This window comes from Variovorax trehalosi, assembly GCF_051216415.1.
GTDB lineage: Bacteria > Pseudomonadota > Gammaproteobacteria > Burkholderiales > Burkholderiaceae_C > Variovorax.
Genome location: NZ_JBPJZG010000005.1, coordinates 388,498 through 446,168 on the forward strand (window position 1 = coordinate 388,498; position 57,671 = coordinate 446,168).

Here is a 57,671-nt window from a genome sequence, read left to right on the forward strand (position 1 = left end):
AGTAACTGATATTGCGTGTCTTTTTTGAATTCGATACACTGCGGTCCTCGTTTGTCGCCGCTGGAGATTTATTAATGCCTGAAGCCCGTCTCCGCCGAGTTTCCAGCCAGCGGTTTCTACCCGCACTCAAATTCATCGCCGTGGCGCTCTGCGCCACGGCGTTTTTGCTGCCTGGCGCTCAGGCCGCGAAGAAAGAAAAGCCCGCCGCCGCAAAAACCGCCGTCGCCAAGAAGGCGAAGGCGCCAGCCGAGGTCAAGCGCAGCGCGTCTTCCAGCAAGAAGGCCGTTGTCGCCAAGAGCGGCGGCCGGGACCAAAAGAGCGAAAAAACCGTTCGCGGTGGTCGCAACGTGGTGGCCACCATCCGCAAGAAGAACGGCAAGACCGTGGTGGCCGTCCAGCGCCGCTCGGTGGTGCGCGTCGAAGCGCCGGCGCGCCAGTCCTTCGGCCAGATGGCCGGCCTGCACGGCACCGACGACGCGCTCGACCTGAAGTCGAGCGTTGCCCTCGTGATCGACCAGGACACGCACGAAGTCCTGTTCAGCAAGAACGACCATGCCGTGCTGCCGATCGCCTCGCTCACCAAGCTCATGACGGGCCTGCTCATCAGCGAAGCCCATCTGCCGAACGACGAGCTGATCACCATCACCCAGGACGACGTCGACACCGAAAAAGGCAGCCGTTCGCGCCTGACCGTCGGCACGATGTTGTCGCGCGGCGAGCTGTTGCACCTGGCCCTGATGTCGAGCGAAAACCGCGCGGCGCACGCGTTGGGCCGCACCTACCCGGGCGGCCTCACGACCTTCGTGAGCATCATGAATGCCAAGGCCAAGATGCTCGGGATGAAGGACACGCGCTACGTGGAGCCCACGGGCCTGTCGAGCCGTAACCAGTCGAGCGCGCAAGATCTGGCGCTGCTGGTCAACGCAGCCTATTCCGACGCCACGGTGCGCTCGCTTTCCACGTCGCCTGAATACCAGGTCGAGGTCGGCAATCGCGTGCTGCAGTTCAACACCACCAATCGCCTCGTGAAGAGCCCCGACTGGGAAATCGGCGTGCAGAAGACGGGCTTCATCAACGAAGCCGGCCAGTGCCTGGTGATGCAGGCCAAGGTGGCCGGCCGCAAGCTGATCATGGTGTTCCTGGATTCGGCCGGCAAGTTCAGTCGCATCGCCGATGCCGAGCGCGTTCGCCGCTGGGTCGAGGCGACGCACGCCGTGCCGGGTTCGCCGGCTGCTTCGCGCAGCGTGAGCTACCAAGTCGCAGGCTGAGTAACAGCACCGCGACAGCGGTTGACAAAAAGAAAGCGGGCTCAAGGCCCGCTTTGTCTTTTGGAGCCCCGCCAAGGGGGTCAGGCGCTCGCTGAAGGCGTGTTGCTTGCCGGGGTAGGTGTCGCCGTCGCCGCAGCCACGCCATCCTTGAACCCCAGTGCGCCCGAGATTTCATTGGCCGTTGCCTGCAGCTTGGGCAGCCAGCCTTCGTCCAGCCGGTCGGCCGGTGCCGAAATCGACAACCCTGCCACCAGCTTGCCCTGGTCGTCATAGATGCCAGCGGCCATGCAGCGCACGCCCAGCTCCAGTTCCTCGTTGTCGCGGGCGATGCCGTACTGGCGCGCCTTCGACAGTTCGCGCTCCAGCGCGGGCAACTGGGTAATGCTGTTGCGGGTGTGGCCTGCCAGACCCGTGCGGGTGGCGTAGCTGCGTACCCGCGCCGGATCATCTGCGGCCAGGAACAGCTTGCCGGTCGAGGTGAGATGCAATGCCGCGCGGCCGCCGATGGCGCGCACCACCTGCATGCCCGAGCGTTCGCTGTACGAGCGCTCGATGTAGACGATCTCGTCGCCCTGGCGCATGCTGAGGTTCACCGGCTGCTGCGTGAGCTTGTGCAACTCGCGCATCGGGCCCAGCGCAGCATCGCGCACGTTGAGCCGCCCCTTCACCAGGTTGCCCAGTTCCAGCAGGCGCATGCCCAGCCGGTAGCTGCCCGCTTCGGGCCGGTCGACGAAACGCCCGACCGCCAGGTCGTTGAGGATGCGGTGCGTGGTCGAAGGATGGAGCCCGGTCTTCTCGCTGATTTCCTTCAGGGAGATGGCCTCCTCGCGGGACGCCAGGACGTCGATCAGCGCGAACATGCGCTCGATCACCTGGATCACGGGAACTGCAGGAACGTCGGATTGGTTTTTTCTCATGGCGCTGTGCGGTGATGACCGAGCGCCATTTTACCTTGTGAAATCGCCGGACGGCTGCCAGTGTCCATCCACCAACACTTCGTGCGGAGAAAAGCGCGCCTTGTAGTGCATCTTGGGGCTGCGTTCGATCCAGTAGCCGAGGTAGACATGCGGCAGGCCCAGCTTGCGCGCCTGCTCGATCTGCCAGAGCACGCTGTAGGTTCCATAACCCGCGCTCGTGTCGGGCTCGTAGAACGTATAGACGGCCGAGATGCCGTCGTTCAACACGTCGAGGATCGACACCATCTTGAGCGCGCCCGCGCTGCCATCGGCCAGCGTCTCGCGGAATTCGACCAGCCGTGAATTGACCCGGCTCTGCAGCAGGAACTGGGTGTACTGGTCGATGCTGTCGTGGTCCATGCCGCCGCCCGCGTGGCGGCCGTTCTGGTAGCGCAGGTAGAGCTGGTAATGCTCGGGCACGAAGCACAGCTTGAGCACGCGGGCCTGCAGATCGGCATGCTGCCTGGCGGCCCGCCGCTGGCTGCGCGTGGGCTGGAAACTGTTGGCCAGCACCCGCAGCGGGATGCAGGCGCGGCAGCCGTCGCAGTAGGGCCGGTAGGTGAACATGCCGCTGCGCCGGAACCCGCTGAGCACGAGGTCGGAATAGGCGTCGTTGTGGATCAGGTGGCTGGGCGTGGCCACCTGCGACCGGGCCTGGCGATCCGGCAGGTAGCTGCAGGGATAGGGCGCCGTCGCGTAGAACTGCAGCGTGTGAAGCGGGAGATCCTTGAGGTGCGTCACGTCGGTGAAAGAGGTCGCGCGGAAAGGAGTTCGGTCCAGTATACGGGCTCGAATTGCCATCGTGGCCCCTCCTGTTCCCGGGCCTTGGCCACGTGGGCGACGAAGCGCCTGCGCGGCATCTCGTGGGCGCCGAGGCTGGCGAGGTGGGCGGTGTTCTGCTGGCAATCGATCATCTGCACGCCGGCGTGCCGGCACAGGCTCACCAGCGCAGCCAGCGCGATCTTCGAGGCGTCCGGCCGGCGGGTGAACATCGACTCGCCGAACACTGCGCGGCCCAGCGCCACGCAGTAGAGGCCGCCTGCGAGCTCGCCGTCGATCCAGGTCTCCACGCTGTGCGCATGGCCCGCAGCGTGCAATTGCGTATAGGCCTCCACCATGTCAGGCACGATCCATGTACCCGACTGGCCCACGCGCGGGGAGAGCGAACAGGCCTTGATGACCGCCGCGAAATCATGGTCGATGCGCACCTTGCAGCCGGGCGTTTCCGCAAATCGGACCAAGGTCTTGCGAAGCGACCGGTGCAGCTTGAACTCGGCCACCTGCAGCACCATGCGCGGGTCGGGGCTCCACCACAGGATCGGCTGGTCGTCGCTGAACCATGGGAAGACGCAATGGCTGTAGGCCTGCACGAGCGTATCGACATCGAGCGCGCCGCCCGCCGCAAGAAGGCCCGGCACGGGGTCGGCCGTGCCCCAGGCCGATGCCGGATCGGGCAGGGTGTCTCCGGGTTCGAGCCAGGGCAGTTGTCGCATGGCCGTAGGTATACACGGCTTCGCCCGCATCCCCTGTGGGATGAGGGAAAATGAAGGCCCGGTCGCCGGGGTGTCGCAAACGATTGCGGTCCGTGCGCCACAGGCCTGCCGTCGCAGCGGACAAGAACCCCCGCAGCCCATATAGTGCTGCTTCCCATTTGCCCCCATAAAGCGGATCCAGCGGGCCAGCGTTGCCCACCGGGAATCAGCACAAGAGGACCACGTTGACCACTGAACTCAACCCCACCCGCTTTGGCAGCGGTCAGGCGGTGCGCCGCCTAGAGGACGAAAGCCTGCTGGCAGGCGCCGGACGCTACACAGACGACGTCACGCTCCCCGACCAGGCGCATCTCGTTTTCCTTCGCTCTCCCTATCCGCACGCACGCATCGTTTCCATCGACACGAGCACGGCTGCTGCCATGCCCGGCGTGCTGCGCGTCATCACCGGCGCCGAGCTGGCGGCCGCGGGGGTCAAGCCGATGCCGGGTGCCGCCGGGTTCAAGCGCGCCGACGGCAGCGACAGCGCCAGCCCGCCGCGCTACGCCATGGCGAACGAGCGCACGCGCTTCGTGGGCGAGGCGGTGGCCGCCGTGATTGCCGATACTGTCCAGCAGGCGCGCGATGCTGCCGAGGCTGTGATGGTCGACTACGAAGACCTGCCGATGGTGGTGGACCTTGCCGGCGCCACCGCCGAAGGCGCGCCGCAGTTGTGCGAGGAGGCCACCGGCAACATCGCCGCCGAAATGCGCCATGGCAACAGCGAGGCCGCGACTGCCGCCTTCGCCAAGGCCAGCCACGTGGTCGCGCTCGACGTCATCAACCAGCGCGTGGTCGCCCTCACCATCGAGCCGCGCTCGGTGCTCGCCGTGCACGACGCCAAGACCGATCGCCTCACGATCCGCATGAGCACGCAGATGCCCTCGGGCGTGCGCGATTCCGTGTGCGCCGCCATCGGCCTTGCCAAGGAAAAGGTGCGCGTGGTGGTGGGCGATGTGGGCGGCGGTTTCGGCATGAAGACCGGCGCCTATCCCGAAGACATCGCGGTCGCCTTTGCCGCGCTGCACCTGAAGCGCCCGGTGAAATGGGTCGCCGACCGCAGCGAAGAATTCCTCTCGAGCGCGCACGGCCGTGACATCGAGGCGCGAGCCGAACTCGCGCTCGATGCCGAAGGAAAGATCCTCGCGCTGCGCATCAAGACGCTGGCCAACGTGGGCGCCTATGCCACCGGCACCGGCGTCGCGATCCAGCTGCTCATCGGCCCCTGGGTGCAGACCAGCGTCTACGACATCCAGACCATCGACTTCCATTTCAAGGCGGTGCTCACCAACACCGCGCCCACCGGCGCCTACCGCGGCGCGGGTCGGCCCGAAGCCATCTTCACCATCGAGCGCCTGATGGACGAGGCCGCGCGCCAGACCGGCATCGACCGCATCATCCTGCGCCGGATGAACTTCATCCAGCCCGACCAGATGCCCTACAAGAACCCGATGGCGCAGGTCTACGACACCGGCAACTTCGAGTCGGTGATGGACCAGGCGCTCACGCTGGCCGACTGGCAGGGCTTCGAGGGCCGTGCCGCCGAGTCCGCCAAGAACGGCAAGCACCGGGGCCTGGGCATCGCCACCTTCCTTGAATGGACCGGCGGCAACGTGTTCGAGGAACGCGTCACGGTGTCGGTGCAGGCCGATGGCGTGATCGAGGTGTTCTCCGCCGTCAACGCCATGGGGCAGGGCATTGCCACCTCGCTCGCGCAGCTGGCGGTCGATGCCTTCGGCGTGCCCATCGAGAAGGTGCGCGTCGTGCTCGGCGATACCGACCGCGGCGACGGCTTCGGCAGCGCAGGTTCCCGCTCGCTCTTCACCGGCGGCTCGGCCGTGCGCATCGGCGCGGAGCGCACCATCGACAAGGCGCGCGAGCTCGCGGCGCAGGAGTTCGAGGCCGCCATCGACGACATCATCTACAGCCGCGGCAGCTTCTCGGTGGCCGGCACCGACCTCGAGCTCGACCTGTTCACGCTCGCGGGCAAGCAGCCCGAGCGCGAGATCTTCGTGGACTCCACCAGCACCGTGGCCGGCCCGACCTGGCCCAACGGTTGCCACATCTGCGAGATCGAGCTCGATCCGCCCACCGGCGAAATCAGCGTGGTGGCCTACAGCTCGGTCAACGACGTGGGCCGCGTGATCAACCCGATGATCGTGCGCGGCCAGCTCGAAGGCGGCGCGGTGCAGGGCATTGGCCAGGCGCTGTACGAGCAGGTGGTGTACGACCACGAAACCGGCCAGCCCGTGACCGGCAGCCTGATGGACTACGCCGCGCCGCGCGCCGACATCGTCGACACCATGTTCCACATGGAGATGGACGAATCGACGCCCTGCACCAACAACCCGTTGGGCGTGAAGGGCGTGGGCGAACTGGGCACCATCGGCGCCACACCGGCCATCGTGAACGCGGTGGCGGATGCGTTCGCGCGCAACGGCCTTGCATCGACCGCGCCGCGCCTGCACATGCCGCTGAGCCCGTCGCGGGTATGGGCGGCGATGCACACGGTGGACTGAACATCCGTCAACAGGTGTTCGAAGGGCACACGCGCCATGCTCATCACCACCGAACTGCAGACAGATCCGATCCGCGTCTCCAGCTACCGCTGCGACGCGGGGCCCGGCGCCCCGTCGTTCACCGAGATGCACGAGGACTACTCGGTCTCGTACGTACGCAAGGGCAGCTTCGGCTATCGCACGCGCGGCAATGCGTATGAGTTGGTGGCCGGCTCGGTGCTGGTGGGCTGCCCGGGCGACGAGTACGTCTGCACCCATGACCACCACATCTGCGGCGACGAGTGCCTGGCCTTCCACCTCTCGCCCGGCTTCGTCGACCTGATCGGTGGCGACAGGCAGACCTGGCGCACCGCAGGGCTCCCACCATTGCCCGAACTCATGGTGCTCGGCGAACTTGCGCAGGTCGCGGCCGAAGGCGAGAGCGACATCGGCCTCGACGAACTGGGCATGTGGTTCGCGAGCCGTTTCGTCGAAGTGGTGGGCGGCCGCGGCAAGCCGTCGTCGCCGCAGTCCGCCGCGCCGCGCGACAGGCGCCGCGCCGTCGATGCCGCGATGTGGATCGACGCCAACTCGCACGACGACATCGGCCTGGAAGGTGCGGCCTCCGAAGCCGGCCTGAGCTCCTTCCATTTCCTGCGCCTGTTCTCGCAGGTGCTCGGTGTCACGCCGCACCAGTACCTGGTGCGCTCGCGCCTGCGCCACGCGGCGCGCCTGCTGGCGGACGACGACCGGCCCGTGACCGACGTGGCCTTCGACGTGGGCTTTGCCGACCTGAGCAACTTCACTCGCACCTTCCATCGCGCGGCCGGCGTCTCGCCGCGCGGCTTTCGCCAGGCCGCCAAGGGCGATCGCAAGATTCTCCAAGACCGCATGGCGGCCCTGCTCAATGATGACCGCCTGGTTCATTCATCAAGCAGGAAGTCATCGCCATGTACGACCACATCGGACTGAAAGTCAAAGACCTCGCCGCGAGCCGGCGCTTCTACGAAGCCGCACTCGCACCGCTCGGCCATGTGCTGGGCAGCCACGACAACAGCTATGCCGGCATCGGCCCGGCGGACGCGCCCGCCCTGTGGCTCTACGCGGCCGAGGGTGCGAAGGGCCCTGGCACGCACCTCGCGTTCCGCGCTCCCGATCACCAGGCCGTCGCGGCCTTCCACAAGGCGGGCCTGAAGGCCGGCGGCACCGACAACGGCGGCGCCGGTCCGCGTGCCGACTACAGCCCGACCTACTACGCGGCCTTCCTCATCGACCCCGACGGCAACAACGTCGAGGCGGTCTGCCCCTGAGGCGCGGAAAGGAAAAAAGCACCATGGCCACCATCTACAAGGAATTCATCGTCGAGGCCGATGCGGCGCAGGTCTGGGATGCGCTGCGTGACTTCGGCGCCGTCCACACGCGCCTCGCGCCGGGCTTCCTCACGGACTGCAAGCTGGACGGGCAGGGCGCGCGCATCGTCAGCTTTGCCAACGGACTTGTCGCGCGCGAACTGCTGGTGGGCATCGACGAGGCGAATCACCGGCTGGCCTACACCATCACCGACGGCAAGGCGAGCCACCACCATGCATCCGCGCAGGTGTTCGCCGATGGTGAAGGGCGTTCGCGCTTCGTGTGGATCACCGACGTGCTGCCCGACGAGTTCGCCGCCTACGTCGGGCCGATGATGGAGAAGGGCGGTGAAGCGATGAAGAAGACGCTGGAGGCACAACGCAGATGAGCAGTTCAGCCGCTTCGAGCGAGATCCACGCCGTCGTCCAGCGCTACGCGGACGCCTGGGCCGCGAACGACCTGAAGGCCATCTTCGACTGCTACCACGACGAGGTCGTCTTCCACTACTTCGGGCGGAGCCCGCTCGCCGGCACGCACCGCGGCAAGGCGGCCTGCCTTGCCGTGCTCAAGCAGGTGAAGGAAAAGACGAACCGCCGGCTGGTCGCGATCCGCGACGTGCTGGCCGGCGAGCACTTCGGTCTGATCGTCGCCATCGAGCGGTTCGAGCACGAAGGCCGCGCCTTCGAGCTGGAGCGCCTGCTGCGTTACGCGGTGAAGGACGGCAAGCTCTCCGAGTGCTGGATCTACGACGAAGACCAGCGACGGGTCGACGAAGTGCTGGGCCTCGCCGCTCAGAAATCCTCGAGCGGCAACCCCACGTAGTTTTCCGCCAGCGCGGTGGATGCCGCGTGCGAATGCACGAGGTAGTCGAGCTCGGCTTCCTGGATCTTCTGGCCGAAGGCCCCCGTCTCGGGAAAGCGGTGCATCAGCGAGGTGAACCACCACGAGAAGCGCTCGGCCTTCCAGACGCGACGCAGGCACAGGTCCGAATAGCGGTCGAGCGCCGAGGCCGATTTCTCGCCATAGAAGATCTCGAACGCACGCGAGAGATAACCCACATCGGCCGTCGCGAGGTTCAGCCCCTTGGCGCCGGTCGGCGGCACGATGTGCGCCGCGTCGCCCGCGAGGAACAACGCGCCGAAGCGCATCGGCTCGGCGACGAAGCTGCGCAACGGCGCGATGCTTTTCTCCAGCGACGGGCCGGTCACCAGCCGCTCGCGGGCTTCGGGGTCGAGCCGCGCGCGCAACTCGTTCCAGAAGGCCTCGTCGCTCCAGTTCTCGACACGCTCTTCGGTCGGCACCTGCACGTAGTAGCGCGACCGCGTGGCGCTGCGCATGCTGCACAGCGCGAAGCCGCGCTCGGTGTTCGCGTAGATCAGTTCGTGCGACACCGGCGGCACATCCGCCAGCACGCCGAGCCAGCCGAAGGGGTAGACCTTCTCGTAGGTCTGGATCGCGTCGGCCGGCACGCTCGCGCGGCTCACGCCGTGGTAGCCGTCGCAGCCGGCGATGAAGTCGCATTCGATCTCGTGCGTCTGGCCGTCTTTCTCGTAGCGCACGCGCGGCTTGCTCGAATCGAAGTCGTGCAGGCTGACGTTCGCGGCGCTGTAGATGGTTGCAAGGCCTTCCACAGCGCGCGCTTCCATCAGGTCGCGCGTCACCTCGGTCTGCCCGTAGACGGTGACCTGCTTGCCGCCGGTGAGGCCATGCATGTCGATGCGATGCCGCGCGCCCTTGAACAGCAGTTCGATGCCTTCGTGCGGCAACCCTTCGGTGCGAGCGCGCGCATCGACACCGGCGCGTGCCAGCAGGTCCATCGTCACCTGTTCGAGCACGCCGGCGCGGATGCGACCGAGCACGTAGTCGCCGCTCTGGCGTTCGACGATGACGTTGTCGATGCCCGCCTTGAAAAGCAGTTGACCGAGCAGAAGGCCGGCGGGGCCCGCGCCGATGATCGCGACCTGGGTGCGCATGTTCGTGTCTCCGAGAGGTGTTTCGCCGAGCGTAGGGCGCGGCCGGCCGCTTGGTTCACGGCATTCCGAGGCACTGTGCGATCATGCGAACGCGTGCGCGATGATCGCGCAACACTTCGAATTGAGACCCGAATGACCATCGCCAAGGCCGATTTCATCGAGGGCATCGCCAAGGGAATGGCGGTGCTCGAAAGCTTCGACACCGAGCGCCAGCGCCTCAATGCCACGCTGGCCGCCGAACGCGCCGGCCTCACGCGCGCCGCCGCCCGTCGCCATCTGCTCACTCTCGCCCACCTGGGCTACCTGGAGACCGACGGAAGCTATTTCTGGATGGCGCCCAAGGTGCTGCGCTTCTCGGGGAGCTACCTTGCCTCGTCGCGCCTGCCGCGTGCGCTGCAGCCCACGCTCAACCGGCTCGCGGCGCAGACCGGCGAGTCGTTCTCCGCTGTGGTGCTCGATGGCGAAGAGGTGGTCATCGTGGCGCGCAGCGGCAGCTACGGCACGCCGACGCGCGTGCTGGCCTACGGCCTGCATCTGGGCGCGCGGCTGCCGGCGCATGCAACGTCCACCGGCCGCGTGCTGCTGGCGGCCATGGCCTCCACCCAGCTCACGCAATGGCTCAAGGGCCGGCATCTCGCGCGACTGACACCGCAGACCATCACGCAGGCACGGGGCCTGCGCCAGCTGATTGCCCGCACGCGCAAGGACGACTATTGTTTTGCCAGCGAGGAACACGAGCTCGGCGTGCAGGCGCTCGCGGTGCCGCTGCGCGACATGCAGGGCCACACGGTGGCCGCGCTCAACGTGGTGCTGTCGGGCACGCGCTACCAGGAAGAAGCCTTGCAGCGCGAGATGTTGCCACTGCTGTTCGAGGCAGCGCGCGAAGTCCGTTCGCTGCTCTGAACTGAACTTCACCACGACCGACGCCTCGAATCCCACAGACCGGACAACGGGACACAACCATGCGACTCCTCCTTCTCGAAGACGACGTGATGATCGGCGAGGCCGTGCTCGACCTGCTGCGCGCGGAGCAATATGCGGTGGACTGGGTGAAAGACGGCGAGGCCGCCGAGTCGGCCCTGCGCACCCAGCAATACGACCTGGTGCTGCTCGACCTGGGCGTGCCGCGCCGCGACGGCCTCGAAGTGCTGCGCAGCCTGCGCGCCCGCAAGCAGCGCATGCCGGTGTTGATCGCCACCGCGCGCGACTCGGTGCAGCAGCGCATCGAAGGGCTCGATGCAGGTGCCGACGACTACGTGCTCAAGCCCTACGACCTCGACGAGCTGCTGGCCCGCATCCGTGCCTTGCTGCGCCGCGCGGCGGGGCGCGCCGAGCCGGTGTACGAGCACATGGGCGTGAGCATCAATCCCGCCACGCGCGAGGTCACGGTGGCTGGCCAGCCGGTGGTGCTGTCGGCGCGCGAATGGGCGGTGCTCGAGCCGCTGCTGGCGCGCCCGGGCATGGTGCTCTCGCGCGTCCAGCTCGAAGAAAAGCTCTACAGCTGGAAGGACGAGATCAGCAGCAACGCGGTCGAGGTCTACGTGCACGGCCTGCGCAAGAAGCTGGGCGCCGAGTTCATCCGCAACGTAAGAGGCGTCGGCTATATGGTGCCGAAGGTATGACGCGGAGCCTGACCGGATCCCTGCGCGCGCGCCTGCTGTGGTTCCTGCTTGCCGCCATCGTGCTGGCTGCGGGCGCACAAGCCCTCGTCGCCTACCGCACGGTGCTGCACGAGGCCGATGACATCTTCGACTACCACATGCAGCAGATGGCGATGTCGCTGCGCTCGGGCCTGCCGCCCAGCGCGGCGGTCGGCGGCATCGGTGGGGGCGAGCAGAACTTCGAGTTCGTGGTGCAGGTGTGGACCACCGACGGCGTGCGCGTCTTCGAATCCGCTGATCAGGCGGCGCTGCCGCAGCTCGCGGTGCTGGGCTTTGCCGACGTGCGCGCGCGCGGCACCACCTACCGCGTCTTCTCGATGCAGACGCGCGGCCTGGTGATCCAGGTGGCGCAGGACATGGCGGCGCGGCGCAGCATGGCCGGCACGCTGGCGCTGCGCACCATCGCACCGGTGGCACTGATGGCGCCGCTGCTCATGCTGGTCGTGTGGTGGGTCGTGAGCCGGTCGCTCGCGCCGGTGGCCCGCGTGAGAAAGCAGGTGGCGTCGCGGCAGGCCGACGATCTTTCGCCGGTGAGCGAGGAGGGCCTGCCCGAAGAGGTGCGCCCGCTGGTGCAGGAACTCAACCTGCTGTTCGGCCGTGTGCGCCACGCCTTCGATGCGCAGAAGCACTTTGTCGCCGATGCCGCGCACGAATTGCGTTCGCCGCTCGCGGCATTGAAGCTGCAGGTGCAGGGCCTGCAGCGCGCGCCCGACGATGCGGCGCGCGACCTCGCCGTGAGCCGGCTGGTGGCGGGCATCGACCGCGCGACGCGGCTGGTCGAGCAGATGCTCGCGTTGGCCCGGCACGAGGCCAGCATGGCGGCCGGTGCGAAACCGGAGCCGGTCGATCTCGCCGAGGTCGCGCGCCTCGCGATCTCGGACGCCGTGGCCGCCGCGCAGGCGCGACGCATCGACATCGGCGTCGCGCATGCCGATGCCGCGGTGGTCGAGGGCCAGCCCGAGGCGCTGCGCATGATGCTGCGCAACCTGCTCGACAACGCGGTCAAGTACACGCCCGAGGAAGGCCGCGTCGACATCGGCATCGCGAAGCTCGGCGATGCCATCGAACTCAGCGTGGACGACAGCGGCCCCGGCCTGCCCGAGGCGGAGCGCGCGCGCGTGCTCGACCGCTTCTACCGTTCGGGCGAGCCGCAGGCGCCGGGCAGCGGCCTGGGGCTGGCGATCGTCAAGTCGATTGCGGAACTGCACGGTGCGACGGTGACGTTGGAAAAGTCCCGCAGCCTCGGCGGGCTGTGCGTGCGGGTCGTCTTCGCTCCCTCTCCCTCCGGGAGAGGGCTGGGGTGAGGGCGCGCTGCCGCCGGTGAGGCGCGGCGTTCGGGTGGAGGCCGATGCCCTCACCCCAACCCTCTCCCAGGGGGAGAGGGAGTCAATCCCTCGAACCGTTTAAGCCGCGCTTAAGTCAGCGCAGCGACATTCCTTTCATCGTGTTTTGCGTCCCACGCAATGAAAGGAACCGACAGATGAACACCCGCCTGACTTCCCCCCGCGCCCTGGTGATCGCCCTGGCAAGCGCCGGCGTGATCGGCGCCATCGGTGCCGGCGCCTACACCAGCGCCGTGAGCGCCCCGACCAACGCCACCCCCATCGCCGCAGCCCCCGCGATGGTGACGCTGCCCGACTTCTCGACCATCACCTCGCGCGACGGCCCTGCCGTGGTCAACATCAGCGTGACCGGCACCATGAAGGCGTCGGACGACGAAGCCGCGGCCGAGATCCAGGGCATCGATCCCGACGATCCGATGTTCCAGTTCTTCCGCCGCTTCCAGGGCCAGATGGGCCCGCGCGGCCAGCAACAACAACAACGCGACGTGCCGGTGCGCGCGCAGGGCTCGGGCTTCATCGTCGATCCGAGCGGCATCATCATCACCAACGCCCACGTCGTGAAGGACGCCAAGGAAGTCACCGTCAAGCTGACCGACCGCCGCGAATACCGCGCCAAGGTGCTCGGCGCCGATGCCAAGACCGACATCGCCGTGCTGAAGATCGATGCGAAGAACCTGCCCGTGCTGGCCCTTGGCAACACCAAGGACCTGAAGGTCGGCGAATGGGTGCTGGCCATCGGCTCGCCGTTCGGCTTCGAGAACACGGTGACGGCCGGCGTCGTGAGCGCCAAGGGCCGTTCGCTCCCCGACGACAGCTACGTGCCCTTCATCCAGACCGACGTGGCGGTGAACCCCGGCAACTCCGGCGGCCCGCTGCTCAACACGCGCGGCGAGGTGGTCGGCATCAACTCGCAGATCTACAGCCGCAGCGGCGGCTACCAGGGCGTGTCATTCGCGATCCCGATCGATGTGGCCGTGCAGGTGAAGGACCAGATCGTCGCGACCGGCAAGGCCTCGCATGCCCGCCTGGGCGTCGCGGTGCAGGAGGTGAACCAGGCCTTCGCCGATTCGTTCAAGCTCGACAAGCCCGAAGGCGCGCTGGTCTCGAACATCGAGAAGGGCGGCCCCGGCGACAAGGCCGGCCTGAAGGCGGGCGACGTGATCCGCAAGGTCGACGGCCAGGCCATCGTCTCTTCGGGCGACCTGCCCGCGGTGATCGGCCAGCAGGCGCCGGGCAAGAAGGTCACGCTCGAGGTGTGGCGCCAGGGCGAACGCCAGGAGCTGCAGGCCAAGCTCGGCGATGCCAGCGACAAGCCGGCCCAGGTCGCGAAGGCCGACACCGGCGCGGGCCAGGGCAAGCTGGGGCTGGCGCTGCGTCCGCTGCAGCCGCAGGAGAGGCGCGAGGCCGGCGTCGACACCGGCCTCCTGATCGAAGACGCGGCCGGCCCCTCGGCGCAGGCTGGCGTGCAGGCCGGCGACGTGCTGCTGGCCATCAACGGCACGCCGGCACAGAGCCTGGAGCAGGTGCGCGAGGTGGTGGCGAAGGCGACCAACAAGTCGGTGGCTCTGTTGATCCAGCGCGGCGAAGACAAGATCTTCGTGCCGGTGCGAATCGGCTGATCGACGGACGTGAGCCGGATGAAGCCGCCGGGCGAACTGCCTCTTGTCGTGGTTCAGGAGCGCGCGGCGGCCAATGGCCTCTCCGCGCACATCCTGCCCACGTCGGCCACGATGATCGGCGTGTGCATGACCGTCATGTCGATCGGCCACCTTGGGCCGCGCGATGACATGCGGCTTTTGATCGACAGGCTTCTCGCCATCGACGCGCTGGTCTTCCTGGCCAGCGCATTGCTGTCGTTCATCTCGATGCGCTCGCGCCGCTCGGGCGTGCGGCTGGAGGCCTGGGGCGAGATGGTGTTCATCGCCGGCCTCGGGTTGCTGGCGCTCGGGGCGGTCACGCTGGCGTTCGCGCTGCGGTGAGACGGGCTCGGCCGGGCTGCTTCAGGGCACGACGCAGGGCCATTCGAGCCGCACGCGCGTGCCGCCGCCGGTCTCGGCGTCCGCCGGCTCGATCTCCAGGCGCGCGCCGATCGCCTGCGCGCGCGAGCGCATGTTCGAGATGCCGTGGCCAGCCGGCCTCGCGGCCGCGGCCGCGCCCGCGTCCACGTTCTCACCGCTCCCGTCGTTCGTGCGGGACAGGCCCCGCCCGTTGTCGGTGAGCACGATGCGCACCAGCGGCGGTGCTTCGTCCCCATGCCAGCTCACCTGCATCACGATGCGCGTGGCCGCCGCATGCTTGAGCACGTTGGTGAAGGCCTCCAGCAGGATGCGCTGCAGCTGCAGCGCGGCCTGCGCCGCGAAAGGCTCAATGGTGGGGATGAGGGCTACGTTCCAGACCAGTTCGATCCCGGCTGCGTCCAGCCGCGGCTGCAGCCGGTAGCGCAGCGTCGCCAGCACGGTGGAGAGGTCGTCCTGCGTGGGCTGCAGCGAATCGACCGCCATGCGCATCTCGTCGAGCGCGAGCTTCACGTGCTCCTCGACCACGGCCCGGTCGGGCGCGGGCTGCGTCACCACGTTGAGCAGGCCCACCAGCTGGGAGCCGACGCCGTCGTGGATCTCCCGCATGATGCGCTGCCGCTCCACCAGCACCGCCTGCTCCTGCTGCTGTTGGCGCACGGTTTCGAAGGCGCCGCGTAGTTGCTCCTCGCGCTCGGCGACGCGTGCCGCGAGGTTGGCGTTGAGCGCGCCGTAGTCGGCCACGGTGCGGCTGTAGCGCTCGACCACGAGGCCGGCCAGGATCATCACGAAGAAGAACATCGCATGCGGCGTGAGCGTGTAGTAGGCGCCGCCGAAGAGGCCCATGCGCACCAGCAGCAGGTCATGCGCGCCGGCCAGGATGGCCAGCATGCCCGCCGCCATCAGCACCCCCGCGATGCGCCGCCGCGCCACCAGCGCGCCGTGAATCACATAGGGCAGGCAGACGATGCCGGTCACCTGGAGAACCACCAGGCCGGTGGTCCACAGCAAGGGCCTGGCGAGCGCGAAGGAAGCGCAGGCCAGCGTGACCGACAGCGCCAGCGCGCCGTAGATCGAGCGCACCAGCCAGGGCGGGTTGCGGTCCAGCACCAGCAGCACGAAGCGCGCGATGAGTCCGATGTGGCAGGCATAGCAGACCGCCACCAGCGCGCCCCAGAGCGGCCATGGCACCGGCACTTCGGGCCAGACGCGGTCGAGGTTGCGCGTGACGCCCGAGAGCGCGGCCAGCGCGAAGCAGCCGTAAAGCGCATCGCGCTGGCGCAGCCACAGGCCGCCGGCCAGCCCGCCCATCAGGAGCAGGCTCACCGAATACACGATGGCCGAGTTGTTGCGCCAGTTCTGCTGCGTGCGGTAGAGCGCGGCGAGCGGCGCCTCGGCGCCATAGCGGATGCTCGCGAGCCCGCCGCCGCGCTGGCGCTGCAGCGTGGTCCGGATCACCAGTTGCTGCGGTTGGTCGCTGCGGTGCAGGGCCGCCGCGACCGGCACCAGCTGCGAGCCCTTGGCCGCGTCGTAGCCGGGGTTGCCGAGGCTGCCGAAGCTCGCAAGCAGCGCACCGTCCAGCGAGATCGCCACCTGGTTGCCCACGCCCGAGAGCAGCAGCGCCGCGGGCCCGCCCTCGGGTACCGCCACGGCCGGCAGTTCGATGCGGTAGGTCGCCTTGCCGCCGCGGCCGGGAAAGGCGTGGTCCCATCGAAAGGGCAACTGCACCCGGCGCACCTGCGGCGGCAGGCCGTCGGGCTCGAACGTGGCCTCGGCGGTACGCACGTCGATGCCATCGGGCAGGCTGCCGGCGGCATCGACCGAGCGCGCATGGCCGGTGGAGGCTGCCAAGAGCAGCACGGGGGCCAGGATCAGGAGCAACAGCGTTGCGGCGGCGAGCACGGGCCAGTGCAGGCCAGCCCGCCGGATCGCCTCAGGGAAGCCAGCCCAGGTTGCGGGCTTCGAACACAGCTTCCGATTTGTTGTGCACATCCAGCTTGCCGTAGATATTGCGGATATGGGATTGGACCGTCGACGCAGAGACTCCCATCTGCGCGCCGACTTCGACATAGGTGAAACCACGAGAGACCAGCCCGAGCACCTCAGACTCGCGCGGCGACAGGCGCTCGGGCGCCACGGCGCAGGAGCGGGCGGCACTGGCGCCGGGGCTCCCCGGACCGCGCTGCGACGCGTCGGCGCGGGTTTGCCAGCGCCGCAGCAGCTGCCGTGCGATCACCGGCGACATCGGCGAGCCGCCCGCGCGCAGGTTGCGGATGTGGGTGGCGAGGTCGGCCTCGGTGCCGTCCTTGAGCAGGTAGCCGCTCGCGCCGGCCTCGAAGGCCAGCACCATGTTGGCCTCGTCGCCGAAGATCGACAGCACCATCACCGCGCAGGCCGGCTGCATGTTGCGGCATCGGCGAATCACCTGCAGGCCGGGCAGGTCGGGCAGGCCCAGGTCCACCAGCAACACTTCCACCGGGTTCTCGCCCAGCCAGCGCAGCATGTCCACGGCGTTCGAGGCGCTGTAGGCCAGCGCGAGCGAAGGGTCGGCGCCGATGACGCGCGCGATGCGCTCGCGCACGCCGGTGTCGTCCTCGACCAGCGCGACCTGCGTGGTCGTCATGGCATGGGGCCGCGGGCGAGGCACATGGGCGGGGTCCTGGGAGGGTTGCGACAGTCGCCAGCCTACGGGTCGGCGCGGCGCTTGACCATCCTATAGATGAGGGAGGCGGGCGGCCGGCTTTTGCGGTTTGTGCGGCGTGCGCGCCGCAGCCTTGCCGAGCCTGCCCGCGACGAGCGCCAGGTGCTCGGCCAGCGCCGGCGGCGACTCCACCTCGAAGTCATGCCCCAGGCAACCGAGCCACACGGCCAGCGCATCGAGCGAGTTGGCCGCGGTCGCGATCCGTGTCGTGCCGTCGTCGATCGCCTCCGGCACTCCACCGACCCAGCCCAGGTGCGCTTCGAGCGCCTTGGCCGGCGCATGCACCACGACGCTTGCGTGGTGCAGGTAGGGCGAGATCCGCAGCGCCTGCGCCATGTACGCCGCCACGTCGCCGTGCGGCAGCCGGCGCGGCGTGAAGCGCGCGCCGGTCGGCACGGGCGCCACGATGCGGTCGAGGCGAAAGGTGCGCCAGTCTTCGCGTGCCGTGTCCCACGCCAGCAGATACCAGCGCTGGCCCGACTGCACCACCCGGTGCGGCTCCACCGTGCGCGCGGTCGCCTTGGCGTGATGGTCCCGGTAGTCGAAGCGAAGCTCGGCCCGGTCGGTGCAGGCTTCGGCGAACAGCGTGACTGCCTTCAGCCGCACGTCCGATTTGCCGCGCGCGAGCGGCACCACCGCCGCGCGCACGCTGTCGAGCCGCTTGCGCAATCGCGGCGGCATCAATTGCTCGAGCTTGGCGAGGGCGCGCATCGAGGCGTTCTCGATGTCGCCCTTGCCGTCGCTCGGGTTGCCGAGGCCCAGCGCCACCGCGATGGCCTCTTCGTCTTCGAGCAGCAGCGGGGGCAGTGCGGCGCCCGCGCCGAGCCGGTAGCCGCCGGCCACCCCCGAGGTTGAGTCGACCGTGTAGCCGAGCGTGCGCAGGCGGTCGACATCGCGGCGCAGCGTGCGCTCGGTGATCTCGAGTCGCTCGGCCAGCCCGGCGCCCGTCCAGGAACGTTGGGCCTGGAACAGGGAAAGGAGCCGGATCAGGCGTGCGGAGGCGGACAGCATGGGTCGCATGATGCCTTGGATCGAGGACAGGATCTGTCCGCAATGGGCCGTAACCTTGGATTTCCCTTCAGCCACTCTAGGAACCACTCATGAAGAAGACATACAACGGCAGCTGCCACTGCGGCAAGGTCCGCTTCCAGGCCCTCATCGACCTCGCCGCGGGCACCGGCAAGTGCAATTGCTCGATCTGCATGAAGTCCCGCGGCTGGGGCGCGATCGTCAAGCCCGAAGACTTCACGCTGCTCTCGGGCGAAGAAGACTTGTCGAGCTATCAGTTCGCCTCGCTGAGCGCGGAGCACCTGTTCTGCAAGACCTGCGGCATCAAGTCGTTCGGCCGCGGCAACGTGCCGGAGATCGGCGGCGCGTATGTCAGCGTGAACGTGACCTGCCTGGACGACGCGACGCTGGAAGAACTTTCGACCGCACCGGTTCGCCACATGGATGGGCGCAACAACAACTGGTTCGAGGTGCCTGCCGAGGTGCGCTACCTCTGAAATCGGGTCGGGCGCCCGGCCGACTCCCGAGGATTTTCCATCGGACTGACATGCGCTCCTGCCACGATCCGTGGCTTGACCGCAATCGACGTACCTTGTCCTGGGAGTGAAAGATGGCCGCACGTTCCGCCCGCAGCAACGCAAGCCGGCACCCCGTGCAACCGCGCGGCTTCACCCTCATCGAGCTGATGGTCGTGCTCGTCATCATCGGTGTGCTCGCCGCGCTGATCGTGCCCAGCCTGATGGACCGCCCCGACCAGGCGCGCGCCACCGCGGCGCGGCAGGACGTCGCCGCGATCATGCAGGGGCTGAAGCTCTACCGGCTGGACAACGGCGCCTACCCCAGTTCGACGCAGGGCCTGCGCTCGCTGGTGGAGAAGCCCGCCACCGGCAAGGTGCCCACCAACTGGCGCACCTACCTCGAACGCCTGCCGCAGGACCCCTGGGGCAACGCCTACCAGTACCTGAACCCCGGCACCCACGGCGAGGTCGATGTGTTCTCGCTGGGCGCCGACGGCGAGCCCGGCGGAGAGAAAGCCAACGCGGACGTCGGCTCCTGGTAGCGCACGGACCACGACCGTGCACGTACCGATGGGCATCAGGGGGAGCCGACCCCCTCGCGCCGTTCACACCATTCGTGCCCTTCACGCGCGCGGCATGGCCGTGGTCAGCGCGCTCTTGATCGTCGCCGTCATCGCCGCGCTGGCCGCCGGCCTGCTGGGCCGCCAGTCGGCCTTCATCCGCACGACGCAGGGCGACCAGTCGCGCGTGCAGGCGCGCTGGCTGTTGCGCGGCGAAATCGGCGAGGCGCAGCGCGTGCTGCGCGCCGAGGCGCTGCGCGATCCGACCACGCGGCTCGACGGCCTGTGGAACCGCCCCTTCACGCGACAGGCCGCGGGCCAGGTGGCCGCGGAGGGCGGGCGCCTCGTGAGCGAAATCACCGACGAGCAGGGCAAGTTCAACCTGCGCAACCTGGTGGGGCCGACGGGCGTCGATCCCGCGGAGGCCGAGGTGTTCATGCGGCTGTGCGCGGCGGTGGGTGTCTCGCCGGTGCAGGCGCAGTCGCTCATGCGCCGCGTTGTCCTCAGCCTGGGCGATGCGCTGACGCAGGCGCCGGGCACCGTGCCGGACGATGTCCGCGCGGAAAGCGCCAAGGCCGCTGCCCGGTTGGGCCTGCCGGTGGAGTTGCCGCCGATGCCCCAGGCGCCGAGGCCGCGTGCGCTGGAAGACCTGATGGCCGTTCCCGGCGTGGATGGCGCCGTGCTCGCGCGGCTCGCGCCTTTCGTGACCGTGCTGCCGCAGCGCACCTGGATCAACGCGAACACCGCGGGTGCGGAACTCATCGCCGCCGGCGTGCCGGGCCTGTCGCTCGACCGCGCCCGCGCCTTGCTGGCCGCGCGCGACCGCGGCCAGTGGTTCATCAACCGCGGTGATTTCACCAACCGCCTGCAGATGCCGGCGCTGAATGTGAACGAGGTGCGCATGGGCATCACCAGCAACTGGTTCCGCGTGGCGAGTGTGCTCGACACCGCGCGCACGAAGTTCGTGCAGGTGGCTCTGCTGCACGACGACAAGACCTCCATGCCGCGCGTGACGTGGCTGCGGGAGGGCGTGTGAAGGTCGACCTGCTGCGCCTGCGCCTGCCACCCTGGCCGGGCGATGGCGCGCCACCCGGCCCGGTGCAATGCGGCTGGCGCGCGTCCGACGGGACATGGCGCGATGGCGGCATGCTGGCGCTCGGCGACATCGCCCGGCGCTTCCACCCGAAGCGCATCGAGGCCTGCCTGCATCCCGGCGACGTGCCCACGGCCAGCTTCGCGCTACCGCCGTTGTCCGGCCGGCGCCTGCATGCGGCGGTGATGGGCGCGATCGAGCCTTGCGCGCTTCGCCCGCTCGAAACGCTGGTGACGGGCTTCGGCGTTCGCGCATCGGATGGCACCGTGCCCGCGGCCTGGGTTGGCCGCGATGTGGTGGAAGGCTGGTCGGTGCTGCTGCGCCGACACGGGCTCACGGTGCGCGAATTGCAGCTGCCGGCCGCCTTCCTGCCGCTGCCGGACGCGGGCTGGGCGGCGTGCCAGGTCGACCGATGGCTCGTCGTCCGCACCGGGCGGGAGCAGGGCTTCACGCACTGGCTACCGGAAGGCGCGGCGCGCGAAGCGGGTATCGCAGCGCATGCCGGTGGCGATGCGGCGCTGCCCGCCGTGCGATGGATCGAGCGCGATGGCGACGAAGCGGCAGCGCAATGGACCGGCGAAGGCTGGCGCTGGTCATTGCCGGTTGGTGGGACGGAGGCCGTTGGCGGCGGTGTCGCTGCATTGGCCGTGCCCGCCGTCGCATGGGGCGCCATCGCCGCAGCCGTGTGGCTGGTGGGCTTGAACGTCTACGCCAGCCAACTGGCCGCGCAAGGCCAGACGCTGAAGCGGCAGATGGCCGCGCGGGTCAAGGCCGCGTTTCCCGATGTGCCGGTGGTCGTCAACGCCGTGCAGCAGGCGCGCCAGCAGAAAGACGCGCTCGCGGCCGGCGCGCCGCAGGCGGCCAAAGACGACTACGCGGGTCTATCGCGCGCGGCAACGCGCCTGCTCGCGCAAGCGCCGGCCGGGCAGGTGCAGGGCCTGCGCTATGCCGAGGGCGCGTTGCACATCCGCTGGCGCGACGGCGCGGCGCCGGACGCGGAGGCGCTGCGCACACTGCAAGTCCAGGCGCACGAACAGGGCCTCGCTGTCGAAGGCGATGCAGGCACGCTGCGCATGAAGGTCGCCAGCGATGCGCCGGTCGCTGAAGGCACTGCGCAGAAAGGCCCGCCATGAACGCCGCCGAGCGCCTGCGGCCATTGGCCCGCTTCCTGAGCCCGACGCGTCAACTCATCCGCGAAGGCACGATGCGCTGGCGTGCACTGTCCGCGCGCGATCGTTTCGCCGTGGGCATCGCCGCGCTCGTGATGACGCTCGCCTTCCTGTGGCTCGCGCTGACCCGGCCCGCGCTGGACACCATCGCCCAATGGCGGCGCGACCTGCCGAAGCTGCAGGCCCAGTCGGCCGAACTCGACGGCATCCTCGCCGGCGTGCCGGCCGCGAACGGACGGCCCGGTGCAGAGGCCGAGCCCTTGCAGACGGGGCTCGACCGCGCCGGCCTGCAGGGCTTCTACAAAGTCCACGACGTCGTGGCCGACGCGCCTGCCGCCACGGGCAGCAAGCCCTTGCCCGCGAAAGCGTGGCGCATCGAATTCACCGGACCTGCGCCCGCGGCCCAGGTCTTTTCATGGCTGCTGGCGGTGTCCGCCCGCAGCGACGTCGAAGTCATGCGCGCCGACCTGGAGCGGGCGGACGGCAGCGCCGACGCCCAAGGCCCGGTGCGCGGTGCGGTGGACCTGCAGTCCACGCAAATCAACAAGGATGGCCCGTGATACGAGAGCTGAAGGGCGCAGCGATGCGCAGATGGACCGTGGCTTGCTGCCTGGCTTCCTTGGCATTGGCCAGTAACGCGGCCCTTGCGGCCGGTGCGACGCAGAGCGCGCCGCCCGGCCGCCCCGAGGCCGCCAGGAGCGGCAGGGACGACAAGGTGGTGCTCAACTTCGTCGATGCCGACATCACCTCCGTGGTCTCGGCGCTGGCGCGTTTCCTCGGGCGCAACTTTCTCTTCGATCCGCGCGTGAAGGGGCAGATCACCCTCGTCTCCGAGGGCGAGGTGCCCGCGGCCACGGCCTACGGCATGCTCTCGACCGCGCTGCGCATGCGCGGCTTCGCGATCGTCGATGTGGGCGATGTGAGCCGCGTCGTGCCGGTGGCCGATGCCAAGCTGCAGGGCGGCGCGGTCAACACGCGCAACCCCGGCGGCGGCCTTGCGACGCGCACCTTCCGGCTGAACTACGAGAACGCCGAGGCGATGGTGCCGGTGCTCAAGCCGCTCATCGCGGCCGAGAACACCATCACCGCCTACCAGGCCAACAACACGCTGGTGGTGACCGACTACATCGACAACCTCGAGCGCCTGGCCCGCATCATCGAGAGCATCGATACGCCCACCTCGCTCGACGCCGAGGTGGTGAAGCTGCGCAACGGCATCGCGGTGGACATCGCGGGCCTGGCGAGCGAACTGCTGGAGAACACCGGCGACAAGGGCAAGCGCGACATCGTCGTGCTGGCCGACCCGCGTTCCAACAGCGTGATCATCCGTTCGAGCAGCCCGGGGCGGACCACGCTCGCGCGTGAACTCATCGCCAAGCTCGAGAACGCGCAGAGCGACCCGGGCAACCTGTACGTGGTGTACCTGCGCAATGCGCAATCGGTGCCGCTGGCCAATGTGCTGCGCGGCCTGTTGACTGGGGAGTCGCAGGATGCATCGGTGACGGGCAACACTTCTGTTCGTGCGGCGCTGGGTGCGGGCGGCATGCTCGGCGGCGCGGCAGGGGCAGGCGCCACGGGCACGAACGGCAGCGCGGCTTCCGCAACAGGCACCGCAGGCTCGTCGGGCACGACGAACCGCGGCACGACCGGCGGCATACAGCGCGGCGGCGCGGGCGGCGCCACGACCGGCGCAGCGGGCGGCAGCACCTCCAGCGCCTTCTCTGCCAACGGCGTCACGGTGCAGGCCGATGCCGCGACCAACACGCTGATCATTGCCGCGCCCGAGCCGATGTACCGGAGCCTGCGCCGCGTGATCGACATGCTCGACCAGCGGCGCGCGCAGGTGCTGGTCGAGAGCCTGATCGTCGAGGTGACCGAGCGCGATGCCTCCGAGCTGGGCATCCAGTGGATGGCCGGCGGGCGCAACGGCCAGGTGCGCGGCGGCACGAACTTCGGCGGCGCGCAGCTCAACACCGCCGCGACCAACACCCTCGACGTGATTCCGCGCGGCCTGAACATCGGCGTGATCGACGGCACCGTCAAGCTGCCGGGCGTGGGCGAGATCCTCAACCTCAAGGTGCTGGCGCGCGCGCTGCAAACCAAGGACGGCGCCAACATCCTCTCGACGCCCAACATCCTTACGCTGGACAACGAGCAGGCCTCCATCATGGTGGGCAAGACCGTGCCGTTCGTGAGCGGGCAGTACATCACCAACGGCAACAGCAGCAGCAACCCGTTCCAGACGATCCAGCGCGAGGACATCGGCCTGAAGCTGAACATCCGCCCGCAGATTTCCGAGGGCGGCACCGTCAAGCTCGACATCTACCAGGAGGTGTCGAGCATCGACGAGCAGAGCTCGGGCGCGGCCGGCATCGTCACCAACAAGCGCGCGCTGGACACCAGCATCCTGGTGGATGACGGCCAGATCATGGTGCTGGGCGGGCTGATGGAAGACAGCGTCACCAACGACACCGAGGCCGTGCCGGGGCTGGGCGCGTTGCCGGTCGTGGGCAACCTCTTTCGCTACGACAAGCGCCAGCGCGTGAAGACCAACCTGATGGTGTTCCTCAGGCCCTACGTGATCCGCGATGCGAACGCGAGCCGCGGCCTCACGCTCGACCGCTACAACTTCATGCGCATGCAGCAAGGGCGCTCGCGGCCGATGCCGCATGGCCTGTTGCCCGATGTCGGCGGCCCGGCGCTGCCCCCCTCCGATGTGCCGAGGGTGGGCCGCGCACCGCAGGTCGATCTGCGCCCGCAGAACTGGGAGCAGACGCGCGAACAGGCGCCGCCGCCCACCGCCGCGGCCAGCGAGGTGCGCCAGGCGCCCGAGGCCGCCGCGCCGCCGACGTCGGTGCTGCGCTCGCAGCTGCCGGTCGGCGTGACGGTGGACTCCGATCCCGCCGTGCTCCATGGCGGTGCGAACGACAAGCGCACCGTCGTGCAGATCGCCGACGTGAACGCCGAGCAGGACGCGGTGCGCATCGTCAAGCGGGTGCGCATCAGCGGCATCGGCGCGTACATCGTGAGCGGACCGGGCGGGGAGGGAAACCTCGTGCGGGCGGACGTGCCGCGCGATCCGGAGGCGGTGGACAACACCATCGCCGTGCTGCGCGAACTGGGCTACCGGCCGGAGCTGGTGGTGACGCCATGAGCGAAGCTGCGGTGCAGGCGACAGCACGCTACACCGTGCTGCCGCACGCGTGGGCGCGCAGCCAGCGCATCGTGGTGCGCGAGGAGGGCGATGCACGCTGCATCGTGGTGTGCCCGCGCACGCCGGGCTGGGCCATCGTCGAGGCGCGCCGCCTGCTCGGCGAATTGCCGCTCAAGCAGGTCGGCGAAACCGAGATGGACGGCCTCCTGGCCGGCAGCTACGCCGAGACCGGCGACGCCGCCTCGGTGGTCGGCGCCGTGGAGCAGCAGGTCGATCTCGCGCGCCTGATGCAGGACATTCCCGCCGTCACCGACCTGCTCGATGCCCAGGACGACGCACCCGTCATCCGCATGATCAACGCGCTGCTCACGCAGGCCGCGCGCGATGGCGCAAGCGACGTGCACCTCGAATCCTTCGAGACGCATTCGGTGGTGCGTTTTCGCGTCGACGGCACGCTGCGCGACGTGGTGTCGCCGCGCCGCGCGCTGCATGCGGCGCTCATTTCGCGCATCAAGATCATGTCGCAGCTCGATATCGCAGAGAAGCGGCTGCCGCAGGACGGGCGCATCACGCTGCGCGTGGGCGGGCGGCCCATCGACGTGCGTGTGTCCACCGTGCCGACGGCGCACGGCGAACGCGCGGTGCTGCGGCTGCTCGAGAAAGACGCCGGCCGCCTGCAGCTCGAGCGCCTGGGCATGGCGCCCGACACGCTGGCCGAACTCACGCGGCTGGTGCGGCAGCCGCACGGCATCGTGCTCGTCACCGGCCCCACCGGCAGCGGCAAGACCACCACGCTCTATGCGGCGCTCGGCCAGCTCGACCTGAGCACCAGCAACATCCTCACCGTGGAAGACCCGGTGGAGTACGACCTGCCCGGCATCGGCCAGATCCCGGTGCACAGCAAGATCGGCATGACCTTCGGCGCCGCGTTGCGTGCGGCGCTGCGGCAGGACCCGGACAACATCATGATCGGCGAGATCCGCGACCTGGAGACCGCGCAGATCGCGGTGCAGTCCTCACTCACCGGTCACGGCGTGCTGGCCTCGCTGCACACCAATGACGCGGTCTCCGCCGTCACGCGCATGAGCGACATGGGCATCGAGCCCTTCCTGCTGTCGTCGTCGCTGCTGGGCGTGCTCGCGCAGCGACTGGTGCGTCGGCTGTGTCCCGCATGCAAGGTGCCTCGGCCGCAGCCCGATGGCAGCGTGACCTATGTGCCGGTGGGTTGCCCTGCGTGCGGCAACTCCGGCTTCAAGGGGCGCACCGGCATCCACGAATTGTTCGTGGTGCACGACGACATCCGCCGCCTCATCCACGAAGGCGGCGACGAGCAGGCGATGCGCGCCGCCGCCACGCGCCACGGCATGCGCTCCATGCGTGAGGACGGCCAGCGCTGGGTGCGCGAAGGCGTGACCACCGCCGAGGAAATCATGCGCGTCACGCGCGACGCATAGGAAGGAGGCGCGGCATGGCCCGTTTCGAATTCGAGGCCGCGAACGGCGCCGGCGAAATCCAGCGCGGCACCACTGAGGGCGAGTCCGCGCGCTCGGTGCGCACGCAACTGCGCGAGCGCGGTCTGACGCCGCTCGACATTCGCGAGAAGGCCGCAGGCGGCGGGGCGCTGGCGTGGCTGAACCCGAAGCTCAGTGCCAGCGACCTGTGCTGGGCCACGCGCGAACTCGCGAGCCTCCTGGGCGCTCGCCTCACGCTCGAGGCCGCGCTCGTCGCCACCATCGAGCAGGCCGAGCGCAAGCACGTGGCCGATGCCTTGAGCGCGGTGTGCGACGGCGTGCGCGCCGGCATGCGGCTGGCCGATGCGCTGGGCGAGCGGCCGCGCGACTTTCCCTCGATCTACCGTGCGCTGGTGAGCGCGGGCGAAGACTCGGGCGACCTCGCGCGCGTGATGGAGCGGCTGGCCGACTATCTGGAGAACCGCGACAACCTGCGCAGCAAGGTGCTCACCGCGTTCATCTATCCGGCCATCGTCGGTTTCGTGTCGCTGTGCATCGTGGTCTTCCTGCTGGGTTATGTGGTGCCGCAGGTCATCGGTGCGTTCGCGCAAGCGAAGCAGGAGCTGCCGGCCATCACGCGCGCGATGCTGGCCGCGAGCGCCTTCGTGCGCGAATGGGGTTGGCTCACCGCGGGCCTCGTCGTCTGCGCCTGGGTGCTCGCCCGCGCCTCGCTGCACGATGCCGGCAGGCGACTGCGCTGGCACGCGATGGTGCTGCGCATGCCGATGGTGGGCCGCTACGCACTCGGTGTGGACACCGCGCGCTTCGCCTCCACGCTCTCGATCCTGATGGACGCGGGCGTGCCTCTGCTGCGCGCGCTGGAAGCCGCGCGGCAGACGCTCGGCAACGAATGGATCAAGCGCTGCGTGCTCGAAGCCACGGGCCGCGTGAAGGAGGGCACGCCGCTGGCGGCGGCGTTGAAAGCGCAAAAGATTTTTCCCTCGAACCTTGTGCACCTGGTCGCGAGCGGCGAGAAGACGGGCGCGCTCGCCGCCATGTTCGAGCGTGCGGCGCAGAACCTCTCCCGAGATCTGGAGCGCCGCGCGATGCGCCTGACCACCGTGCTCGAGCCTTTGATGATCGTCGGCATGGGAGGCGTGGTGATGGTGATCGTGCTCGCAGTGCTCATGCCGATCATGGAAATCAACCAGATGGTGCGCTGAATGTTCGGGAGCATGCGCCGCAAAAGCAGCCGCGAGTTCGGGAGTTTTTGCGTTGGTGTTCCCGAGGTTTTTTCGGCCCCTTGTCACCTGCGAAAAGCAAGATCAACAGCGTCGCCAGAGAGGTGACAGAGGTAGCGAAAAGGACGCGGCGATCAAGACGAACGCCGCGTCCGAGGTAGTTCATTTATTTGGTTCATTCAAAGGAGTTTCCATGAATGCAATGTTCAAGAAGGTCGCACTGTCGGCCGTGACGATGGCCGCCCTGATGGCCGCCGGTGCGGCTTCGGCCCAGATCGCTGTCGGCGGTGGCGCAACGCTGCCCGAGCCGCTGTACAAGGATCTGCTGCCCAGCGGCGTCGGTTCCACCAACTACACCTACACCGGCACCGGCAGCGGCGCCGGCAAGAAGGCCTTCCTGCAGAACAACGCGCAAGCCACGGTGGGCAGCGAGTTCCGCAACGAAAGCCTGGCCACCCGTCCGATCTGGGCGACAACGCAGTCGGTGCATTTCGCCGGCAGCGACTCCGCACTGACCGCCGCCGAACGCGACGCCTACAAGCTCGCCCACATCGAATCGTCGCCTGGCGTTCCGGTGACCGGCGCCGCCGCCTGGGGCCCGCTGATCCAGATCCCGGCCGTCGGTGCTGCCGTGCTCGTGCCCTACAAGAGCTCCACCACCAGCGCCGTGACCAACCTGAACCTGTCGGACGCGAAGATGTGCGCCGTCTTCTCGAAGAAGCCAGGCGGCGTGACCTGGAGCGAAGTGCTCGGCACCACCGGCGACACCACGCCGGTCCAGGTGGTCTACCGCACCGAGACCAGCGGTACCACCGAACTGCTGAGCCGTTATCTTGTCGCGGCTTGCCCCGGCTCCGGTTTCGTTGTTTCCAACAGCTTCGCCACCATGGTGGCCGGCGCGCTCCCGAGCGGCACCACCCTGGCCACCACGGGCTGGCTTGGCGTCGTCGGCAACGACGGCATGGCGACTTCGTTCGGCACGGCCGGCCGCATCGGCTACCTGAGCCCGGATCTGGCCTTCAACCCGAGCAACAACACGCTCGTCGCGAAGGTCAATGGCTTCCTGCCTGTCTCCGCTTCGATCAAGACGGCACTCGGCAGCCAGACGCTGCCCCTGGGCGGCGCCACGACCGATCCGCTCGCCTGGGTTCCGGCCTATGTGAAGCCGCCCGTCAGCGGCACCGGCGCCGGCTACCCGATCTTCGGCACCACCAACCTGCTGGTGAACCAGTGCTACAAGGATCCGGCGATCACCACCAAGGTCCGCTCGTTCCTGACCCGCCTGCTTGCACCGAGCTCGCTGATCGCCTCGCACAATTTCGTCACGCTGCCTGACGGCACGGGCGGCACCGCGAACTGGAGGTCCACGATCATCTCGACGTTCCTGACCTCGAGCAGCGCCCAGGCCATCGGCAACACCAACGTCTGCAACGGCATCGGCCGTCCGGTGAGCAACTGATCACCGTCTGATCGCGTGTCTTTCCGCGGCCATTGCAGCAGGTGCTGCCGGCTGCGGATTCGCCTCGGGGAATCCGGTTGCGCGCAAGCGCGTCCGGGCCTCGGGGCTTTCTCATGCCTGCGCGATCGGCCACGGAGGTGCGATGACCGCATTCGGCTTTTTTCAATGTCACGTGAACGTCACTCCCCAAAGCTAACGTCACCTGGGTTTGCCGACATGCCCCGTGTTCCGGTCGGCGAACGCGGCAACTCTGGAGCGCGTGCGCCTATCCGGTATGAGAGTGAATTCGGCATCGGTCAGTGTCGTGGCACTGGCATGGTGTCTTGCTGGAGCGGCCATGCCGTTCATCGCACGCACCGCGAGCGCACAGCAAGCGGAAGCAGCGACGGCGCCCGCGACGCGCATGGAATTCGACATCGCCGCGCAGCGCCTGGGCGATGCCATCGCCGCCTACAGCAAGGCGACGGGGCTGGACGTATTGATCGATGGCGTTCAGGCACAGCGCCTTTCGGGAACGGTGCGCGGCACGCTCACCGCCATGGAGGCTCTGGAGGCCATGCTGGTCGGCACGGGATTGGAGGCGCGCCATGCGAGCGCGACGTCGGTGGTGATTCGCGCATCGCGCACGGCCGGCGGCACGGCCCTGCAGCCGCTGCCCGATGCCGAGGGTATGGAGGAGTCCGGGTTCAAAGAGGGGGAAGTCTTGCATCAGTCCTACGCCGCCCAGGTCCAGCGGGCCTTGAACGGCACCTTGTGCGCCTCGACGCAGACGCGTCCGGGCAGCTATCGCCTCGCGCTGCAGCTGCATGTGGATGCGCACGGCGTGGTGGACCGCTTTCGCCTGCTGAGCACGACCGGTGTCTCCGACCGCGATGCCGCCATACAGATCCGGCTGCGCGGGCTGTCCGTCGGGAGCCCGCCGCCGCCCTCGCTGCCGCAGCCGCTGGTCATTCTGATGCTGCCGGAAGGACCCGGTGCGTGGTCCGATTGCGAGCCGGCGAGCGCCGATGCGAACAGGCGCATGCAATGAACGAAGGCATGGCCTCCACACTGCGCGCACGCATGGTCGCGCGCTACGTCGAGCTGCGCGGCAAGCTCGAGCGCATCGTCGGTTCGCGCGACGATGCGGCCGATGCGATGCAGGAAACCTGGCTGCGGCTTTCCACGACGAGTTCCACCGGTTCGACCGCAAGCGATGGCGGCACGGTGAACAACGCCGATGCCTACCTGTTGCGCATGGCCTCGAACATCGCGACCGACCAGTACCGGCAGAACAACGTGCTGCTGGTGCACGGCGAGATCGACGACCTGGTGCACATCGTGGACGAGGTGAGCGACCCCGAGCGCATTGCCAGCGCGCGCAGCGACGTGCAGGCGCTCAGCCATGTGCTTGCGCGCATGCCGGCGCGGCGGCGCGCGATCCTCGTGGCGGCGCGCGTGGAGGGCCAGCTCAACGACGAGATCGCGCGGCGCCTGGGCGTGTCGTTGAGCACGGTCGAGAAAGAGCTGCGCGCCGCCCTGGAATTCTGCAAGCTGCATTTGCCGGATGTGGAGGCTGCGCAGCGCGGCCACTTTGCCGGTCCGAGAAAATACTGATGAGCGCCATGACTTCCCCCGATCCCGAATCCCTGCTGCAACGCCAGGCCGAAGCCTGGTGGGTGCGCCTGCATTCGGGCCGGGCCACCCGCGCCGACGCCGATGCGTTCCGCGAATGGGCGACCCACAGCACGGCGCATGCAAAGGCCTGGCGCGAGGTGATGCGCACGTGGTCCGCGCTCGATCCGCTGCTGGCCGAAGAGGCCGTGCGCCAGGCCTCGCGCGCCGGCGCGTTCTCGTTGCGCGGCCTTTCCGCGGCCCTGACCCTGCAGTCGCCGCGGCGCAGGGCGTTCCTCGGTGGTGCGATCGCGGCCTCGGTAGCGGCGGGCGTGATGGCGATCGATCCGCCGCTCGGCCTCTGGCCCTCGGTCGGCGACCTCACGGCGGACTACCGCACCGGCACCGGCGAGCAGCGCCAGGTGGCGCTGGCCGAGGGCATCAGCGTGCGCATGAACACGCAGACGCTCATCAACCGCATCGGCGCCGACGCGAGCCCCCGCGGCCTGGTGCTGGTGGCGGGAGAGGCCGAGATCATGGCGAACGGCGCGAACGATTTCCTCGTGGAAACCGGTGGTGGCCGCCTCCTGGCGCGCGGCGCGCGCTTCAACATCCGCCACACCGGCCCGCAGGTCTGCGTGACCTGCCTGGACGGCCGCGTGACCGTGTCGGTGAACGGCGAGCAGCGCTCGCTCGAAGCGGGCCGGCAAGTGACCTTCGACCGGGCCGGCCTGCAGGAGGTCGTGCGCGCGGACGAGGCCAGCGTGAGCACGTGGCGAACCGGCGTGCTGTCCTTCGACCGCATGCCGCTCGCGGAAGTGATCGAAGAGATCAACCGCTACCGGCCGGGCAAGGTCTTGCTGCGCAACGAAGAGCTGGGCCGCACGCTGGTGAGGATGCAGCTGAACCTGCGCAGCATCGACAACGCGCCCGTGATGATTCGCGAGCTCTACGGCGCACGCATGCGCAGCCTGCCTGGCGGCATCGTGGTGCTGAGTTGAGAAGCTGATGCGAAATTGATTTACGGGTTGCGCCGCGCAGGCTCGTCATGGAGGTATGGATGCGATGCCTCATGACGAACGCCCACGCGACGCACGCAGCGACGAGGCCTGCCTGGGCGAAGCGCTGGACTGGATCGTGCGCCTGAACCGCCTGCGCGCGAGCGACAGGGAAGTTCGCGCGCTCGCGATCTGGTGCGCACGCAGCGCGGCGCATGCCCGTGCATGGCGCGAGGCGATGGCGTTGTGGGCATTGCTGCTGCCCGCCGCGCGCGAGTTCTTTCCATCGCAACACCGCCGTGGCGCGGCACCGCGGCCGCGGATCGCCCATGCGGCCGGCGACATCCGATTTCCCCATCGCAGCGCCGCATCGGGCGCTGCGCCGGACACCTCCTTTTCCTCGCAATCCCCGCACTTGCGTCCCAGGCACTCATGGTCTTGAATCCGCACACCATCCGTTCGCGCCGTTCCACGGCCGAATCCCGCGAGGCCGCTGCCCGCGGCGATCTTCGATTGACACCGCTCGCGCGCGCGGTCGCCGTGGCGCTCGCGGCGCTCGGCGCCTGGGGCCCGGCACATGCGGGCCAGGCCTTCAGTCCCGCATGGTTCGCCAGCAAGGGCGCCGCGCAGGCCGCCGCCGCGCAGACCGGACGCCTGCCGAACGGCATGCCGGCTTCGAACCTCACGAACCCCGCGCAGCAGCAGCAACAGGCCAACGCCCAGTTGCAGCGTTCGATCGGCAACCTGAACCTGGCCGCGCAGTCCATCGCGGCGCAGCAGGCCGCACAGGCGGCGGCGCGCGAGGCGGCGCTGCGCGATCCGTCCTCCGTTCCCGATGGCCTGGCCGACGGCGGCCTCAGGGTCGACACGAACAGCCTCACCGCGGGCTGGCACAACGCGCAGGCGCCGGTGCAATCGCAGCAGCCCGACGGCCGCACGAACGTGGCGATCCAGCAGACCGGCGACCGCGCCATCCTCAACTGGGAGACCTTCAACGTCGGGCGCAACACGACGGTGGAGTTCAGACAGCAGGCCGACTGGGCGGCGCTCAACCGCGTGAACGATCCGCAGGCGCGGCCTTCGCAGATCCAGGGGCAGATCAAGGCCAACGGCACGGTGCTCATCGCCAACCGCAACGGCATCGTCTTCAGCGGCAGCAGCCAGACCGATACGCGCAACCTCTTGGCGGCGGCGGCGCGCATCAGCGACGAGCAGTTCAAGACCAACGGCATCCACAGCGCGAAGACCGCCGACAGCTACGCACCGAGCTTCACCGACGCGGGCGGCGCGGTGCGGGTGGAGGCGGGCGCGCGTATCACCACCAGCACGCCGACCTCCGTCAAACAGGGTGGCGGCTACGTGCTGCTGATGGGCCAGGAGGTGAGCAACGCCGGCGCCATCACCACGCCGCGCGGGCAGGCACAACTGGCCGCCGGTGACTTCTTCATCGTGCGCCCCGGCCAGGGCACGGCGGCCAACCAGGTTTCCACCACGCGTGGCAACGAGGTGTCGCCGCAATTCAATGCCGACAGCAAGGCGGGGCATGTCGTCAACACCGGCCTGCTGCTGGCGCCCGAAGGCGACATCACGCTGGCCGGCCGCAAGGTGGTGCAGGATGGCGTGGCGCTCGCCACCACCACGGTGGACACGCGCGGCACCATCCACCTGCTCAACTCGGCGAGTGACAAGCAGGGCAGCGTCACCGTCACGCAGCGCGCAGTGAACGCGGTGCTGCTGGACGACAAGAACGGCCGCACCGCGCTCGACAGCCAGCGCGAAGCGGCGATTGCCGAGTCGGCCAGGCAGAACAGCCTGCGCACCTCGGCCGGCGCGACCGGCGCATTCGACAACCTCTCGCTGCTGAATGACCGGCAGGACCTCTCGCGCATCGAGATCGTCACGGGCGGCAACGTGCTGTTCGAAGGCGGCTCGACCACGCTCGCGACCGGCGGGCAGCTCGCCGTGAGCGCGGGCCAGGTCGGCGGACGCAGCACCGTGGCCGATGGCGCGCGGCTCGATGTATCGGGCGCGGTGGGCGTGCAGGTGGCGATGTCCTCCAGCAACGTGCAGATCAACATCCAGGGCAACGAACAGCGCGATGCGCCGCTGAACCGCGACACCACGAAGCTGAACAACGCCAACGTATGGATCGACCGGCGCAAGCTGGTGCGCGTGGCCGCCGGCGTGGGCGGCTACGACAAGGAGCGCTGGTACACCCCGGGCGGCCTGCTCGAAGTCGGCGGCTACCTGGGCCTGCAGGGCCACGGCATCGGCGAATGGGCCGCGCAGGGCGGCAGCGTCACCTTCGGCGGCGGCGAGGTGGTCACGCAGGCGGGCTCGAACATCAACCTGTCGGGCGGCACGCTGGATGTGCAGACCGGCGTGATCCGCCAGAGCTGGCTCAAGGGCGTGGACGGGCGGCTCTACGAGGTGTCGAATGCGCCGGCCAACGTGGCCTACAGCGGCCTGTACAAGGGCTTCGAGGACGAACACAAGCGCTGGGGCGACAAGACCACCGGCTACTTCTACAACCCGCTGATCGGGCCGCAGAGCCGGCTCGAGAACGGCTACACCGTGGGCCGCGATGCGGGCCGGCTGGTGGTGGCGACCGGTGCGGCGGTGCTGGAAGGCGACATCACCGCCACCGCCTACCAGGGGCCGCGCCAGACGGTGAAGGGCGATGCCGCGCTCGACGGCTACGCCCAGTCGCACAACGCGGCGGCGCAGGCTGCGCAACTGGTGCTCGGCAGCTACACGACCGGCTACAACACCGATCCCGCGCAAGGACCGTTGGGCGATTTCCGTGCGCTGGCACCCACGTTCCGGCGCATCGTGTTCGACGACGCGCAGCCGGCGTTCGGCGCGGGACTCTCGCCCGATGGGCCGCTGCCCCAGGACCGCAAGGACACGCTGTACCTGAACAGCAAGCGCCTGAGCGGCTTCGGCCTCGGTGCGATCACCGCCGTGGCGAGCGAGAGCGTGACGGTCGACGACGGCCTGGCCGTGTCACCGGGCGGCAGCATCGAGCTCTTCGCCACCAAGGTCGCGGTGAATGCGGACCTCACGGCGCGCAGCGGCGCCATCGTGCTGGGCAATGCGGCCACGCCGCTGATGCGCGCGGGCCTCACGCCCATGCTCCTGCCGACGCCCGCCGCCGACAAGCCCGGTGAAGTCGTCATCGCCAAGGACGCGAAGCTCGATGCGCGCGGCCTCTGGACCAACCTGCAGCGCGATCCGGGCAACGGCCTCGGCCTCGCGTACCTCGATGGCGGCAGCGTCGACATCCGCAGCCTGGGCGCCGTGACGCTCACCGCCGGCACCTCGATCGACGTGTCCTCGGGCGGTGCGGTGCTGGTCAACGGCAAGACGCGCGGCGGACGCGGCGGCGACGTGACGCTGGGCGCGGATGTGGTGCCCGGCGATTCGGTCGCGCACGGCCTGCTCACGATCGACGGCGACATCCGCGGCTACGGCGCCAATGGCGGCGGCACGCTCAAGCTGATATCGGGCGGGGGCATCGTGATCGGCGGCCAGGTGCGCGGCACGGGCGACGTGCTGAATGCGGGCGAGAGGGCGCCCTTCGACCTGATCCTGCTGCAGGACTACCAGGTGAAGGCTGGAGATCTACTTCCGATGGACTACACCTACGAACGCACGCAGGCGCTGCCGGGCGAGGCCGTGGGGGCGGCGCCGGTTTTCGGCAACGCTCCGGCGTACGCCGTTGTCCTGGCGGCCGACTGGAAACCGCCCGAAGCGTTGGCCGGTACCGGCGCTTATACCTTGCAAGCCATCGTCAATGGCGCGACTCAGTTCTTCGACATCGGTCAGGCGGCGGCCGGGGCAGTCATCCCGACCTTGCCGGCAGGATCCACGTTGATCGGAATCACCAACACCCGTGCGTTCCCACTGGGCTACAGCGTGCCGGCGAACGTGTTCCCGAACGGGATTCCCGTCACCCCTCAAGTCCTGACGGTCGCCGCCGGCCAGGCGGCGCCGGTAGACTTCACGCTCGCAAGCGGCACCCAGGTGACCGCCGGCTCCGTCTTCAGGCAGGACACGGCCACCCGGCCCAACACGGCGATCGATCCGTCCGTCCTGCAATCGGGTTTTGCGCGCTACGACCTCAACGGCCACCTGGGCGTCATCGTGGCCGACAACGCGCGGCTGGATGTCCGGATGCCTGTGTACCGTTTCGCCGACGGCGCGAACGCATCCGCGACCGGCAGCGACCCCGCGGCCGGCCTTTCGCTCTGGACGCCACCGGTCTGGACGGAAGACCCGGTCAAGGGCGTGCTCACGCAGCGCGGCGGCGCCAGCCTGACCTTGCAATCGACGGTGGGTTCGGGCACCACAACGACATCCACCGGCCCCATCGACATCCGGCCGGGCACCGCGATCGATGTCGACCCCGGCCAGTCGATCGCCTTGGTGGGGCGCGACATCACGGTCGACGGCCGCCTCAGCGCACCGGGCGGCACGATCGCGATCGACCGGCCGCAGACCACGGCGCTCGCAACGCCGGGCCTCGTCTGGATCGGCGAGCACGCCGTGCTGGATGTCGCCGCACGCGCGGCCACCGCGCAGGACATGTTCGGCCGGACCTACGGCCGCGTGGCCGACGGAGGCACGATCAGCATCGGCGGTGCGCTCGACTGGGACACGACGGGCGAGGCGAAAGCCGCCGATGCGTTCATCGTCATCCGTTCGGGCGCGCTGCTCGATGCCTCGGGCGCCAACGCCTTGCTCGATCCCTCGGGCAGCGCACCGGGCCGCTCGCCCGCGCCTGTCATGGTGGCCAGCAACGGCGGCTCGATCGTGCTGAAGTCCAACCACGGCCTGTACCTGGACGGCACACTGCGCGCGGCAGCCGGTGGCGAAGGTGCCGCGGGCGGCACGCTGGCGCTCGCGCTCGCATCGCCGGTCTATGTGAGGGCGACCACCCGCGGCGACGTGCTGCGCCATCGCGAGCTGGTGCTGGCACAGGTGCAGGGCGACAGCTCCGTGGCGGCGGCGCAGACCCTGGCGGATGCCAGGGGCGGGCTGCTCACGGGCACCGCGCGCATCGGCGTCGACCGCATCGAAGCCGGCGGCTTCGGCAATCTCTCGGTGCTCGTCGATGGGGCACTCGGCTTCGACGGCAACGTTGCGCTCGGCATGAGCCAGAGCCTGCGCCTGTATGCGGGCACCTACGCGCACGGCGAGACCTCGGCAGCGGATTCGACGGTGTCGCTGTCCGCGCCCTACGTGCGCCTGGCGGGCACGATCCGCAGGGCCAGAGCTGAGGGCACGATCATGCCGATGGCCCATTGGGAGAACGGCCCATCCCGCCAGCAGGGCGACGGCAGGTTTTCCGTGCTGGCGGACCTGGTCGACCTGCGGGATGCGGTCGGGTTCGGCACCCGTGCGGAGGTCAACCTGGGCATCACGGGCTATGCGGTGGACCGGCGCGGGTTCGAAGACGTCGAGCTCACGAGCCGCGGCGACATCCGCCTGCTCGGCGCGAATCTATCGACGCCTGGCAACGTGCACCTGACCGCCGAGCAGATCTATCCGGGGACCGGGACGAGCAATACGGTCATGGCGGGCTATGTCCAAGGTCCCGATTCGCGCCAGAGCTATGCCGCCGGCAGCGTTCTCTCCATCCGCCGCTACAGCGAAGACGAGGTCGCCATGCCGTATTCGGTCTTCGGCGATATCACCCTGGCCGCCGAGACCGTCGAGCAAGGCGGCATCGTTCGAGCGCCCTTGGGAAGGCTGACGCTGGGCACGGAATTCGATTCGGTCACGGCTGCGACAAACCGCGTGACGCTGCTGCCCGGCAGCATCACCTCGGTGAGCGGCGAAGGCCTGCTCATGCCGTACGGCGGCACTGTCGATGGCCTGAGCTACCTGTACAACGGCCAGCCGGTGGTGCTCAAGGGCGTGGGCGACCTGGAGGGCGGCGTCAAGTTGGCAGCGCGCCACCTCGACGCACAGGCGGGCTCCGTGCTCGACCTGTCGGGTGGCGGCACGCTGGCGGGCGCGGGTTTCGTGAGCGGGCGCGGCGGCTCGGTCGATGTGCGCGCGACGCCGCTGGCCAACGCGAACCCCGCCAACGGCTTCAGCCGGCCCGGCAATGCCGTCTATGCGATCGTGCCCGGCAGCGCGGCCGGCTATGCGCCGGTGGCGCCCGAGGCGGGCTTCGGCACGCCGGGCATCGGGCAGCAGATCACCGTGCCCGCGGGCGTGCCCGGCCTGCCTGCCGGCACCTACACGCTCATGCCGTCCAACTACAGCCTGCTGCCGGGCGCGTTCCGGGTGGAAATCGGCGCGGCCGACCGCATCGGGCTTTCGGGCGTCACGAGCGTGAGCAACGGCTCCTACGTGGCGGGCGGCTACCTCGGCGTCGCCAACACGTCGATCCGCGAGGCGCTGCCCAACCAGGTCGTCATCACGCCGGGCGACAAGGTGCGCAGCTACGCGAGCTACAACGAGACCGACTACAACGCCTTCGTGCAGGCGGATGCGGCGCGGCGCGGCTTCCTGCGCGCGGCGCTCACCTCGGACGCGAAGACGCTGGACATCATGCTGTCCAGGCCGCCCGTGGGCGAGACGGACCGGACCGCGCTGAAGTTCGACGGCGAACTGCGCCTGGGTGCGCAGCCCGCGAGCGCGGGCTTCGGCGGCACGGTGAACGTGCGCAACCTCGCCGAGGTTCTCGCCGCGGGGCAGGCGGCCGACGAGACGCTGGCGGGCGCATCGGTCCACGACACCGAATTGAACAAGCTGGGCACCTCGCGCCTGGTGCTCAACGGCACGCTGGGAACCACCTACGGCCAGCGCGGCCGGATCGTCAACATCGCAGGCGCCGGCAGCCTCGTCGTGCGCAGCGGCGCCAGCCTGTCGGCGGGCGAACTTATCCTGGCCGGCGCGGCCGCTCCCGTGGGAGACGGCGCCATCACCATCGAGGAGGGGGCGTCGCTCGGCACCCTGGGCAGGGGCGCGGCGAGCTACGGCTCCAACGACGGCTATGTGTTCACCGGCACAGGGGTGCTCGCCCTGTCCAATGGCTGGTTCAATCTTCTTCTCGCGCAACCTTCCGCGGCGCAAGGACCCGGAACGGTGGCCATCGACATCGGCAGCTGCGTGAGCGCGGCCTGCAGCGGCGCGACCCGGCTCGTGTCGGAGGGCACGCTGGCGATCGCGACCGGCGGTGCGCTGACGCTGGCCGACAACGTTTCCTACGGCACCCGCAACCTTTCGCTGGCACTGGCCGCGGTCAACCTCGGCGAGGACGCCGACATCGCCGCCGCGCGCGCCGGCGGCCAACTGCCGAGCGGGCTCGTGCTCAACCAGGCCAAGCTGGACAGCCTGCTGGCCGGCAACACCGCCACCGGCGCGCCCGCGCTGGAGACGCTGACCCTCAATGCGCGGGATGCCGTGAACACCTACGGCGCGGTGAAGCTCGATGCATCGAGCCTCGACCGGCTGGTGCTCGGCACGCCCGTGATCTACGGCTACGGGGCGGCGGGCGACGTGGTCGCGATCCGCGCGGGCGAGTTCGTCTGGACCGGCGCCGAGGGCGCGCCCGGCGCCGCGGTCGCCGGGCTGCCGGGCGGCGGCACGCTCGACATCGCCGCGCGCTCGATCGTGCTGGGCCACGGCCCGTACGCGCAGGTGAGCGGCACGCAGACCGATGCGCGGCTCGCGCTGGGCTTTGCCGACGTGAAGCTCACGGCCTCCGAGCGCGTGACGTCCGACAGCAGCAGCACGCTCGCGGTGTACCAGCGGCAAGGTGCGTACACGCCGGGCGAAGGCCATGCGTATGAAGGTGGCAACCTAGCGATCACGTCGCCGCTCTTGACGGGGCAGGCGGGCTCGAAGACCCGCATCACCGCGGGCGGCGCCATCACCGTGGCCGCACCGCAAGGAACGGGCACGGCCGCATCGAGCGACGCGCTCGGCGCCACACTGGAACTTCGGGGGAAGAGCGTCGGCCTGGAGGGCAGCATCGTGCTGCCCTCCGGGCGGCTGGTGCTCGCGGCGTCCGACGGCATTGCGCTGGGCGCCGGCTCGCGCATCGACCTGTCGGGCCGCAAGGTGGCGCTGTTCGATGTCGACAAGTACAGCTGGGGCGGCGACCTCGTGCTCTCCAGCGCGGCCGGCAACATCGCGCAGGCCGCGGGCTCGGTGATCGACGTCTCGGCGCGCAACAACCGCGGCGGCACGGTCGAGGCCACTGCGCTGGGCGAGGGTGCGGGTCGCGTCGATCTGCTGGGGGCCATTCGCGGCAGCAGCAGCGGCAGCTACGACGCGGGCGGCACGGTGGTGCCCTACGACGCGGGCGAACTCACGGTGCGCGCGCAGACGCTGGGCGACTTCGCGGACCTCAACAACCGGCTGAACGAAGGCGGTGTGTTCGGCGCGCGCCGCTTCCAGGTGAAGCAGGGCGACCTCGTGGTGGGCGACGGCGTGAAGGCCCGCGAAGTGTCCATTGCCGTGGACGGCGGCAGCCTGCGCGTGGACGGCCGCATCGACGCGAGCGGCTTCCAGGTCGGCTCGATCCGGCTCGCGGCGAAGGGCGACCTCACGGTCAACGGCACGCTCGACGCGCACGGCACAGGGCTGCGCGTGGACAGCTACGGCAAGATCATCGACAGCCCCAACCGGGCCATCGTCGATCTCACCAGCACCGAGGGCATGCTCACGCTGGGCAGCGGCGCGCGCATCGACCTGCGCGCCGGCACCGAGGTGGCCGTGGGCACGAAGGCGGGACAGAACGATGGCCGTGCGCGCGGCACGCTCGACCTGAATGCGCCGCGTGTCGGTGCGAACGACGTGGCCGTCACGGTCAACGGCACGCCTGCGATCCAGGGCGCGAAGACCATCGCGGTCAACGCCTTTCGCAGCTACGACGACGCGCCGCTGGCTGATTTACCCGATGTGTCGGGCTACAGGCCGCAGCTCATCACGCAGGGCTACCTCGACCGCATCGACGGCGAGAGCCGGCTCTTCATCGATGCCGCGCTGGGCAACGGCGCACTCGCCAACCGGCTGGCGGGCCTGGGCGGCTATCACCTGCGGCCGGGCGTGGAGATCGTCAGCGACCGCGTGAACAACCCGCACGGCGACCTCACGGTGGACGGCGACCTCGATCTCTCGGGCTACCGCTACGGCCCCGGTGCCGACCGCAACGATCCGGCGCGGCGCGGCTTCGGTGAGCCGGGCAAGCTGGTGATTCGCGCGGCCGGCGGGCTCAATGTCCACGGCAGCATCAACGACGGCTTCGCGCCGCCTCCTGCGACGCCCGACGACAACGGCTGGGTGCTGGTGGAAGGGCGTTCCCCCGCCTTCGGCGGCGACATCGTGGTGCCGATCGACAACGTGGTGCTCGAGACCGGCACGGTCTTCCCGGCGGGATCGACGCTCAACTACAGCGTGAACGTGGCAGCGATGACGCTGCCCGCGGGCACGGTGCTGCCGGTGGACGCGGTGCTCACGGGCACGCTGAACCTCTCGGCGGGCACGGTGGTCGCCGCCAACATCTACAACGCCGACGGTTCGGTGGCCTATGCGGCCGGCACGGTGCTGCGGACCGCCACGGCGCTGGGCGAGGGCATGCGGCTGGGTGCCGGAACGGCGCTGCGCGCGCCGGCTGGCGTGGCCGCGCTGACCTGGCCCAAGGGCGTGGCGCTGCCGGTGGAGATGAGCACGACCGGCCAGACGGTTCTTGCGCGGGGATCGCTGATTCCGTCGTCGACCACGATCGAACTGCCGGGCGACCAGCCCATCGACCTGCGGCCTTCGGTGAACGGCGTGCAGGGGCGCAACTGGGCCGTCGCGCCGATGCTCGGCGAGGGTGCCACGTCATGGGATATGCAACTGGTGGCGGGCGCCGATCTGGGCTCGGCCGACCGGCGTGCGCTGAACCCGGCTTCGAAAGCGGCCATCCGGCTGGGCGATGCGCACGGGATCAAGGACTACATCATTGCCACGAACGCAGTCCTGACCTGGGGGCCGAACGCACACGAAGTGGGCGACTATGTCGAGGGCGAATTGGTGCCGGAATCCGAAAGATGGGTTTGCGATTTCGACCCGTCCTACTGCGTGGCGGGTCCCGGAGAGCCAAGCATCACCGGCAGCAAGCTTGTCGCATCGGCCTTCAGCGTGCTGAGAACCGGCACCGGCGACCTCGAACTGCTCGCCGCCGGCGACATCCGCATGGATTCGCTCTACGGCGTGTACACCGCCGGCGCGGCAACCGCAGTCGATGCCGCGTACGACCGGCCGCGCGGCAAGGACGCCAGCGGCTCGCCGATCGGCCCGCAGTCCGAACTGCTCGACTACAGCGCCGGCCTGGCGACGTATCGCGCCTGGTATCCCGACCAGGGCGGCAACGTACTGGTCGCGGCCGGCGGCAACCTTGTGGGCGATCTGCTGGGCAACGAACTGTCGAGCGTGTTGCCGGGGAACTGGCTGTGGCGTCAGGGTTCGGGAACGGCCGCCATCGACGAGGCGATTCCCACGGCGTGGTGGATCAACTTCGGCGCTTACACGCCTACAGCAGACAAATTCGACCGCAAGGCACCGGACCTCGCCGGATTCACGGGCTTCGGCACGCTGGGCGGGGGCGACATCCGCATTCGTGTGGGCGGCGAGGCTGGAACGATCGGATTGCGCGGCTTCCAGGCCTCTGGCGTGGCCCGCAGCGAAGGCCTCGTGGTCGCAGTGGGCAGCACCGGCCGCGTCGGTGCCGACGGCACCCTCACGCTGACCGGCGGCGGCGACATCGACATGCGCGTTGCCGGGGCACTCAACCCCAATCGCAACCTGAGCACGGGTTCGGAAAAACTCGTTCTCACCGGCGCCATCGCGAACCTGCGCGGCGCCACCGAGGTCAGCGCCGCATCGATCGGCAGCCTGGGCCTGCAGTACCTGTCGGGCACGTTCAATTTTTCCGACCCGGTCGACGCACGGGGCATCGATCCGTTCGCGGCGAGCTATGCCGACGCCAGGGGCGGCATCAACCTCGTGCCGGGCGACACGGCGATCCACATGCAGACGCGCGGCGACCTGGTGCTCGGCGGCGCGTCCGATCCGGGACGCAGCGACACGCCCAACAGTTCCGCCTTCTCGGTAGGCGGCCAGGCGCCGAACGCGGGCGGGCAGGGCTGGTTCAGTCTCTGGACCGGCCGCAGCGCGATCAACCTCACCTCCGCCGGCGGCCACCTGACCCCCACCATGGCGGCCGGCGACAACAGCCAACTGCGCACCACATCGAAGGATGCGTGGATCGTCTATCCCTCCAATTTCCGCGCCGCGGCCCTGACGGGGAGCCTCTACTACGGCTATGCGGCACTGCCGCTGACCGTGGGGGATCCCGACAAGATCAAGTACGGCCTGACGCTCGCACCGTCGGCCACTGGCGAGCTGGAAATGCTCGCAGGCGGGTCCATCTACGCGGGCCAGTATTCGGTCGGCATGTCCGGCACGGGCACGCCGTTGCCCACGCCGTTCAATCCTGCATTTGTCGGCCAGGCGTACGGCGCCGGCAAGGTGCTTGCAACCAATGTTGCGAGCAACGGCCTGGCGATCTCGGGCAGCGGCGACGCGACCCAGTTCAATGGCCCGACGCTCTTCGCATTCGGTCCGAACACGGCGGCGGTCGGACTCGACCGCGCAGCCGGCGCACCGCCCGTGCGCTTCTATGCCGCCGGCGGCGACATCATCGGTCTGAAGACAGGCGAAGTCATCGCGCGCAGCACGACGGAGACCTGGTACAACGCCGCCGCGCCGATCCGCGTGATGGCGGGGCGCGACATCGTCAACACCGGCGTCGCGCCGGGAGACTCGACCGCAGCCCCCCAGGAACTCGGGGGCAACTTGCGCGGCAACCTGATCGTTCACGACAACCCGACCGACGTCTCCATCGTCTCGGCCGGCCGCGACATCCGTTATGCCAACTTCGACATCGCCGGTCCCGGCACGCTGGAAGTCACGGCGGGCCGCAACCTGCTGCAGGAAGACCGCGGCGGCGTCACCTCCATCGGCCCGGTCGTGCCGGGCGACACGCGCCCGGGCGCATCGGTCGCGATGGCGGCGGGCGTGGGCACGGCGGCCGGTATCTCGGGCCTGGACATGTCGGCGATCCGCACGCGCTACCTCGATCCGTCGATGCGCGCCGATGCGGCCACGTCCCTCGCGAGCCAGCCGGGCAAGGCCGTCAAGACCTACGAGACGGAACTCGCCGCATGGCTGAACACGCGCTACGGTTTCAGCGGCGATACAGCGCAGGCTCTCGCGTACTTCGACGCGTTGGCGCCGGAGCAGCAGCGCGTCTTCCTGCGCGAGGTGTACTACGCCGAGCTGCGTGCAGGCGGCCGCGAGTACAACGATCCGCAGAGCAGCCGTTCGGGCTCGTACCTGCGCGGCCGCGAGATGATTTCGACGCTGTTCCCAGAGAAGGACGCGGCCGGCAACGCGATCGCGCGCGGCGGCGACATCACCATGTTCGGCGGCTCGGGCGTGCGCACCAATTTCGGCGGCGACATCGAGATGCTCGCGCCGGCCGGCCAGATCATCCTGGGCGTGCAGGGCGCCGTGCCGCCGGCCACCTCGGGCGTGATGACGCAGGGCGAGGGCGACATCCGCCTCTTCAGCGACGGCAGCCTGCTGCTGGGCCTCTCGCGCATCATGACCACCTTCGGCGGCGACATCTTCGCGTGGTCGGCCAAGGGCGACATCAACGCGGGCCGCGGCTCCAAGACCACGGTGCTCTACACGCCGCCCAAGCGCGTGTACGACGCGGTGGGCAACGTGGAGGTTTCGCCGCAGGTGCCGAGCTCGGGCGCGGGCATCGCCACGCTGGCGCCGATTGCCGAAGTGCCGCCGGGCGACGTCGACCTGATCGCGCCGCTGGGCACCATCGATGCGGGCGAGGCCGGCATCCGCGTGTCGGGCAACGTGAACGTCGCGGCGCTGCAGGTGGTGAATGCGGCCAACATCCAGGTGAAGGGCGAGTCGTCCGGCCTGCCGGTGATCGCCTCGGTGAACGTGGGTGCGCTCACGAACGCCAGCGCGGCGGCCTCGCAGGCCAGCATGGCCGCGCAGGACGTGATGCAGCGCGAACGCGCCGCCGCGCGGCAGGCCTTGCCCTCGGTGTTCACCGTGCGCGTGCTGGGCTTCGGCAACGAGCCGGCCGGTGGCGGCAACAGCGGCAATGACAACAACGGCGGCAGCAACAACGACGCGCCCGCCGGCAAGGCATCGACGCCCGTGAGCTACAACCCGCGCAGCGTGATCCGCGTGCTGGGTGGTGGCGGCAGCCTGCCGCCGTCGGCGAGCCGGCAACTGACGGACGAGGAGCGCGCCAACCTGCAACGTTGACCTGCGCCCGGCGCCCGGGCAGGCGGGCGCACTCGTTCTTCCTTGGTTTCAAGGCTTGGCCTTTCCCTCGGCCGGAGATCCCGGCCGGCGGCAAGCGCCCGGCGTTCAGCGGACATCCAACATGACTCCAGACTTCCAGGCCTTCGGCCATGCAGCGGACCGGTTCTCCTCGCTACCGCCTTCGTTCTGGCGCCTGCTCGACGAACACGCCGAGGCGCCCGCGCCCGAAGTGCGCGCGCCCAAACCCGCGGCGCCCGCGATGGATCTGCAGGCGCATCTCACGGCCCACTACGGCCCGTTGCACCGGCGTCTGGAACGGCACCTGGGATGCGCCGATTTCGCGCGGGAGTGCCTGCACGACGCATGGCTGCGCCTGGCCGAGCGCCCGCCGCAGGAGGCGCCCGCGAACCCCGATGCCTACGTGTACCGCGTGGCATGCAACCTCGCGATGGACAGCCTGCGCGCGCGCAAGCGCTGGCCCGCGTCGAACGAGGCGGGCGGGGACCTGGACGTCATCGCCGACCTGCAGCCCGGCCCCGAGCTCATCGCCGAGGCGCGCTCGGAAGTGGCCGCGGTGGACCGTGCGATGCAGCGCCTGCCGCGGCGCCACCAGTCGGTGCTGCTTGCGCTGCGCTGGCACGAGATGTCGCGCCAGGAAGTGGCCCGGCGCCACGGCGTCTCGGTGCGCAAGGTGGACACCGCGCTCAGGCAGGCCCTTGGCGCGCTGCGCTGAATCCGCCAACGGGGTACGGGGGGAACGCGAACCGAATGCGCCGCTTGCCCCTCCCGTGCCACCGTCACGCATCCTGTTGCATAGTCGTTCGGGGAATGAAGGGAACAGAAGATGAAGTGGATGTCGCCCATGCGGGTCACCATGCAGGAGCTGGATGCCAAGCTGTCGAAGATCGTCGAACGCGCCCGCGAGGGGCCGGTGGCGGTCAACCGCTACGGATCGCCCTGGGTCTGGATCGTGAGCCACCAGGCCTGGGTGCAGGCCGACAACCTGCGCGCGCTGGTGCCGCAGGGCCACCCGCTGGTGGCGCTGCATGACCTGGTGGAAGACGCGCTGCGCTACGAGCGCACGCTCCTGGCCGACCTGCAGCGCCAGCACACGTTCGGTATCGAGGCATCGACGCTCTTCAAGTGCCTGATCCTGCAGATCATCTATTCGCTTGAAGACGGCGAGAAGGTGCACGAGAGCCTCACCTACAACATGCTGTTCCGCTGGTTCGCGGGCTTCGAGAAGTTCGCCGACGAGCTGCCCGGACGCGGCGAGTTCACGCGCGAGCTGCAGGCGCTGGGCGCCGATCCGCGCGCGGTGCGCGTGGTGACGCGCTGCCTATCGAATACGTACCTTCCGGAATCCGGCGAGGGGGACTTCCGCGTCAACCGCGGGCTGCTGCACGCGCTCTCGACCTGGGCCTCGGTGAGCTCGGCGCCGGAGGCGAGGCCTCACGACGCGCTGCGCTAGGGTGCCGGGGTGATGGACGCCGCGCGCACGATGCCGGGGCTCGCGGGCTGCGGCAGCACGGGCGCGGCGATGCGCTCGGATACGCCCGCCTTGTCGATCACCACCGCGCCGGCTTCGATGGCCGAGAGCGTGACCGATCGCGTCAGCGCCTCGCCCACGCGGTACGGCCGGGGCGCCGCGCCGTTGACGGCGAGCACGGCAACGCCATGGTCCGCACCCTTGATCAAACCCTTGACCGCGATGTTGGCCCGGATCTCGCCGGGGCCGAACCATGCGGCCTGCGCATCGGCGGTCGAGTCGGGTTCGGCCGCCTGCGCTTGCGCGGCATGCGGCGCCGGCGTGGGCCGCGACAGCAGATGGCTCCACGTCGCGACGCCCGCGACCACCAGCAGCAGGCCTGCTGCATGGACGATGTACCGGGCGGGTGGTTTGACGGGATCGGTCATCGTGTTTTCCTGGGGCGGTTGCGGACTGCATGTCTATCACAGGGGCGTTGGGGTTTCGTGTCACACGGCGCGCCTAGCATCGAGAGCGGCCTCGTCAATCAACCGGACCCGCGTGAGATGAAGGTGTGCCTGCCACTGCGAACCACCGCCGCGCATGCGTGCGGCTTCTCGCTGATCGAACTGATGATCGTGATGGTCATCATCGGCATCGCGACCGCGGCGATCAGCCTCGCCATCGCGCCCGACCCCGCGCAGGAATTGCGCCGCGATGCGAACGAACTGGTGCGCCGCTTCGTCATCGCGCAGAACGAGGTGCGCGCCGATGGGCGCGTCATTGCCTGGCAGGCGGACAGCGACGGCTATCGCTTTTCGCGCGGCACTTGGCAGGCGGTGCCGGGCAGCGCGATACCGGTGGTGTCGACGCTGGGCGCGCTCGACACCTTCGCGCGCGACGACATGCTCGGCCCCACCGCGTGGCGCACCGGGTCGGTGGAAGTGACGCCCGCCGGGCCGGTGCTGCTCACGTCCGAGGCGATCGGCACGCGCTGGCAACTGGTGCTGCGTCATGGCGGCGCGACCGTGACGGTGCTGCGCGACGCGGCGGGCGGCTACGAGGTCCGATAGACCATGCGCTCACGCAAAGCCAAGGGCTTCACGCTGATCGAGGTGCTGATGGCGCTCTCCATCGTCAGCATCGCGCTCGCGGCGATCGTGCGCGCGTCGAGCCTCACCATCACCAACCTCGGCATGCTGGAGCAGCAGTCGCTGGCGATGCTGTCTGCGGAGAACAGCCTGGCGGAGCTGCGCATGGGCCAGGGGCCGGCGGGGCCTGGCGTGGTGCGCGGCCCTTGTTCGCAAGGCAGCGTGCGGCTGGTGTGCCGGCTCGAGGCCGGCGCCGTCGTCGATGGACTGCGGCTGGTGACGGTGGATGTGTATCTCGTGGACGATGGCGACCGGCGCCTCGCTTCGCTGCAGACGCGCGTGCTGGAGGGCCGCTAGATGACGCGCCGGCCGCAGGCGGGCTTCACGCTGGTCGAGGTGATGATCGCCATCGCTCTCATGGCCGTGCTGAGCGTGATGGCGTGGCGCGGCCTGGACAGCGTGACCCGCGCCAACAGCATGCTCGAGGAGCGCACCGAGGGCATCGCACTGCTGCTGCGCGCGCTCGATCAACTGGACCGCGACCTCGCCTTGCGCGCCACCACCGAACTGTCGTCGCGCGAGATCGATGCCTTGCAGGCCGCTGCCGATGCGGGAGCGAATGCGGCGGACGCGAAAACCGCAGCGCCGCCGCCGACCGCCGAACTGCTGCCGCCCGCAGTGCAGGTGCGCCGCCAGACCGGCTTGCCGTTCTTCATGGAAATCATCCGTGCCGCGCCTGCCGCACCCGGCCATTGGCAGCGCGTGCAATGGTGGCAGCGCGGCAACGTGCTCTACCGCGCGGCGGGCGTGGCGTCGGCGTCGTATCCCTTGCCCGCGCCGGAGGAGGCATCGCGCGTCGTGGTGCTGAACGATGTGGCCGCGTCGCGGGTGCGCGCGTGGGAGCCGGGGCGGGGATGGCGCAGCCTGCCGACGGTTGCATCCGCGCGCGCAAGTGCGACCGGGCTGGAGTTGGCATTCGATGTGCGGGCAGCCGGCGGCGGCAGCATCCAGACTTTCCGCCGCGTCATTTCGCTCGATTGAAGAAGCCGCCCGAAGGGGCGCGGCAATCAGCGCCGGTTGATCAACGGCGAAGCCGGAGCCACCGGCGGTGGGCGCTGCGGGTAGACCGAGGTGCCGAAGTTGTTGCCCATGCGATGTCCGGTCGCCGCGCGGTTGAAGAGGCCGAGCTGGTTCGAGGGCCGCTGCGTGATCGCCTCCGATGCCATGCCGGGTTGCGCGCCGTCGGGTCCACGCGGCGAGGCTTTCGGTTGCAGCTTCTGCGTGAGGCAGTCGTAGGAGGGCGCGCGCTCGCCGTTGACGGTGACTTCCGCGCAGCTGTCCGCGCCGGTGCCGCTCACGCTCGCCGCGTCCGTTCCCTGTGCCTGCGCAGCGGCCTGACCGCAGAGGACGCACACCAACGCAGTGACCATGCCGTACAGGAATTTCATGCGGGTGCGCGCCTCTCGATCGCTTGGAAGGCGGCAGTCTAGGGCGCATGCAAGTCAACGAGAAGACGAGAAGACGAGAAGACGAAGGGCGGCCGTGTGGCGTGCAAACCAAACGTCACATGTCGGTCATCGGCGCCGGATAGTCTCGCCGCTGCACGCGCCCGGCCCGCATGGCGGATGGCCGCACTTCCCAGGACTTTCTCTCTCTCGCTGTTGATCTCCGCCACATGACACGTACTTCCGCATCGGGCGGTGCCCTGACACTGTCCTGGTGTTTCGTCGTGGCGTTGATGATGGTCGCGCGCATGGCCGCCGCCCAGGCCGTTGCCGATGGCGAACCGCTTCGATTCGACCTGCCGGCCCAGCCGCTGGAAATCTCTCTCTCTGTCTTCGGCCGGCTCACCGGGCACTCGGTGCTGGTGGCCAGCAGCCTCACGGCCGGACGCGAAGCGGCCGCCGTCCAGGGCGACTTCGCGCCGCGCGAAGCGCTGCAGCGCATGCTCGCGGGCAGCGGCCTCGCGGCGCGCTACATCGGCGCGGATGCCTTCACGCTCGTGCCGGTTCCTTCATGGCCGTCCGCGCGCGAGAGGAGGGCCGACGAGAACGCGCCCAAGGCAGATGCCGCTGCCGCCCAGGCTGGATATGCCGCCGTGTTGCAGGCATCGATCACGCGCGTGCTCTGCATCGCGCAACCCGATGTCTTCGGTCGCTATCGCCTCGGCCTGCAGATCTGGATCGATGCCGCCGGGCTCGTGAACGAGGCGCACCTGATCGAAGGCAGCGGCTTCGCGCAGCGCGATGCGCTCGTGCTCGCCACCCTGGGTTCGCTGCAGATGGACGCGCCGCCCCCGCCGGGGATGGCGCAGCCCGTGACCATTCTCCTGACCCCGCGTGCCGACCCCGCGCGAGATTGCCGGCCCTGGCGTGGCGCGCAGGCGGGCTGAGCAACGGAACAACCTGCATGCCCGATTCGATCAAGGCCTCGCTGCGCGCGCTGTTCCTCGCGCGCTACGCCCAGTTCAGGAAGCACCTGCAGATCCGCCTCGGCTCGGAAGACCTGGCCAACGATGCGTTGCAGGAGGCGTACCTGCGCGTGGAGAGCGCCAACGTGCGCACCGCGGTGCGCTTTCCTTCGGCGTACCTCTTTCGCATCGCGCTCAACGTCGCCGAAGACCAGCGCAAGAGCAATTCGCGCCTGCTGAGCGTGGGCGAGGTCGAAGCGCTCTACGACATGGCCGACGAGATGGCCGACCCGGCGCGCGGCGCCGAGGCCCGAAGCGAGCTCGAGGCATTGGAACGTGCGCTGGCCGAGCTGCCGCGGCGCCGCCGCGCCATCGTGCTGGCCGCGCGCGTGGACGAGATGCCGCACAAGGACATTGCCGCGCGCTACGGCGTCTCGGCGCGCACGGTCGAGAAGGAACTGCGCGCGGGCCTGGAGCATTGCTGCGAGAGATTGGGGAGAGATTTCATCCAGCGCTTCGGTCCCGGCGCCGGAAAACAGTCTGAGCGTGATGACAGCTGAAAAATCCGATCGATCCGCGGACGGCGAAGCCATGAAGACCCTGCAACGCGAGGCCGGGGCCTGGGTCGTGCGGCTCGGCTCGCACCAGGCGACCGAAGACGACGCACAGGCCTTCAAGCGCTGGTGCGCGCAGAGCCGCGCCCACGCGGACGCGTTCGCGCGGGCCCGAGAGGTATGGCAGGCGATGGCGCCCGCCGCGCTGCGCGTTCGGCAGGACGAGCGCCGGCACGGCGAGCGGCAGACGCATGCGCGCAAGCCCGCCGCCGGCCGCCGCGCCTTCCTGGGCGGTGCGGTGGCTGCGTCGGTCGCCTACCTTGCGGTGCGGCCGCCGCTGCAGCTGTGGCCTTCCGTCACGGAGTGGGGCGCGGACTACCGCACCGCCACCGGCGAGCAGCGTGAAGTGGCAATGGCGGATGGGGTGGTGCTGCAGATGAACACGCAGACCCGGGTCAATGTGCTGCGCACGGCCGAGGGCACCGAGAGCGGCGAGGGCATCGAGCTGCTGGCCGGCGAAGCCGAGATCGCGACGCAGGCCTCGGCACGCGTCACGGTCTCGGCTGCCGACGGCGTGGTCTCGGCGGTCCGCGCGCGCTTCAACATCCGCAATACCGACGGCGAGGTCTGCGTCACCTGCATCGCGGGCCAGGTCGAGGTGGCCCGCGGCGCGCAGCGCGTGGCGCTCGACGAGGGCCGGCAACTGCGCTATGGCGCCGCGGGCATGGGCGCCGCCGTGCCGGTCGACACCGGCGCGGTCACGGCCTGGCGCCGGCGGCTGCTGGTGTTCGAGCAGGTGCCGCTCGCGCAGGTGGTGGCCGAGGTCAACCGCTACCGGCACGGCCGCCTCATCCTCACCAGCGAGGCGCTGGGCCGCAGCCTCGTGCAGGCGAGCTTTTCCATCGACCGGCTCGACGACGTGGCTTCGCTCGTGCGCGAGGCCTACGGCGCGGAGGTCACGCAGTTGCCCGGCGGCATCGTGCTGCTCGGGCAGGCGAAGGCTTGAGCATCCGGGCTTCGTGAAGATTTCGTGACATGGTGCAGTCGCCCCGCACCCTGGCTGTCATAGCTCGGTAGACCACGGGCCGCCCGCTTTCAGGGCGCGCTTCGTGGCATCGACTCGAGCAATGAAACACGAACCCATGGAAGTCCGCATGCAACGCAGCAGCACGGTGGCCCGGCGCAACACGAACCCTTCTTCCTTCTTTCCGAAGGCCCGCCTCACGCCGCTGGTGCATGCCGTCGTGGCGATGCTGGCCGCCGCCGCGACGGCGCAGGGCGCGCACGCGCAAAGAGCATTCAGCAGCGCATGGATGGCGCAGAAGAACATGGTGCAGAACACCGCTGTCGCCACCGGCCGGCTGCCCAACGGCATGCCCGCATCGGCACTCACCAGCCCGCAGGCGCAGCAGCAGCGCGCGAGCGAGCAGTTGCAGCGCTCCATCGGCAACCTGAACCTCGCCGCGCGCGGCATCGCGGCGCAGCAGGCCGCACAGGAAGCCGCACGACGCGCGGCGCTGGAGAGCGGCACGGGCGTGCCCGACGGCCTTGCCGAGGGCGGCTTGCGCGTGGACACCGCCAGCCTTTCGGCCGGCTGGGCCAACGCCAACGCGCCGGTGCAGACGCAAGAAGGCGGCCGCACGCAGGTGAGCGTCACGCAGACCGGCGAGCGCGCGATCCTGAATTGGGAGACCTTCAATGTCGGGCGCAACACCACGCTGAAGTTCGAGCAGCAGCCCGGCTGGGCGGTGCTCAACCGCGTGAACGATCCGCTCGCGCGCCCCTCGCAGATCCAGGGCCGCATCCAGGCCGACGGCACGGTGATGGTGGTCAACCGCAACGGCATCGTGTTCAGCGGCAGCAGCCAGGTCGACACGCGCAACCTGCTCGCGGCGGCCGCGAATATTTCCGATGCGCAGTTCAACACGCACGGCATCTACAGCAACGGAACCACTGCGAGCTTCACCGGCGCCGGCGGGCGGGTGGAGGTCGAGGCGGGCGCGCGCATCGCCACGCGCGCGCCCGGTGCTTCCACCGAGGGCGGCGGCTATGTGCTGCTGCTGGGCAAGGAAGTGCACAACGCCGGCGACATCGCCACCCCCAAGGGCCAGGCCGCGCTAGCGGCCGGCGACAGCTTCGTCATCAAGAAGGGCGTGGGCACCGGCGGCAACCAGGGCTCCACCACGCGTGGCAACGAGGTCACGCCGCAATTCGACACCGACAGCCTCGCGGGCAAGGTGGTCAATACCGGACTGATCGTCGCGCGCGAAGGCGATGTGACGATGGCCGGGCGCGACGTGCAGCAGCGCGGCGTGGCACTCGCCACCACCACGGTCAACGTGCGCGGCACCGTGCATCTGGATGCGGTGGGCGCCGAGGGCAGGGCGGTTCTCGGCCAAGGGGCAACCACCGCCGTGGTGATCGACGCGGACGACCGGAGCACTGCGCTGGACAGCCAGCGCGATGGCCTGCGCAGCTCGCCGACAGCCACCGCCGACCAGACCCTTGTCGCGGTTCCCGACCGCCGCGACCAGTCGCGCATCGAGATCCGAAGCGGCGGCACGGTCGACTTCGAGGGCGAATCGCTGACGCTCGCGACCGGCGGCCAGATCGCCGTGGAGGCGGCCCGGCGCAGCCTGGTGCGCGAGGGCGCCCGGCTCGACGTCTCGGGTGCAGTGGGCGTGCGCGTCGCCATGGAGTCGAACAACGTCAAGATCAACGTCCAGGGCAACGAGCAGCGCGACGCGCCCGTCAACCGCGACGGCAAGGGCCTGAACAACAACGACCTGTGGATCGACCGGCGCAGCCTGGTCTTCGTGCCCAAGGGAACCAACGGCTACGTCAGCGACCGCTGGTACACCGCCGGCGGCCTGCTGGAGGTCGGCGGCTATCTCGGCACCGAAGGCCACACCGCCGGCGAATGGATGGCCCAGGGCGGCACGCTGCGCTTTGGCGGCGAGGACGTCGTGACCCAGGCTGGCTCCAGCATCAACCTCTCGGGCGGCACGCTCGACGTGCAGACCGGCTTCATCCGCCAGACCTGGCTCAAGGGCGCGGACGGCCGCCTGTACGAGGCCTCGAGGGCGCCGGGCGACCAGCGCTACGACGGCATCTACCGGGGCTTCGAGGACGCGCACAAACGCTGGGGCGAAAAAACCAAGGGGTTCTTCTACAACCCGCTGATCGGACCGCAGCAGCGCCTGGAGAACGGCTACACGGTCGGGCGCGACGCCGGCAAGCTGGTCGTCGCCACCCGCGCCGCGGTGCTCGAGGGCGACATCGTGAGCGAGGCCTTCCAGGGCGCGCGCCAGACCCAGGCACCGCAGGCCGCGCTGGACGGCTACGGCCAGTCGCACGACGCCGTGGCCCAGCGCGGCCAGCTCGTTGTCGGCGACTACATGCCGACGCTCGACCGGCGCACGGGCGCGCTCTACCACGCGCTGAGCGCGGTGACGGACCAGGTGGCGCTCAAGGAGACGGACGAACGCATCGCGGCATCGCTGGATCTGGACACGGCCCTGCCCGCCGAGCGGGCCGGCCGCGTGGTGCTCGACACGGCGCGGCTCAACGGCTTTGCGCTCGGCGGTATCCGCATCGCCGCGCTCAAGGGCATCGAGGTCGATGGCGATCTGCAGGTGGCCTCGGGCGGCAACATCACGCTGTACGGCGACGACGTCGCGGTGCGCGCCAACCTCACCGCGCACGCCGGCAGCATCTCGCTGGGCAACGTGCTCGCGCAGACGGCCAGCACCGGCGCGGGCGACACCGTGGTGAACCCGAAGGATGCCGTGGGCAACGTGACCCTGGCCGAGGGCGTGACGCTGGACGCAAGCGGCCTGTGGAGCAACCTGGAGCGCGATGCGAACGCGGACAACCTCGCGCATGCGAACGGCGGCAGCGTGTCCATCCGTGGCACCGGCGATGTGACCTTGCAGGGCGGCAGCCTCATCGACGTGTCGTCGGGCGCGGTCCTGCAGCGCAACGGCAAGACCGTCGGCGGCAAGGGGGGCAACGTGACGCTGGCGACCACGCAGAGCAAGGGCGAACTCCGTCTGGACCCTGGTGCGCAGCTGCGCGGTCATGGCGTGGCGGGCGGCGGCACGCTGGCACTGCAGGCCGGCAGGGTGCTGGTTTCCGATCGACCGACGGACACCGAAACCGGCAGCGGTGCGCTCGTGCTTGGCGGCAATTTCTTCGACAAGGGCTTCTCCGCGTACGAGGTCACCGGCAGCCAGGGCTTGTTGGTGGCCGACGACACGCAGGTCGAGGTGACGATGCCGGTGTACCGCTTCAGGGACAACGCGCGCGATGTGGCGACCGGCGGCGCCCCGGTCCAGGCGCTCGAACTGTGGACGCCACCGCTCTATCAGGAAGACGCGGTGAATGCCGTGCTCCTGCAACGCAAGGGTGCAAGCCTGAGCCTGCAGGCCGGCCGCAGCCTGGCCGCCGAAGTGGACCCGCAGGCGAGCCCGCTGGTCATCGGGCGCGGCGCGCGCATCGAGGTCGATCCGGGGCAGGCGATCGCGCTGCGCGGCGCAGGGCAGATCACCATCGACGGCACGCTGCTCGCGCGCGGCGGCAGCATCGACGTGCGCCAGCAGCAGTTCGGTTCTCTCGACGTGGCCGAGGTCACCCCGGTGGCGGACGGCAAGGTGCACCAGCGCTCGATCTGGATCGGCGACACCGCGGTGCTCGACGTATCGGGCACCGCGCACACCGCCATCGACGTGCACGGGCGCACCTACGGGCGCGTGGACCGCGGCGGCAGCATCGTGCTCGGCGGCGCGATCGACCACGACCGCGCGGTAGCCACCTCGACCGATGCGTATGTGATCGTGCGTCCGGGCGCGAAGCTCGACGCCTCGGGCGCGCAGGCCGTGCTGCACGTGCCGGGCCAGGGGGCCACCATCGTCGCCACGGACGGCGGGCGCATCTCGCTGAGCTCGTACCTCGGCCTGCACATCGACGGCTCGCTGCGCGCGGCGGCCGGCGGCGCGGGAGCGGCGGGCGGTTCGCTGGACATCGCGCTGGAGTCCCCGCTGTACGACAGCACCGGCCTGGACCGGGCGCAGGACGCGGCCATCGCGCCGCGCGAGATCACGGTGTCGCAACACCATGAAGCGACGCTGCCGGCCGAACTGGCGCCCGGCCAGGCGAGCGAGGGCCTGCGCTACGGCAAGACCCGTCTTTCAGCCGACCGCCTCGGCGCGGGCGGCTTCGACAACCTCGCGCTGCTGGCGAACGGACAGCTCTCGTTCGACGGCGACGTGGCGCTGCGCATGGGTCAGAGCCTCAAGCTCATCGCGACTTCGCTGTCGCTCGCCGACGGCTCGCCCGCATCGGCGCACGTGCAACTGGCGGCGCCCTACGTCACGCTCTCGGGCACCGGCAAGTACTACGAGAGCAACGGCATGCTGCGGCCCCGCGCGCTGCACGGCATCACCACGCTGGACTCCGAGGCCGTGCTCTCGGTGCATGCCGGGCAATTGCTCGACCTGGGCAACAGCCTCTCGATCGGCACCAAGGGCGCCTATGCCGAGCGCACCGAGTTCGCGCCGGTGCACGTCGAGCGCCGCGGCTTCCAGACGGTCGAGCTGGCGAGCGATGGCGACATGCGCTTCTTGCTGCCCACCGACAACGAGCCGCGTTCGCGCTTCTGGACGCCCGGCGACCTCACGCTGGCGGCCGCGCAGCTCTATCCGGAAACCGGCGCCACCGCGCAGATCAACGCGGGCTACCGCACCGACGCGGAATCGGGCCGCTCGGTGTTCGACCCCGAGCGCGTGCTGCGCATCGAACGGCGCGGCGACACCCCGGCGGGCGTTCCGTATTCGGCCTTCGGCACGCTGGAGATCGGCGCCGCCGTGATCGAGCAGGGCGGCGTGGTCCGCGCGCCGCTGGGCAGCCTCAAGATCGGGAGCGACGGCCAGCAGGGCACCTCGCGGTTGAATCTGCTGCCGGGCAGCATCACCTCGGTGAGCGGCGCCGGCCTCGTGATGCCCTATGGCGGAACGACTGACGGCATCGACTACCGCTACGACGGCCGCACGGTGTCGCTCGTGGGCGCCGGCGGCATGGCCACCAACGGTTACATGACCACGGGCATCAGCCTCGCCTCGCAGCAGGTCGACGTGCAGTCCGGCGCGGTGCTCGACCTCTCCGGCGGTGGCGAACTGGCCGGCGCGGGCTTCGTCTCCGGTCGCGGCGGCTCGACCGACGCGCGCCTTCATCCCCTCATGCAGGTGGGCGCCGACGGCCGCTTCTCGTTGCCCTCGCTGTCTTCCAATGCGGTGTACGCCATCGTGCCCGGGGCGCAGCCGCTGGCGGCCCCGGCAGGCGGTCCGGCCGGCGCGTCGCAGGCGGCAGCCGGTCGGCAGATCACCATCGGCGCGGGCGTGCCGGGGTTGCCCGCGGGCACCTACACGCTGCTGCCCTCGACCTACGCACTGCTGCCGGGCGCCTTCCGCGTCGAGCTCAACGGCGCGCCCGGCAGCGGCTCGGGCATCGTGGGGGCGCAGGCGATGCGCAACGGCTCGTGGTCCGGCGCGGGCGTGCTGTCGGTGGCCGGGACGGGCCAGCGCGAGAGCCTCGCGAGCCAGGTCATCGTGACGCCGGCCGACGTGCTGCGCACCTACTCGCAATACAACGAAACGAGCTATGCCGATTTCGTGCGCGCCGACGCGGCGCGACTGGGCGTGCCGCGCGCGATGCTGCCGGCCGACGCGCGCTCGCTGGCCTTCAGCCTCACGGCCGGCCGCGACGAGCTGGGCCTGAACTTCGAGGGCCTGGCCCGCTTCCAGACCGCCGCCGGCGGCCTCGGTGGCACGGCCATGGTGCTGGGCGGCGACATCGAGGTGCTGGGCGCGGGGCAGGCGCGCACGACCGGCCACGAAGGCGTCTCGGTCCGCTCGGACACGCTCAACGCGCTGGGCGCCGACCGGCTGGTGCTCGGCGCGGTGCCCACCGTGGTCTACGGGCAGCAGGGGCGGTACGTCGGCTTCACCACGCCGGCCAGCCACGTCACCTTGCGCGCGGGCGCGTCGCTGCAGGCGCCCGAGGTCTTCCTGGCGGGCCACGACCTGGCCGTGGAAGCCGGCGCCGGCATCTCCACGCTGGGGCAGGGCGCCGCGATCTACGACTCGTCCGCGGGCTACGTCTACCAGCCCGGCGCGTCGAGCCTGCTGGCCGTCTCGAACGGCCGGCTCGACGTGCTGGCGCCCGCGGCCGCAGGCGAGGGCTCCATCC

43 protein-coding genes (1 of these 43 running past the window's edge) are annotated in these 57,671 nt (G+C 69.6%); 34 read left to right on the forward strand and 9 right to left on the reverse strand.

The features are described 5' to 3' along the window. Window positions 1–74: 74 nt before the first annotated feature. Complete coding sequence (locus ACSFA7_RS20750; RefSeq protein WP_435501110.1) at window positions 75–1,268, forward strand: serine hydrolase; 1,194 nt, start codon at window positions 75–77, stop codon at window positions 1,266–1,268. A gap of 80 nt (window positions 1,269–1,348) precedes the next feature. On the opposite strand, the gene ACSFA7_RS20755 is transcribed toward ACSFA7_RS20750, so the two are convergent. The 3 genes from ACSFA7_RS20755 to aat are packed head-to-tail and all read right to left on the reverse strand — an operon-like array spanning window position 1,349 to window position 3,717. Beyond that, window positions 1,349–2,185, reverse strand: a complete 837-nt coding sequence (locus tag ACSFA7_RS20755; protein ID WP_435501111.1) for an IclR family transcriptional regulator — start codon at window positions 2,183–2,185, stop codon at window positions 1,349–1,351. A gap of 30 nt (window positions 2,186–2,215) precedes the next feature. Continuing rightward, a complete protein-coding gene (locus tag ACSFA7_RS20760) occupies window positions 2,216–2,965 on the reverse strand; it encodes an arginyltransferase (protein WP_206173760.1) in 750 nt (249 codons plus the stop codon). Further along, window positions 2,962–3,717, reverse strand: coding sequence for a leucyl/phenylalanyl-tRNA--protein transferase (aat, locus tag ACSFA7_RS20765; RefSeq protein ID WP_435501112.1), 756 nt, complete (start codon window positions 3,715–3,717; stop codon window positions 2,962–2,964). The genes ACSFA7_RS20760 and aat overlap by 4 nt, the downstream gene beginning before the upstream one ends. 224 nt (window positions 3,718–3,941) lie before the next feature. Between aat and ACSFA7_RS20770 the strand changes: the two genes are divergently transcribed. Genes ACSFA7_RS20770 through ACSFA7_RS20790 form a run of 5 tightly spaced genes read left to right on the forward strand, consistent with a single transcriptional unit; the run spans window position 3,942 to window position 8,423 of the window. Next, window positions 3,942–6,272 carry a xanthine dehydrogenase family protein molybdopterin-binding subunit gene (locus ACSFA7_RS20770; RefSeq protein WP_435501113.1) on the forward strand — a complete coding sequence of 777 codons (2,331 nt, stop codon included), beginning with the start codon at window positions 3,942–3,944 and terminating at the stop codon, window positions 6,270–6,272. A 36-nt stretch (window positions 6,273–6,308) separates the two neighbouring features. After that, entirely contained in the window at window positions 6,309–7,223 is a 915-nt protein-coding gene (locus ACSFA7_RS20775) for a helix-turn-helix domain-containing protein (protein WP_435501114.1), read from the forward strand. Next, complete coding sequence (locus ACSFA7_RS20780) at window positions 7,202–7,561, forward strand: VOC family protein (RefSeq protein WP_435501115.1); 360 nt, start codon at window positions 7,202–7,204, stop codon at window positions 7,559–7,561. The genes ACSFA7_RS20775 and ACSFA7_RS20780 overlap by 22 nt, the downstream gene beginning before the upstream one ends. A gap of 23 nt (window positions 7,562–7,584) precedes the next feature. Continuing rightward, window positions 7,585–7,989: an SRPBCC family protein gene (locus ACSFA7_RS20785; protein WP_435501116.1), complete on the forward strand. Its 405-nt coding sequence runs from the start codon at window positions 7,585–7,587 to the stop codon at window positions 7,987–7,989. After that, window positions 7,986–8,423: a nuclear transport factor 2 family protein gene (locus ACSFA7_RS20790; RefSeq protein ID WP_435501117.1), complete on the forward strand. Its 438-nt coding sequence runs from the start codon at window positions 7,986–7,988 to the stop codon at window positions 8,421–8,423. Before ACSFA7_RS20785 ends, ACSFA7_RS20790 begins: the two co-directional genes overlap by 4 nt. Here the strand turns inward: ACSFA7_RS20790 and pobA are convergent. Further along, window positions 8,393–9,574, reverse strand: a complete 1,182-nt coding sequence (pobA, locus tag ACSFA7_RS20795; protein ID WP_435501118.1) for a 4-hydroxybenzoate 3-monooxygenase — start codon at window positions 9,572–9,574, stop codon at window positions 8,393–8,395. The two genes, ACSFA7_RS20790 and pobA, sit on opposite strands and share 31 nt — an antisense overlap. 132 nt (window positions 9,575–9,706) lie before the next feature. Between pobA and ACSFA7_RS20800 the strand changes: the two genes are divergently transcribed. The 5 genes from ACSFA7_RS20800 (at window position 9,707) to ACSFA7_RS20820 (ending at window position 14,557) form a co-directional block, all read left to right on the forward strand. Continuing rightward, on the forward strand, window positions 9,707–10,477 hold the full coding sequence (locus tag ACSFA7_RS20800; protein WP_206173752.1) for an IclR family transcriptional regulator domain-containing protein: 771 nt from the start codon (window positions 9,707–9,709) through the stop codon (window positions 10,475–10,477). Between the two features lie 59 nt (window positions 10,478–10,536). Next, a complete protein-coding gene (locus ACSFA7_RS20805) occupies window positions 10,537–11,196 on the forward strand; it encodes a response regulator (RefSeq protein ID WP_307608176.1) in 660 nt (219 codons plus the stop codon). Further along, a complete protein-coding gene (locus ACSFA7_RS20810) occupies window positions 11,193–12,539 on the forward strand; it encodes an ATP-binding protein (RefSeq protein WP_435501119.1) in 1,347 nt (448 codons plus the stop codon). Before ACSFA7_RS20805 ends, ACSFA7_RS20810 begins: the two co-directional genes overlap by 4 nt. Window positions 12,540–12,715: 176 nt before the next feature. After that, window positions 12,716–14,197 (forward strand): Do family serine endopeptidase, encoded by a 1,482-nt coding sequence (locus tag ACSFA7_RS20815; RefSeq protein ID WP_435501120.1) that lies wholly within the window; start codon window positions 12,716–12,718, stop codon window positions 14,195–14,197. An 18-nt stretch (window positions 14,198–14,215) separates the two neighbouring features. Beyond that, window positions 14,216–14,557 (forward strand): hypothetical protein, encoded by a 342-nt coding sequence (locus ACSFA7_RS20820; protein WP_435501121.1) that lies wholly within the window; start codon window positions 14,216–14,218, stop codon window positions 14,555–14,557. 21 nt (window positions 14,558–14,578) lie between these two features. Here ACSFA7_RS20820 and ACSFA7_RS20825 read toward each other — a convergent pair whose 3' ends face one another. The 3 genes from ACSFA7_RS20825 to ACSFA7_RS20835 all read right to left on the reverse strand — a co-directional run bounded on the left by ACSFA7_RS20825 (window position 14,579) and on the right by ACSFA7_RS20835 (window position 18,305). Next, window positions 14,579–16,495 carry a sensor histidine kinase gene (locus tag ACSFA7_RS20825; RefSeq protein ID WP_435501122.1) on the reverse strand — a complete coding sequence of 639 codons (1,917 nt, stop codon included), beginning with the start codon at window positions 16,493–16,495 and terminating at the stop codon, window positions 14,579–14,581. Window positions 16,496–16,526: 31 nt separating this feature from the next. Continuing rightward, a complete protein-coding gene (locus ACSFA7_RS20830; protein WP_435501123.1) occupies window positions 16,527–17,216 on the reverse strand; it encodes a response regulator transcription factor in 690 nt (229 codons plus the stop codon). A gap of 90 nt (window positions 17,217–17,306) precedes the next feature. Beyond that, on the reverse strand, window positions 17,307–18,305 hold the full coding sequence (locus ACSFA7_RS20835) for a helix-turn-helix transcriptional regulator (RefSeq protein WP_435501124.1): 999 nt from the start codon (window positions 18,303–18,305) through the stop codon (window positions 17,307–17,309). Between the two features lie 89 nt (window positions 18,306–18,394). Between ACSFA7_RS20835 and ACSFA7_RS20840 the strand changes: the two genes are divergently transcribed. From ACSFA7_RS20840 to ACSFA7_RS20915, 16 genes are all read left to right on the forward strand, one after another. Beyond that, window positions 18,395–18,799, forward strand: coding sequence for a GFA family protein (locus tag ACSFA7_RS20840; protein ID WP_435501125.1), 405 nt, complete (start codon window positions 18,395–18,397; stop codon window positions 18,797–18,799). A 113-nt stretch (window positions 18,800–18,912) separates the two neighbouring features. Continuing rightward, window positions 18,913–19,362 (forward strand): type II secretion system major pseudopilin GspG, encoded by a 450-nt coding sequence (gene gspG / locus ACSFA7_RS20845; RefSeq protein ID WP_435501126.1) that lies wholly within the window; start codon window positions 18,913–18,915, stop codon window positions 19,360–19,362. Between the two features lie 94 nt (window positions 19,363–19,456). Beyond that, window positions 19,457–20,416 (forward strand): type II secretion system minor pseudopilin GspK, encoded by a 960-nt coding sequence (gene gspK, locus ACSFA7_RS20850; protein ID WP_435501127.1) that lies wholly within the window; start codon window positions 19,457–19,459, stop codon window positions 20,414–20,416. Then, window positions 20,413–21,606 (forward strand): type II secretion system protein GspL, encoded by a 1,194-nt coding sequence (gspL, locus tag ACSFA7_RS20855; protein WP_435501128.1) that lies wholly within the window; start codon window positions 20,413–20,415, stop codon window positions 21,604–21,606. The genes gspK and gspL overlap by 4 nt, the downstream gene beginning before the upstream one ends. Beyond that, window positions 21,603–22,202 (forward strand): type II secretion system protein GspM, encoded by a 600-nt coding sequence (gene gspM, locus ACSFA7_RS20860; protein ID WP_435501129.1) that lies wholly within the window; start codon window positions 21,603–21,605, stop codon window positions 22,200–22,202. Before gspL ends, gspM begins: the two co-directional genes overlap by 4 nt. Before the next feature lie 59 nt (window positions 22,203–22,261). Further along, window positions 22,262–24,796: a type II secretion system secretin GspD gene (gene gspD / locus ACSFA7_RS20865; RefSeq protein WP_435501130.1), complete on the forward strand. Its 2,535-nt coding sequence runs from the start codon at window positions 22,262–22,264 to the stop codon at window positions 24,794–24,796. Then, window positions 24,793–26,250 (forward strand): type II secretion system ATPase GspE, encoded by a 1,458-nt coding sequence (gene gspE / locus ACSFA7_RS20870; protein ID WP_435501131.1) that lies wholly within the window; start codon window positions 24,793–24,795, stop codon window positions 26,248–26,250. The genes gspD and gspE overlap by 4 nt, the downstream gene beginning before the upstream one ends. Before the next feature lie 14 nt (window positions 26,251–26,264). Next, window positions 26,265–27,470: a type II secretion system inner membrane protein GspF gene (gene gspF, locus ACSFA7_RS20875; RefSeq protein WP_435501132.1), complete on the forward strand. Its 1,206-nt coding sequence runs from the start codon at window positions 26,265–26,267 to the stop codon at window positions 27,468–27,470. A gap of 211 nt (window positions 27,471–27,681) precedes the next feature. After that, the gene (locus ACSFA7_RS20880; RefSeq protein WP_435501133.1) at window positions 27,682–28,947 is read left to right on the forward strand and encodes a substrate-binding domain-containing protein; all 1,266 of its coding nucleotides are present in this window, start codon (window positions 27,682–27,684) and stop codon (window positions 28,945–28,947) included. 337 nt (window positions 28,948–29,284) lie between these two features. Next, entirely contained in the window at window positions 29,285–29,977 is a 693-nt protein-coding gene (locus ACSFA7_RS20885) for a hypothetical protein (RefSeq protein WP_435501134.1), read from the forward strand. Between the two features lie 8 nt (window positions 29,978–29,985). Then, window positions 29,986–30,543 carry an RNA polymerase sigma factor gene (locus tag ACSFA7_RS20890; RefSeq protein WP_435501135.1) on the forward strand — a complete coding sequence of 186 codons (558 nt, stop codon included), beginning with the start codon at window positions 29,986–29,988 and terminating at the stop codon, window positions 30,541–30,543. 8 nt (window positions 30,544–30,551) lie between these two features. Then, window positions 30,552–31,541, forward strand: coding sequence for a FecR family protein (locus ACSFA7_RS20895; protein ID WP_435501136.1), 990 nt, complete (start codon window positions 30,552–30,554; stop codon window positions 31,539–31,541). A 64-nt stretch (window positions 31,542–31,605) separates the two neighbouring features. Then, on the forward strand, window positions 31,606–31,980 hold the full coding sequence (locus ACSFA7_RS20900) for a FecR/PupR family sigma factor regulator (protein WP_435501137.1): 375 nt from the start codon (window positions 31,606–31,608) through the stop codon (window positions 31,978–31,980). Beyond that, on the forward strand, window positions 31,977–44,903 hold the full coding sequence (locus ACSFA7_RS20905; protein ID WP_435501138.1) for a filamentous haemagglutinin family protein: 12,927 nt from the start codon (window positions 31,977–31,979) through the stop codon (window positions 44,901–44,903). Before ACSFA7_RS20900 ends, ACSFA7_RS20905 begins: the two co-directional genes overlap by 4 nt. 121 nt (window positions 44,904–45,024) lie before the next feature. Next, on the forward strand, window positions 45,025–45,636 hold the full coding sequence (locus tag ACSFA7_RS20910) for an RNA polymerase sigma factor (protein WP_435501139.1): 612 nt from the start codon (window positions 45,025–45,027) through the stop codon (window positions 45,634–45,636). 111 nt (window positions 45,637–45,747) lie between these two features. Next, entirely contained in the window at window positions 45,748–46,374 is a 627-nt protein-coding gene (locus ACSFA7_RS20915; protein WP_435501140.1) for a transposase, read from the forward strand. On the opposite strand, the gene ACSFA7_RS20920 is transcribed toward ACSFA7_RS20915, so the two are convergent. Further along, complete coding sequence (locus tag ACSFA7_RS20920) at window positions 46,371–46,820, reverse strand: type II secretion system protein N (RefSeq protein ID WP_435501141.1); 450 nt, start codon at window positions 46,818–46,820, stop codon at window positions 46,371–46,373. The two genes, ACSFA7_RS20915 and ACSFA7_RS20920, sit on opposite strands and share 4 nt — an antisense overlap. Before the next feature lie 117 nt (window positions 46,821–46,937). Here ACSFA7_RS20920 and ACSFA7_RS20925 point away from each other — a divergent pair, with 117 nt between their 5' ends. The 3 genes from ACSFA7_RS20925 to ACSFA7_RS20935 are packed head-to-tail and all read left to right on the forward strand — an operon-like array spanning window position 46,938 to window position 48,503. Further along, window positions 46,938–47,444, forward strand: coding sequence for a prepilin-type N-terminal cleavage/methylation domain-containing protein (locus ACSFA7_RS20925; RefSeq protein WP_435501142.1), 507 nt, complete (start codon window positions 46,938–46,940; stop codon window positions 47,442–47,444). A gap of 3 nt (window positions 47,445–47,447) precedes the next feature. Continuing rightward, window positions 47,448–47,819: a type II secretion system minor pseudopilin GspI gene (gene gspI, locus ACSFA7_RS20930; protein ID WP_435501143.1), complete on the forward strand. Its 372-nt coding sequence runs from the start codon at window positions 47,448–47,450 to the stop codon at window positions 47,817–47,819. Continuing rightward, complete coding sequence (locus ACSFA7_RS20935; protein ID WP_435501144.1) at window positions 47,820–48,503, forward strand: PulJ/GspJ family protein; 684 nt, start codon at window positions 47,820–47,822, stop codon at window positions 48,501–48,503. A 26-nt stretch (window positions 48,504–48,529) separates the two neighbouring features. On the opposite strand, the gene ACSFA7_RS20940 is transcribed toward ACSFA7_RS20935, so the two are convergent. Beyond that, window positions 48,530–48,910: a hypothetical protein gene (locus ACSFA7_RS20940; RefSeq protein WP_435501145.1), complete on the reverse strand. Its 381-nt coding sequence runs from the start codon at window positions 48,908–48,910 to the stop codon at window positions 48,530–48,532. 227 nt (window positions 48,911–49,137) lie between these two features. On the opposite strand from ACSFA7_RS20940, the gene ACSFA7_RS20945 reads away from it, so the two are divergent. From ACSFA7_RS20945 to ACSFA7_RS20960, 4 genes are all read left to right on the forward strand, one after another. Next, a complete protein-coding gene (locus ACSFA7_RS20945; protein ID WP_435501146.1) occupies window positions 49,138–49,854 on the forward strand; it encodes a secretin and TonB N-terminal domain-containing protein in 717 nt (238 codons plus the stop codon). Between the two features lie 17 nt (window positions 49,855–49,871). Next, window positions 49,872–50,432 (forward strand): RNA polymerase sigma factor, encoded by a 561-nt coding sequence (locus ACSFA7_RS20950; RefSeq protein ID WP_435501147.1) that lies wholly within the window; start codon window positions 49,872–49,874, stop codon window positions 50,430–50,432. Between the two features lie 31 nt (window positions 50,433–50,463). Beyond that, window positions 50,464–51,432: a FecR family protein gene (locus ACSFA7_RS20955; protein WP_435501148.1), complete on the forward strand. Its 969-nt coding sequence runs from the start codon at window positions 50,464–50,466 to the stop codon at window positions 51,430–51,432. A 121-nt stretch (window positions 51,433–51,553) separates the two neighbouring features. Continuing rightward, window positions 51,554–57,671, forward strand: partial view of a filamentous haemagglutinin family protein gene (locus ACSFA7_RS20960; RefSeq protein WP_435501149.1) — the 5' portion only. It continues 6,446 nt past the right edge of the window; 6,118 of the gene's 12,564 nt are visible here — the first part of the coding sequence; its start codon is at window positions 51,554–51,556; the stop codon falls past the right edge of the window.

What these genes read in the sequence shown, in the direction of transcription:
- ACSFA7_RS20750 (WP_435501110.1), top strand. Translation starts at nt 75, where the DNA reads ATGCCTGAAGCCCGTCTCCGCCGAGTTTCCAGCCAGCGGTTTCTACCC.
- ACSFA7_RS20755 (WP_435501111.1), bottom strand. Translation starts at nt 2,185, where the DNA reads ATGAGAAAAAACCAATCCGACGTTCCTGCAGTTCCCGTGATCCAGGTG.
- aat (WP_435501112.1), bottom strand. Translation starts at nt 3,717, where the DNA reads ATGCGACAACTGCCCTGGCTCGAACCCGGAGACACCCTGCCCGATCCG.
- ACSFA7_RS20775 (WP_435501114.1), top strand. Translation starts at nt 6,309, where the DNA reads ATGCTCATCACCACCGAACTGCAGACAGATCCGATCCGCGTCTCCAGC.
- ACSFA7_RS20780 (WP_435501115.1), top strand. Translation starts at nt 7,202, where the DNA reads ATGTACGACCACATCGGACTGAAAGTCAAAGACCTCGCCGCGAGCCGG.
- ACSFA7_RS20785 (WP_435501116.1), top strand. Translation starts at nt 7,585, where the DNA reads ATGGCCACCATCTACAAGGAATTCATCGTCGAGGCCGATGCGGCGCAG.
- ACSFA7_RS20790 (WP_435501117.1), top strand. Translation starts at nt 7,986, where the DNA reads ATGAGCAGTTCAGCCGCTTCGAGCGAGATCCACGCCGTCGTCCAGCGC.
- pobA (WP_435501118.1), bottom strand. Translation starts at nt 9,574, where the DNA reads ATGCGCACCCAGGTCGCGATCATCGGCGCGGGCCCCGCCGGCCTTCTG.
- ACSFA7_RS20800 (WP_206173752.1), top strand. Translation starts at nt 9,707, where the DNA reads ATGACCATCGCCAAGGCCGATTTCATCGAGGGCATCGCCAAGGGAATG.
- ACSFA7_RS20805 (WP_307608176.1), top strand. Translation starts at nt 10,537, where the DNA reads ATGCGACTCCTCCTTCTCGAAGACGACGTGATGATCGGCGAGGCCGTG.
- ACSFA7_RS20810 (WP_435501119.1), top strand. Translation starts at nt 11,193, where the DNA reads ATGACGCGGAGCCTGACCGGATCCCTGCGCGCGCGCCTGCTGTGGTTC.
- ACSFA7_RS20815 (WP_435501120.1), top strand. Translation starts at nt 12,716, where the DNA reads ATGAACACCCGCCTGACTTCCCCCCGCGCCCTGGTGATCGCCCTGGCA.
- ACSFA7_RS20820 (WP_435501121.1), top strand. Translation starts at nt 14,216, where the DNA reads ATGAAGCCGCCGGGCGAACTGCCTCTTGTCGTGGTTCAGGAGCGCGCG.
- ACSFA7_RS20830 (WP_435501123.1), bottom strand. Translation starts at nt 17,216, where the DNA reads ATGACGACCACGCAGGTCGCGCTGGTCGAGGACGACACCGGCGTGCGC.
- ACSFA7_RS20835 (WP_435501124.1), bottom strand. Translation starts at nt 18,305, where the DNA reads ATGCTGTCCGCCTCCGCACGCCTGATCCGGCTCCTTTCCCTGTTCCAG.
- ACSFA7_RS20840 (WP_435501125.1), top strand. Translation starts at nt 18,395, where the DNA reads ATGAAGAAGACATACAACGGCAGCTGCCACTGCGGCAAGGTCCGCTTC.
- gspG (WP_435501126.1), top strand. Translation starts at nt 18,913, where the DNA reads ATGGCCGCACGTTCCGCCCGCAGCAACGCAAGCCGGCACCCCGTGCAA.
- gspK (WP_435501127.1), top strand. Translation starts at nt 19,457, where the DNA reads ATGGCCGTGGTCAGCGCGCTCTTGATCGTCGCCGTCATCGCCGCGCTG.
- gspM (WP_435501129.1), top strand. Translation starts at nt 21,603, where the DNA reads ATGAACGCCGCCGAGCGCCTGCGGCCATTGGCCCGCTTCCTGAGCCCG.
- gspE (WP_435501131.1), top strand. Translation starts at nt 24,793, where the DNA reads ATGAGCGAAGCTGCGGTGCAGGCGACAGCACGCTACACCGTGCTGCCG.
- gspF (WP_435501132.1), top strand. Translation starts at nt 26,265, where the DNA reads ATGGCCCGTTTCGAATTCGAGGCCGCGAACGGCGCCGGCGAAATCCAG.
- ACSFA7_RS20880 (WP_435501133.1), top strand. Translation starts at nt 27,682, where the DNA reads ATGAATGCAATGTTCAAGAAGGTCGCACTGTCGGCCGTGACGATGGCC.
- ACSFA7_RS20885 (WP_435501134.1), top strand. Translation starts at nt 29,285, where the DNA reads ATGCCGTTCATCGCACGCACCGCGAGCGCACAGCAAGCGGAAGCAGCG.
- ACSFA7_RS20890 (WP_435501135.1), top strand. Translation starts at nt 29,986, where the DNA reads ATGGCCTCCACACTGCGCGCACGCATGGTCGCGCGCTACGTCGAGCTG.
- ACSFA7_RS20895 (WP_435501136.1), top strand. Translation starts at nt 30,552, where the DNA reads ATGACTTCCCCCGATCCCGAATCCCTGCTGCAACGCCAGGCCGAAGCC.
- ACSFA7_RS20900 (WP_435501137.1), top strand. Translation starts at nt 31,606, where the DNA reads ATGCCTCATGACGAACGCCCACGCGACGCACGCAGCGACGAGGCCTGC.
- ACSFA7_RS20910 (WP_435501139.1), top strand. Translation starts at nt 45,025, where the DNA reads ATGACTCCAGACTTCCAGGCCTTCGGCCATGCAGCGGACCGGTTCTCC.
- ACSFA7_RS20915 (WP_435501140.1), top strand. Translation starts at nt 45,748, where the DNA reads ATGAAGTGGATGTCGCCCATGCGGGTCACCATGCAGGAGCTGGATGCC.
- ACSFA7_RS20920 (WP_435501141.1), bottom strand. Translation starts at nt 46,820, where the DNA reads ATGACCGATCCCGTCAAACCACCCGCCCGGTACATCGTCCATGCAGCA.
- ACSFA7_RS20925 (WP_435501142.1), top strand. Translation starts at nt 46,938, where the DNA reads ATGAAGGTGTGCCTGCCACTGCGAACCACCGCCGCGCATGCGTGCGGC.
- gspI (WP_435501143.1), top strand. Translation starts at nt 47,448, where the DNA reads ATGCGCTCACGCAAAGCCAAGGGCTTCACGCTGATCGAGGTGCTGATG.
- ACSFA7_RS20935 (WP_435501144.1), top strand. Translation starts at nt 47,820, where the DNA reads ATGACGCGCCGGCCGCAGGCGGGCTTCACGCTGGTCGAGGTGATGATC.
- ACSFA7_RS20940 (WP_435501145.1), bottom strand. Translation starts at nt 48,910, where the DNA reads ATGAAATTCCTGTACGGCATGGTCACTGCGTTGGTGTGCGTCCTCTGC.
- ACSFA7_RS20945 (WP_435501146.1), top strand. Translation starts at nt 49,138, where the DNA reads ATGACACGTACTTCCGCATCGGGCGGTGCCCTGACACTGTCCTGGTGT.
- ACSFA7_RS20950 (WP_435501147.1), top strand. Translation starts at nt 49,872, where the DNA reads ATGCCCGATTCGATCAAGGCCTCGCTGCGCGCGCTGTTCCTCGCGCGC.
- ACSFA7_RS20955 (WP_435501148.1), top strand. Translation starts at nt 50,464, where the DNA reads ATGAAGACCCTGCAACGCGAGGCCGGGGCCTGGGTCGTGCGGCTCGGC.